We start from the raw sequence: 57,671 nt of genomic DNA, 5'->3' as shown, positions 1-57,671 counted from the left end.
AGCGCGGCTTTGTGGAGATCCCCGAAGGGGGCAAACCCTATCAGTTTATGGATGATTTCCGTGCCGATCCGCAGGCCAATCCGATTAAAACCGCCAGCGGCAAAATCGAGCTCTTCAGCCAGACCATTGCAGACTACCAGCTGGACGATTTCGCCGGCCATCCGGAATGGCGTGAACCCCAGGAGTGGCTCGGTTCGCCGGTCAGCCGCGACTATCCGCTGCACATGATCTCGATTCAGCCTTCCGACCGGTTACACAGTCAGCTGGATGCTACAGAAACGGTGCAGGGCAATAAAACCGCCGGACACGAAACGCTCTACATGCATCCGCAGGATGCGGCCGCGCGCGGGCTGGTGGAGGGCGACGAGATAGAGGTGAGCAACGCACGCGGCGTGATGCTGGCGGGCGTGCGGATCACCGATGGCGTGACGCAGGGCGTAGTGATTATCGCCACCGGCGCCTGGTTTGATCCCGGCTTTGGCAAGGCGTGGCAGCCGCACGATCGCGCGGGTAACCCCAACGTGCTGACGCTCGACATCGGCACCTCGTCGCTGACGCAGGGGCCAAACGCCATGAGCTGCCTGGTGGAAATCAAAAAACATCAGGATTGCACAATAGCGTAAGGATCTCATGGCTGGTTACATTTTGCCGGTAACTGTTGCGTTTGAGAGATGGCAGCCGATCGATCCCTCTTGCTACATTCAGGGTCCCAGAGGTATTGATGGGTGAACATCAATAGATTTTCTTGATTACACCAACCTGCGCAGATGCGCAGGTTTTTTTTTGCCAGAAATCGGCCGCCGATAACGAACTGATACACAGTTTTCCTGTTATACGGCCAGCGCTTTCTTTATAACTGCTGGCACCAGCCCCTTTCTCTTTATTTTACGCAGCGGAATGCCATGCCCCGGATTAAAAAACTACTGGGAAAAGACCAGATAAAAGCGCCGTTTAACCCTTTTCGTTTCCGACTGATCTGCCTGGGTGTCACGACCTGTCTGGTGGTGCTGCTGGCGCGCGTCGCGGACCTGCAGTTCCTGAATCAGCCGATGCTGGAGCACGAAGCGGATCAGCGATCGCTGCGTACCGTGACGCTGCCGACCAGTCGCGGCACGCTGCTGGATCGTAACGGTGAAGCGCTGGCGCTCAGCGTCCCGTCGCGCGACGTGATTGCCGATCCGCAGCGCGTGCTGGAGAGCAACCCCGATTTTACCAGTGCCAAATGGGCCTATCTGGCGGCGGCGCTCAACACCCGTCCCGAAGAGCTGGCGGCGCAGATCACCGCCAACCCGAAACGTCGCTTCCTCTATCTGGGGCGTAAAGTCGAGCTGGGCATCGCCAAAGATATTAAAGAGCTGAAGCTGAAAGGCATCAGCGAAGTCTATGACGACAGCCGCTTCTACCCGATGAGCGAGGCCTCTGCGCCGCTGATCGGCATCGTCGGGGCGGATAACGTCGGCCTGAACGGACTGGAAAAGGGCTTTGATAAAGTATTGCAGGGCGAGCCGGGCAAAGAGGTCTATCGGCAGGATGCCGCAGGCAATATCATCGCGATGATCAACTATCAGCCGCCGACCCAGCCGCCGACGGTACAGCTCAGCATCGACAAATATGACCAGTACACGCTCTACAGCAAACTGCGCGACGGCGTACTGATCAACAAGGCGGACTCGGGTGCGGCCGTGCTGGTGAAAATCGACACCGGCGAGATTCTGGCGATGGCCTCCTATCCCTCGTTCAACCCCAACAACTATGAAGGGGCAACGCCCGCGCAGATGCGTAACTCTGCCATCAATGACAGCTACGAACCGGGATCGACCGTCAAACCGTTAGTGGTGATGGAAGCGCTGGAGCGCCACCTGGTGCGCCCGGATTCGGTGATCGACACCACGCCTTACAGCGTTAACGGCCACCTGATCCGCGATGTCGGCCACTGGCCGCGCCTGACCATGACCGGCATTCTGCAAAAATCGAGCGACATCGGCGTGTCACACCTCGCGCTGGCGATGCCCGCCGAAGCGCTGGTCAACACCTATCATGCGTTCGGCCTTGGCAAACCAACCGGCTTAGGGCTGACCGGCGAAAGCGTCGGCTACTTTCCGTTGCACCGCACCCGCTGGGCAGATATCGAGCGAGCCACCTTCTCCTTTGGCTATGGCCTGCGTGTGACGCCGCTGCAGATTGCCCGCGAATACGCCACGCTCGGCTCCTATGGCATTTACCGTCCGCTGTCGATCACCCGCGTTACGCCACCGGTCATGGGACGCCAGGTCGCCAACCCGGAAACGGTGAAAGAGGTGGTTCATATGCTGGAGAGTGACGTCCTGCCGGGCGGAACCGGTCTGAAAGCTGCGGTGCCGGGCTACCGTCTGGCAACCAAAACCGGTACGGCGGAAAAAATGGGTACCAGCGGCAAGTATGATGGCGGCTACGTCAACTACACTGCCGGTCTCGCTCCTGCCAGCCATCCTGAAGTGGCGCTGGTGGTGATGATCAACCATCCGACAGCGGGCGATCACTTCGGTGGCTCGGTTGCTGCGCCGGTGTTCGGCAATATCATGGGACCGGTACTGAAACACATGAATATTGCACCGGATGCCATCTACACCAAACCGGCCGCCACTCCTTCAGATAAATCTTAGGCAAATCAGAGTGTAAGCGAGGCGTGAAGGATATTCACACCTCGTTGCACTTCCCCGAATTCGGTTGCGTTTTCCTGCTGTCTCCGCGCGGTCAATCAGTGCGAGGATAGCAGTCCCAGAGGTATTGATGGGTGTGAAAACAACACCGCTTCGGCAGTGAGACCCTGTTATTACACCAACCCACGCAGATGCGTGGGTTTTTTTTGCCTGCTTGCCTTAGCCTGCCGTTACCGCTGTAAAAACCCCCGCTAAATCAACATCGTTCTTAACGAAATCCTGACAGTTTGCCAATAGAAAGGCGCGTCGCCTTTCACTGATAATGGCCGCCGTGAAGCCTGGCGCTTTTTTGCTCGCCGCCGCTCACTGCCGCATTCCGCACGTTCCGGGATTTCTTTTTTTGCTTATCTGAAGAGTTCGACGATGACTCACCTTTCTCGCCCCACGCGTTCCTTTGGGCTTAAATGGCTGCTCCTGTTGCTGGTGGCGGCGATTGTCGCTGGGGTTATCTGGCGTCTGCTGGCGGCAGGTCACGGGCCGGGCGAGGGGATGCCGTCGGGCAGACCGGGTGCGCATGGCATGATGGGCGGAGGGGCAACGCTGGTTCACAGCGGTGTCGCCAGCACGGCGGATGTGCCGGTGTGGCTGAATGCACTCGGCACGGTCATCCCCAACGCCAGCGTCACGGTGACCAGCCGCGTTGACGGCCAGCTGGAGCAGGTTTTCTTTACCGAGGGGCAGAAAGTCAGCGCCGGGCAGCTGCTGGCGCAGATCGATCCGCGCAGCTTTCAGGCCACGCTTAACCAGTATCAGGGCGAACTCAGCGAAAACCAGGCGCTGCTGAAAAGTGCGGAGCTGACGCTGGCGCGCTACCGCAAACTGGCGGCGCAGGATGCACTGGCGCGTCAGGATCTGGACAGCCAGATTGCCACCGTCGGGCAGTATCGCGGTGCCGTCGCCGCCGATCAGGCGCAGATCGCCAGTGCCAGACTCAGCATTGAATATGCCCGGATCACCGCCCCGATCAGCGGGCGCGTCGGCCTGCGTCAGGTCGATCCCGGCAACATGGTTCAGAGTGCCAGCAGCACCGGTCTGGTGACCATCACCCAGATGCAGCCTGCCGCCGTGACCTTTAGCGTGCCACAAAGCGAAATCCCGACGCTGGTCAGCGTGCTGCATCAGGGGCAGAGCTTGCCCGCCACGCTGTATGATCAGGACAACCAGCATCAGCTCGGCAGTGGCGAAGTGAAGTTCATCAGCAACCAGATCGACACCGCCACCGGCACCGTGGCGCTGAAAGCGGTGTTCGCTAACCAGGATGAGTCGCTGTTTGCCAATCAGTTTGTGAATCTGCGGCTGCAGACCCGGGTGCTGAAAGGCGCGACGGTGATCCCGGCCCAGGCGCTGCAGCTGAGCAGCGACGGCAGCTTTGTCTTTGTGATCAATCAGGATCACAGCGTTACGCGCAAAGCGGTCACCACTGGTCCCGCTTTCGGAGACGAACAGCAGGCGATCCTCAGCGGCGTTTCGCCGGGCGATCGGCTGGTGACGGAAGGGATCGATCGTCTGACCAGCGGCAGCAAAGTGTCGCTGGCCGATGAGAAACACGCCGCTGCGGGTGCTGTGTCGAAATGAACCCGTCGCGCCTGTTTATTCTGCGTCCGGTCGCCACCATTCTGCTGATGGTCGGCGTGCTGATCGCCGGCATTTTTGCCTGGAAATTCCTCTCAACCTCGGCACTGCCGCAGGTCGACTATCCGATCATTCAGGTCACCACGCTCTATCCGGGTGCCAGCCCGGATGTGATGGCGTCGTCGGTCACCTCACCGCTGGAGCGCCAGTTAGGGCAGATGGCGGGACTGAGCCAGATGAGCTCCACCAGTGCCAGCGGCTCGTCGATCATTACCCTGAAGTTCAGCCTCGATCTGTCGCTGGATGTCGCCGAGCAGGAGGTGCAGGCAGCGATCAATGCGGCGAATAACCTGCTGCCCGACGACCTGCCCAATCCGCCGACCTACAAAAAGGTCAATCCGGCGGACAGCGCGGTGGTAACGCTGGCGGCCAGTTCCAGCACGCTGCCGTTGACCGCGGTGCAGGATCTGGTCAATACCCGGGTGGCGCTGAAGCTGTCGCAGATCTCCGGCGTCGGGATGGTGACGCTGGCGGGCGGCCACCAGCCGGCGATTCGGGTGCAGATGAATCCTCAGGCGCTGGCGGCGCATCATCTGACGCTGGAGGCGGTAAATACGCTGATTGGCAACAGCAACGTCAATGGCTCCAAAGGCGGCTTTGACGGTAAATATCATTCGGTGACCATTGACGCCAACGACCAGCTGCGCACCGCAACCGAGTACGGCAACCTCATCCTCAGCTATGAGAATGGCGCGGCGCTGCGCCTGAAAGATATCGCCCACATTGAACAGGGGCCGGAAAACAGCTTCCAGTCGGCGTGGGCCAACAACCAGCCCGCGATTGTAATCAGCGTGCAGCGTCAGCCGGGCGCGAACGTGATCCAGGTGGTGGACAATATCAAGGCGCAGCTCCCCGCGCTGCAGGCGGCGCTGCCGGAGGGGGTGAAGATGACCATTCTCTCCGATCGCACCCAGACCATTCGCGCCTCGATCAGCGACGTGCAGTTTGAACTGATGCTGTCGATTGCGCTGGTGGTGATGGTGACTTTCCTGTTCCTGCGCAACGTGGCCGCCACGCTGATTCCGAGCGTGGCAGTGCCGCTGTCGCTGGTCGGCACCTTTGGTGTGATGTATCTGGCGGGCTTCAGCCTGAATAATCTGTCGCTGATGGCGCTGACTATCGCCACCGGTTTTGTCATTGATGACGCCATCGTGGTGGTCGAGAACATCTCCCGGCGGCTGGAGCAGGGTGAGTCGCCGATGGAAGCGGCACTGAAAGGCTCACAGCAGATTGGCTTCACCATTATCTCGCTGACCTTTTCCCTGATTGCGGTGCTGATCCCGCTGCTGTTTATGGGCGATGTAGTCGGGCGACTGTTCCGGGAGTTCGCGATTACCCTGGCGGTGGCAATTCTGGTGTCGATGGTGGTATCGCTGACCCTGACACCGATGCTGTGTGCGTATCTGCTGCGCCACATTCCGCCAGAACAGCAGTCGACGTTTGCCCGCAAGGGCGGCGAACTGTTTGATGCCCTGGTGCGCGGCTATGACCGGCTGCTGACCGTGGTGCTGAACCATCAGAAACTGACGCTGCTGGTGGCGCTGGCCACCTTCGGGCTGACGGCGCTGCTCTACATGATGGTGCCGAAAGGCTTCTTCCCGACCCAGGATACCGGGCTGATTCAGGGCATTACCGTCGCCTCACAGGACGTCTCGTTTAACGCCATGGCAACGCGGCAGCAGGCGTTGTCGGCGCGGATCCTGAAAAACCCGGCGGTGGAGAGCGTCTCATCGACGATCGGCATCGACGGCACCAACACCAGCCTTAACAGCGGGCGGTTGCAGATCAACCTTAAGCCGTTTGGCTTCCGCGATCTCAGCGCCAGCGAGGTGATCAGCCAGCTGAAACAGGCGACTGCCGATGTGGCGGGCATCCGGCTCTATCTGCAACCGGCGCAGGATCTCACCGTCAACGATCAGGTCTCGCCGAGTCAGTATCAGTTCACCCTCGATGATGCCGACAGTGAAAATCTGGTCAGCGAGTCGCCGAAACTGGTGGCGGCATTGCAGCAGCGGCCCGAGTTTAATGGGGTGGTGAGTAACCTGCAGGATCAGGGGCGCGTCTCTTACGTTGAGCTGAACCGCGATAAAGCGGCGCGCTTCGGCATTACTGCATCGGACGTGGACACCGCGCTCTATAACGCCTTTGGTCAGCGGCTGGTCTCGACCATCTTCACCCAGTCGAATCAGTATCGGGTGGTGCTGGAAGTGGCTCCGGCATACCAGCAGGGTCCGGCGTCGTTTGATGATGTCTGGCTGCAATCGTCCGGCAGCAGCAGTTCGGCGTCGTCATCCACCAGCACGGCTTCATCAACGTCAACGTCTTCGTCTTCGTCGACGTCCACTTCAGCCTCTGACACCAGCGCCAGCCCGACCAGCAGCGGCATGGTCAAACTCACCTCTATCGCCACTATCCACCAGCGCACCGGCTCGCTGATGCACATGCGGCTGAATCAGTTTCCGGCGGTGATGATCTCCTTCAACCTTAATCCGGGCTATTCGCTGGAGGATGGACAGCGGGCGATCGCGGAAGTACGGCAGCAGCTGCAGCTGCCGGAGAGCACCACGCTGCGTTATCAGGGGGAAACCTCGGCGTTTCAGAGCGCCACCGGTAACACGCTGTGGCTGATTCTGGCGGCGCTGATCACCATGTATGTGGTGCTCGGCATCCTCTACGAAAGCTTTATCCATCCGGTGACCATCCTCTCTACGCTGCCGTCGGCGGCGGTGGGCGCGCTGCTGACGCTGCTGCTGGCGGGCACCGAATTCAGCCTGATTGCGCTGATTGGGGTGATCCTGCTGATCGGCATCGTGAAAAAGAACGCCATCATGATGATCGACTTCGCGCTGGAGGCGGAACACCATCAGCAGCTCAGCGCGCGCGACGCAATTCATCAGGCCTGCCTGCTGCGCTTCCGCCCGATTCTGATGACGACGATGGCGGCGCTGCTGGGTGCGCTGCCACTGATGCTGGCCTCCGGCTCCGGGGCAGAGCTGCGTCAGCCGCTGGGGCTGGTGATTGTCGGCGGGCTGATTGTCAGTCAGGTGCTGACACTCTTCTCCACGCCGGTCATTTACCTCCTGTTTGATGGGCTGGCGCAGCGCGGTAACGCCTGGGTGAAACGCCGTCAGCAGCGGGCGCGGAGCGGGCAATGAATCTGACGCGGCTGTTTATCTTTCGTCCGGTGGCGACGCTGCTGCTGACGCTGGCGATCCTGTTGCTGGGCGCGCTGGGCTACCGGCTGCTGCCGGTGGCACCGCTGCCGCAGGTCGATTTTCCTACCATCATGGTCAGCGCCAGCCTGGCAGGCGCCAGCCCGGAAACCATGGCGGCGACGGTCGCTACGCCGCTGGAACGTTCGCTGGGGCAGATTGCCGGTATCAGTGAGATGACCTCCAGCAGCTCGCAGGGCTCCAGCAGCATCATCCTGCAGTTTGAACTGGACCGCGATATCAATGGCGCGGCGCGCGACGTGCAGGCGGCAATCAACGCGGCGCGCAGCCTGCTGCCCAGCGCAATGGCCTCGCTGCCGACCTATCGCAAAGCCAACCCGTCAGACGCGCCAATAGTGATGCTGGCGCTGACCTCTGCCACCCGTACGCCAGGGGAGCTCTACGATCTGGCGGAGAGCAAAATCGAACAGGCGATGGGGCAGGTACAGGGCGTCGGCGAAGTCTCGCTGATGGGCAGCGCCTTACCGGCGGTGCGGATTGATCTGCAGCCGATGAAGCTGACCCATTACGGCATCTCGCTGGAGACGGTGCGTGCCGCCGTCGCCAACAGCACTACCAATCTGCCTAAAGGGATCTTACAGGGCAGTGACCAGTCGTGGCTGGTGGACAGCAACGGCCAGCTGGAGAAGGCGGCCAGCTACCGCGATCTGATCATCACTTATCAGCAGGGCAACGCGGTGCGACTGCGCGACGTCGCCACGGTCTATGACTCGGTGGAAGATCGCTATCAGGCGGGGTTTCTGAATGCCACACCGGCGGTGATGATCGGTATCAAACGTCAGGCGGGTGCCAACATGCTGGAAACCATCGACGCGATAAAAGCGCAGTTGCCACAGCTGGAAAAGAGCCTGCCCGCTGACAGCCAGCTGAAGGTGGTGGTTGACCGTTCGCCTGGCGTGCGCGCCTCACTGTATGACACCGAAGAGACGCTGCTGATCGCGGTGCTGCTGGTGATTGCGGTGGTGTTTATTTTTCTGCGCAATCTGCAGGCGGTGATCATTCCGGCGCTGGCACTGCCGGTGTCGCTGATCGGCACCTGCGCGGTGATGTATCTGCTGGGATACAGCCTGGATAACCTGTCGCTGATGGCGCTGATTATCGCCACCGGCTTCGTGGTGGATGATGCGATTGTGGTGCTGGAGAACATCACCCGTCACATTGAGCGCGGGCTGAGCCCGCTGCGGGCAGCGCTGCGCGGGGCGCAGGAGGTGAGCTTCACCGTGCTGTCGATGACCGTGTCGCTGATCGCGGTGTTCATCCCAATCCTGCTGATGGGCAGCATTGTCGGGCGGCTGTTCCGCGAATTTGCCGTGACGCTCACCGTGTCGCTGCTGATCTCGCTGTTTGTCTCGCTGAGTCTGACGCCGATGCTCTGCGCCCGCCTGCTGAAACCAAAGCCGCCCGTCAGCCAGCGGCCGCATCCGCTTTATCAGTTGATTGAAAACCAGCTGAATCGCCTGCTGGCCGCCTACGGGCGCGGGCTGGCCTGGGTGATGCGCCATCAGAAACTGACGCTGCTCAGCCTGCTGCTGACCGTACTACTGAATGTTTTTCTCTTCGCCGTGGTGCAGAAGGGCTTCTTCCCCAATCAGGATACCGGGCTGCTGATGGGTGCGCTGCGCGCCGATCAGAACATCTCGTTCCAGGCGATGAAGCCGAAAATGCTGATGTTCACGCAGATCATTCAGGAAGACCCGGCGGTAGAGAGTGTGATGTCGTCGATGGGCAGCGGGATGTTTGGCTCCCGCAACAGCGCCAACTTCTTTGTGCGGCTTAAAGATTTTGATCAGCGCGATGCGACCGCCACCGAGGTGGCCAACCGGCTGACGCGCAAAACCAGTCACATCGCCGGGGCGCAGATGTTCCTGATGGCGGCGCAGGACCTGCACATTGGCGGACGCAGCGCCAACGCCACGTATCAGTACAGCCTGCAGGCGGACGATCTCGATCTGCTGCGCACCTGGACGCCGAAAGTGCAGGCGGCGCTGGCGGCGATCCCCGAGCTTAACAGCGTGGACTCCGATTCGCAGACCGGCGGCCAGGAGTTGGAGCTGACCATCGATCGTGATCGCGCCACCCGGCTGGGCGTCAACGTGAACATGCTGGATACGCTGCTGAACAATGCGTTCAGCCAGCGGCAGATCGCCACGCTCTATCACACCCTGAATCAGTATCACGTGGTGATGTCACTGCAGGATAGCGACACCGCCAATCCTGAGACGCTGCAGCAGCTTTATGTGATTAACGACAGCGGTGACCGCGTGCCGCTCTCCGCCTTTGCCCGCTTCAGCGGCGGCAACGCGCCGCTGTCGGTGGCGCATCAGGGCCAGGCCGCGACCAGCACCCTGGCGTTTAATCTCAACGAGGGGGTGTCACTGGAACAGGCGCAGGAACTGATAAAACAGGCGATGGCGAAGCTGGGCCTGCCATCGACCCTTCACGCCGGTTTTGCCGGCACCGCCGCCGCCTTTTCTCAACTGACCGCGACCATGCCGTGGCTGATTCTGGCGGCGCTGGCGGCGGTCTATCTCGTGCTCGGCGTGCTCTATGAGAGCTACATCCATCCGCTGACCATTCTTTCGACCCTGCCGTCAGCGGGCGTCGGCGCGCTGTTACTGCTGCTGCTGACCGGCACGCAGCTCACGGTGATCGCGCTGATTGGCATCATCCTGCTGATCGGCATCGTGAAAAAGAACGCCATCATGATGATCGATTTCGCCATCGACGCGGAACGGCGGCAGGGCATGTCGCCACAGCAGGCGATCACCCAGGCGTGCCTGATGCGCTTCCGGCCCATCATGATGACCACGCTGGCCGCCTTTTTCGGCGCGTTGCCGCTGGCGCTGGGCAGCGGCGGTGATGCCGATCTGCGCAGCCCGCTGGGCATCGCTATTGCGGGCGGACTGGCGCTCAGCCAGCTGCTCACGCTGTTTACCACGCCGGTTGTTTATCTTTGGCTCGATCGTCTGGGCCGTGCCACTCAACGTCAATGGCGTCGTCTGCGCCCTACGGAATCCTGATCCATGAAACCGCTTATCCCCTTTGTTGTGATGCTGCTGCTGGGCGGCTGTAGCGTCGGTCCCGACTATCAGCGCCCCGCGATGGTGATGCCGGTCCACTATAAAGAGGCCAGAGGCTGGCAGCAGGCGACGCCGCTTGATGCGCAAAGCAAAGGCGAATGGTGGGCGGTTTATCACGACGCCACCCTGAGCGGCCTGCTGAACCAGGTGAGCATCTCGAACCAGAACGTGGCGAATTATGCCGCGCAGTACCGGCAGGCACAGGCGCTGGCGAGTGAGTCACGCGCGGCGCTGTTTCCCTCGCTGGGCTATGACGGCAGCGCGACGCGCAGCGGCAGCCACGCGACTGACAGCAGCGTTCGCACCACCAGCAGCAGCCATCAGGCGGAGCTGAGCGCCAGCTGGGAGCTGGATCTGTGGGGCAAACTGCGACGCACGCTGGAGGAGAACCGCGCCAGCGCCTCGGCCAGCGCGGCGGAACTGGCCAATATTACCCTGAGCGCCCAGTCTGAACTGGCGCAGGACTATTTCCAGCTGCGCATCATGGATCAGAAAATCGCGCTCTATCAGCAGAGCGTTGATGCTTATCAGCGCTACCTGAAAGTGATTACCAGCCAGTATCAGGCGGGCACCGCGTCGCGTGCGACCCTGGCTCAGGCACAACTGCAGCTGGAGAGCGCCAGCGCCTCGGCGCAGGATTATCAGTGGCAGCGCGCACAGATGGAGCACGCCATTGCGCTGTTGGCCGGCAAAGCACCCGCTGAATTCAGCCTGACCGTCGCGCCGCTGACGGCAAGGCTGCCCGCGATTCCGGCAGCCCTGCCGGGCGAGCTGTTGCAGCGCCGTCCTGACATTGCTTACGCCGAACATAACATGGCCGCCGCCAATGCCGCGGTGGGCGTGGCGGTGGCCGGTTACTATCCCGACCTGACCCTGAGCGCCAGCGGTGGCGTCAGTTCTTCCGTGCTGCATTCGCTCTTCTCGCTGCCGAATCGCGTCTGGTCGCTGGGGCCGGAGCTGAGCGGCACGCTGCTGGATTTTGGTGCGACCGCAGCACAGGTCGATCAGGCACGAGCGGGCTGGGATGCCAGCGTTGCGACCTATCGTCAGACGGTGCTGACCGCAATGCAGGAGGTGGAAGATAAGCTGGTGGAGCTGAACACGCTGCAGGGCGAGATCGCCGCGCAGCAGCGCGCCACCGACGCGGCGCAGACCTCGGCGCGGGTGACGCGTTTGCAGTATGAGGCGGGCATGATTACGTATCTGGATGTGGCGACCACCGAAAACAGCCGCCTGAGTGCGCAGCAGAGTTTGCTGACGCTGCAGAGCACGCAGTGGGTCAGCAGTGTGGCGCTGATTGCCGCACTCGGCGGTGGCTGGCAGGCCCCCTGAAGGCGGTGTCAGGTTACCGATAATTCTGTTGTCGAACCGCGTCAAATCCTGCATCGTGAGGGGCTATTTTCACGATGCTAAGGAGCCGGCATGGTTTTCACACTATTGCGCCTGATATTTCGCCTGTTATGGCGGGTCGAACTGCGTGGCGACGTCGCCGAACTGCATAAGCAGAAGGTATTGATCACGCCGAACCATATGTCGTTTCTCGACGGCATATTGCTGGCGCTATTTTTGCCGATTAAGCCGGTCTATGCGGTCTATTCGACCATCAGCGAAAGCTGGTTTATGCGGCTGGTTAAACCCTTTATCGACTATGTACCGCTCGATCCCACCAAACCCATGGCGCTCAAACAGCTGGTCAGGCTGATCGACAGTGGCCGTCCGGTGGTGATCTTCCCGGAAGGACGTATTACCGTCACCGGATCGCTGATGAAGATCTACAGCGGGGCGGGTTTTGTCGCGGCGCGTTCGGGCGCGAATGTGGTGCCGATGCGCATTGAAGGCGCAGAGTACACGCCGTTTGGTCGTCTGGCGGGCGTGTTTAAACGTCGCCTGTTCCCGCGCATCACCCTGACGATTCTGCCCGCCACCCGCATTCCGATGCCGGAGGCGAAACGGGCGCGCGATCGGCGCGTGCTGGCCGGTGAGCATCTGCATCATGTGATGATGGAAGCGCGCATGGCGGTGCGTCCGCGTGAAACCCTGTTTGAGGCATTTCTGGCGGCGCGTACGCGTTATGGCGCGTTTAAGCGCTGCATCGAAGATGTCAATTTCAAACCCGACAGCTACAACGGACTGCTGAAGAAGGCGCTGGGCGTGGGCCGTATTCTGGAGCGCTACAGCCAGCCGCGCGAAGTGGTAGGACTGCTGCTGCCCAATACCACCGTCACGGCGGCGGCGATTTTCGGGGCATCCCTGCGCGGACGTGTTCCGGCGATGCTCAACTATACGGCGGGCGTGAACGGCATGCGGGCGGCACTGACCGCCGCGCAGATCAAAACGGTCTTCACGTCGCGCCAGTTCCTGGACAAAGGCAACCTGTGGCATCTGCCACAGGGGCTCGATGATGTGCAGTGGATCTATCTGGAAGATCTGAAAGATACCGTGACCAGTAAGGACAAACTGTGGATCGTCGCCCATCTGCTGATGCCGCATCGCGCACAGCTGCCCCAGCAGCCGGAAGACGCCGCGATGGTACTGTTTACCTCCGGCTCGGAAGGCAATCCTAAAGGGGTGGTGCATTCGCATAAAAGCCTGCTGGCGAACGTTGAACAGATCCGCACCATCGCCGACTTCACCCCGCGCGACCGCTTTATGTCGGCGCTGCCGCTGTTCCATGCGTTTGGTCTGACCGTCGGGCTGTTTACGCCGCTGATGACCGGCGCGCAGGTGTTCCTCTATCCCAGCCCGCTGCACTATCGCATCGTGCCGGAGCTGGTCTATGACCGCAACTGCACCGTGCTGTTTGGCACCTCGACCTTCCTCGGCAACTACGCGCGCTTTGCCGCGCCCTATGATTTTGCCCGCCTGCGCTATGTGGTGGCGGGGGCGGAGAAGCTGCAGGAGAACACCCGTCAGCTCTACATGGAGAAGTATGGCATTCGCATTCTTGAAGGCTACGGCGTAACCGAATGCGCGCCAGTGGTCGCGATTAACGTGCCGATGGCGGCGAAGGCGCACACCGTCGGACGCATTCTGCCGGGCATGGATTCGCGGCTGATGTCGGTGCCGGGCATTGAGCAGGGCGGACGGCTGCAACTGCGCGGACCGAACGTGATGAAGGGCTATCTGCGGGTTGAGAATCCAGGCGTGCTGGAAGTGCCGGTCGCCGACGATGGCGAAGGCAATCAGGAAGCGGGCTGGTATGACACGGGTGATATCGTCAGCTTTGATGACGGCGGTTTCTGCCAGATTCAGGGGCGCGCCAAACGCTTCGCGAAGATTGCCGGTGAGATGGTGTCGCTGGAGATCGTCGAGCAGATCGCTCTGAAAGCGTCGCCGGACAAACAACATGCCGCCTCGCTGCGCCCGGATGGTCAGCGTGGTGAGGCGCTGGTGCTGTTCACCACCGACGCTGAACTGGCGCGCGACAGCCTGCAGAAAGCGGCCCGCGAGCTGGGGGCGCCAGAACTGGCGCTGCCGCGTGATATCCGGGTGATGAAACAGTTGCCGCAGCTGGGCAGCGGTAAACCCGATTACGTCACGCTGAAAAAAATGGCGGAAGAGGAGCAGGCATGAGCCTTGATCGTAATGCGCCGCTGATGTCACGCGGCATGATCGCCGTGATTATCGCCCAGTTCTTTTCGGCCTTCGGCGATAACGCGCTGCTGTTTGCCACGCTGGCCGTGCTGAAAAGCCAGTTCTATCCCGACTGGAGTCAGCCGGTGCTGCAGATGCTCTTTGTCGCAGCCTACATTCTGCTGGCACCGTTTGTCGGTCAGGTCGCGGACAGCATGGCAAAAGGGCGGGTGATGATGCTCGCCAACAGCCTGAAGCTGCTGGGCGCGCTGGTGATCTGTTTCGGCTTCAACCCCTTCCTCGGATATACCCTGGTGGGCGCGGGCGCAGCCGCTTACTCTCCGGCTAAATATGGCATCCTCGGTGAGATCACTCACGGCGAGAAGCTGGTGAAAGCCAACGGGCTGATGGAGGGATCGACCATCGCCGCCATTCTGCTCGGCTCAGTGGCGGGTGGGATGCTGGCTGACTGGCATCTGCTGGCGGCGCTGGGGATCTGTGCGCTGACCTACGGCATTGCCGTGGTGGCCAACCTGTTTATCCCGAAACTGCAGGCGGCGCGTCCTGGTCAGAGCTGGCAGCTGGGTATGATGGTACGCAGTTTTTTCAGTGCTGCCGCGCTGCTATGGCGTGATGCGGAGACGCGCTTCTCGCTGCTCGGCACCAGCCTGTTCTGGGGCGCAGGCGTGACGCTGCGTTTTCTGCTGGTGCTGTGGGTGCCGGTGGCGCTGGGCATCAGTGACAACACCACGCCAACGACCCTGAATGCCATGGTGGCGATCGGGATTGTGATTGGGGCGGCGGCGGCGGCGAAGCTGGTGACGCTTGAAACGGTGCGTCGCTGTATGCCAGCCGGTGTGCTGATTGGTGTGATGGTCGTCGTCTTCGCGCTGCAGCATTCTCTGCTGAATGCCTATCTGGTGCTGATGCTGATTGGCGCGCTGGGCGGTTTCTTTGTGGTGCCGCTGAATGCACTGCTGCAGGCGCGGGGCAAAGAGAGCGTCGGTTCAGGTAATGCGATTGCGGTGCAGAATCTGGGTGAGAACAGCGCCATGCTGATCATGCTGGGGCTCTATACGCTGGCGATCAAGGCGGGTGCACCTGCGGTGGCGACGGGCGTCGGTTTTGGCGTGCTGTTTGCGCTGGCGATAGCGCTGCTGTGGCTGTGGCGTCCGGCTAAGCGTTAAGCGATTCACCGCCTCTCTCCGGGATAGCCGGAGAGAGGCGGGCGCCCTCGTTAACAATAGATGTTAACAACGTAGATTAGCGACGAAGGGCAATCGCTTCGATTTCGATCTTCACATCTTTTGGCAGACGCGCCACTTCGACACAGGAACGCGCCGGGAAGTGCGCTTCATGCTCGGTGAAAAACGCCTCATAAGCCGCATTGACCGTGGCGAAGTCATTTAAATCCTTTACGAACACCGTGGTCTTCACGATGTCGCCGACCTTCAGACCCGCTGCTTCAACAATCGCCTTCACATTTTCCAGTGACTGACGCGCCTGTGCGGCAACGTCATCCGCCACCTGGCCGGTCGCCGGATCCACCGGGATCTGGCCAGAGGTGATGATCATGCTGCCCAGATCGACACCCTGAACATAGGGGCCGATAGCGGCAGGGGCTTTTTCAGTACTGATTTCACGAGACATCATTGCTCCTTTGATTACGTCGTCAGGCGGCGATGCCGCCGGTGTTGCCCATTATAAGGTCGGGCAGGGCGATTACCAGTGACCCAGCACCACATGGCGGGCGAACTCTTTTTCGCAATATTTGCACTTCAGATGCACATCGTCGGTGCGCTGCTTCACGGCAAAGCTGGAGAAGACCGGCTCGCTGCGGCTGATGCAGTTGCTGTTGGGGCAGGTCAGCACCCGTTCAACGTGGTCCGGCAGCGTCGGGGCGATCTTCGCGACCACTTCATAGTCGTCGATGCGGTTGACCGTAGCATGGGGCGCATAGACCGCCAGCTGATTGACCTGATCGTCGGTGAGAAAGGTATTCTCAATCTTGATCAGATCTTTGCGGCCCATCTCGCCTGAGGGCAGATTCAGGCCAATGGTAATCCGCTGATCGGTTTCGGTCAGCCGGAACAGAGAGAGCAATTTAAAGCCGATCTGGGCCGGAATATGGTCGATGACCGTACCGCGTTTGATCGCTTCGACCTGCAGTTTGTTGTCCTGCGTCATGGGGGTATCTCCTTACAGGGCGAGTTCGCTGTTTAAAACCAGTGCCAGCAGAGCCTGGCGCGCATAGATGCCGTTACCCGCCTGCTGGAAATACCAGGCATACGGGGTTTTATCGACATCGGTGGTGATTTCGTCGATGCGCGGCAGCGGGTGCAGCACCTTCATATTGTCGCGCGCTGTAGCGAGATCGGCAGCGCGCAGAATGAACTGCGCTTTGACGTTGGCATATTCTGACGGATCGAGCCGCTCTTTCTGCACCCGCGTCATGTAGAGGATATCGAGCTGCGGCATCACCTCTTCAAAGCTGTCGTGACGTGACCAGCTGATATTCTTCTCATCCAGCATATCGGTGATATAGGCCGGCATCGCCAGCGCATCGGGCGCGATAAAGAAGAAGCGGTTGCCGTCAAACTTCGCCAGCGCCTGGGTCAGGGAGTGGACGGTGCGGCCATACTTCAGGTCGCCGACCATCGCCACATTCAGCTGATTAAGACGGCTCTGCGTCTCCTGAATGGTGAAGAGATCAAGCAGCGTCTGGGTCGGATGCTGGTTCGCGCCGTCACCGGCGTTGAGAATCGGGATGCCGCCGGAGAACTCGGTCGCCAGCCGCGCCGCGCCTTCCTGCGGGTGACGCATCACGATCGCATCGACGTAGGTGCTGATCACTGAAATGGTGTCGGCCAGGGTTTCGCCTTTTTTGCCCAGCGACGTATTACTGCCGTCAGCAAAGCCCACCGCTGACGCGCCGAGGCGATGAATGGCGGTTTCAAACGACAGGCGGGTACGGGTAGACGCCTCAAAGAAGCAGCTGGCGATAACCTTGTGCTTCAGCAGTTCCGGCTGCGGATGGGCTTTAAGCTTCGCGGCGGTGTGTAGCGCCAGTTCCAGCTCTTCACGACTGAGGTCGTTGATTGAAATAATGTGCTTGCGATATAGCGGGTTAGCCATAGCTGTCTCCTCTGCGCGGCCGGATTGCGGACAAAAAAAAGCCCCTGCTTAAGGGGCTTTTTTAAGATCGGGTCGATGACCGAAAGAAACAGTAGCACCGCCTGCGGTCAGGCGTGATTGAGCGTCAAGTTGTCCGCTGTGCTGTAGCATATTTCCTCCGGCAAATTGGGCCGCATTATACCCGTTCGCGGTGGGTCAGCAAGAGGAAAACGTTTGCGCCTGCCTGGCCGATCGGAGGCCAGGCCAGATCAGGCGGATGAATAGGCCGGTATGAGCAGACGCAACTCAGCGTCCTCAGCCGCACGATGCTGGTCGGTCAGCGCTGGCCCAGCGTGGCCACCATTACCGCTTTAATCGTGTGCATCCGGTTCTCAGCCTGGTCGAACACAATGCTGTGTGGTGATTCGAACACCTCGTTGCTCACTTCCATGCCGTTGGGCAGATCGTACTGTTCCGCCATCTGCTGGCCCAGCGTGGTCTGATCGTCGTGGAAGGCGGGCAGACAGTGCAGAAATTTAACCTGCGGGTTGCCGGTCAGATCGAGCATCGCCCGGTTCACCTGATAGTCACGCAGCAGCGCGATACGCTCGGCCCACACCGCTTTGGCTTCGCCCATCGACACCCAGACATCGGTGTAGATAAAGTCAGCGCCTTTCACGCCGTCGGCAATATGTTCGGTGAGGGTAATTTTCCCGCCGGTCTGCTGCGCGGCTGCGCGGCACTGCGCCACCAGTTGCTCCTCTGGCCAGCAGCTCTTTGGTGCCACCAGACGCAGATCCAGCCCCACCTGTGCGGCGGCTTCCAGCATGGTGTTGCCCATGTTGTTGCGCGCATCACCTACATAAACCAGCGTCATCTCGCTGAGTTTTTTGCCCGGCAGATGCTCCTGCATGGTCAGCAGATCGGCCAGCAGCTGGGTCGGATGAAACTCGGTGGTCAGGCCGTTCCACACCGGCACACCGGCATGTTCCGCCAGCGTTTCCACCAGTTCCTGACCGTAACCGCGATACTGAATGCCATCATACATCCGGCCCAGCACCCGCGCGGTGTCGCGCATCGACTCTTTATGGCCGATCTGGCTGCCACTCGGGCCAAGATAGGTGACGTTTGCACCCTGATCGTAAGCGGCAACTTCGAAAGAGCATCGGGTACGGGTCGAGTCTTTTTCGAAGATGAGCGCGATGTTTTTACCTTTCAGATGCTGCACTTCCTGGGCACTTTTTTTCGCCCGTTTCAATTCAGCGGAAAGGGTAAGCAGGTGATCAATCTCGGCGGGCGTAAAATCCAGAAGCCTGAGGAAATGGCGCTGATACAGCTGACTCATACAACACTCCGGTAATCATTAAAGTGAATTAAAATTCAATCTAACCGTATGAATATGCATTTTCAAGTGCAGGGCTAATAAACTTTTCGTTTTGTGTAGTGGCGCGACGGGCAGTATGGGAAAATAATTGATTATTGCCGAACTCAGAGAGGATATCGTCATGGCATATGAAGCATTACTGGAAGAGCAGCAGGAAGAGACGCGGCAGATTATTGAAGAGCTGCTGGAGGATGGCAGCGATCCTGATGCGCTCTATACCATCGAGCACCATCTCTCATGCAATAATTTTGATTCGCTGGAAAAAGCGGCCGTTGATGCGTTCAAGCTGGGTTATGAAGTGACCGAGCCGGAAGAGCTGGAGCTGGAAGATGGCACCACCGTGATGTGCGTCGACATCATCAGCGAATCCGCCCTGAAGCCTGAACTGATCGATGTGCAGGTTGAGCAGCTGGTGAACCTGATTGGTAAGTACAACGTCGATTACGACGGCTGGGGCACCTATTTTGAAGATCCCGATGCCGAAGATGAAGATGACGACGCCATCGAAGATGAAGATGATGATGGTATTCGCCACTAAGTAGCCGGGGCGGAGAGTTCTCCGCCTGTCACCCCTGCCACCTGTTTTAACATCATGAACTACGCACCCTTACTTGAACCTATCTATCAGTTTCTGCACTGCCGCACGCCACAGGCCTGGATTGATGAGGCGCGCAAGCCGGAAAATCTGACCCTGCTGTTAACCGACCATCTGGTGTGCGAACTGAAAGCCGCGCAGACCGCGGTGTGGTTGATCCGCAAATATGTTGCCGACAAACCCAGTGGCGACGCCATTCTGGCGTGGCTGAAACCTTATGAAGATTTTATCTTCCGCGAAGATGGCGACAGCGACTTTATCAACGCCCATAAGAACCTGACAAAACGTATCATCGTGCGCAATGCGCTGCCGTGGGCGGATGAGCTGGTGGAGAAGATGGTGCTGCTGATTAAAGAGGAGCTGCATCACTTCTATCAGGTGTGGGAAATTATGCAGTCGCGCGGGCTGGTCTATCAGAAGATCACCTCCAGCCGCTATGCCAAATCGCTGCTGCGCGAAGTCACCACCCATGAACCGGAAACGCTGGTGGATAAGCTGATATGCGGCGCTTACATCGAGGCGCGCTCCTGCGAGCGTTTCGCCAGTCTGGCACCTTATCTTGATGACGAACTGGCGAAGTTCTATCTGTCGCTGTTGCGCTCAGAGGCGCGGCATTATCAGGACTATTTAACCCTGGCGGCGCAGATTGCCACCAGAGATATCACGCCGCGGGTGCAGGTGATTGGGGCAACAGAAGGGCGGTTAATTAGCGAACCCGACAACGAATTACGCTTTCACAGCGGCGTACCGGCGTTCTGATTAGAGTAAACGGCGCTCTTACGATGGCCGTTTATTTTTTATATTGAACCGGGTTGATTTTATTAATAATAAAAAGATAAGTATTAACTGTTAATCTAATATGAACGCGTTACCTCCGAAAAATATAATTTGAGTGACCCCTCACAAAATATTTTATCTCTTCTGTTTTTTCTTTGCGGAATAACTATAGTGCTCTTGCCGGATTAGGATTGTTATTTTTTAAGCAAAACCTGATTCATAACGCCTCTTTGCCAGAGAGGGTTGTGAATCAGGTTTTTTTTTGCATCGGCTATAGCCGGGGAAAAGAATCAGCGACTTTTTTTTGGCGTCCAGTTTTGCTGATAAGCATTTAATGGAAGGAGTCATTAACATGAGGGGAAAGCGCGGTATTCCGTTATTTATTTTACTGTTTTTGCAGCCATCTGGCGCATGGGCTGACTTTTCCGACGCATTATCGTTCTCTGACAATGCTTTCCTGCGTGATTCGCAACTCGATCTCAGACTGCGTAATCACTGGAAGTATCTCAAGGAAAATGAAGCGCAGCCTGCCGCTGTTCATAATGCCTGGGGGCAGGCGGCAAGCCTGAATTTTCGTTCCGGCTATCAGTGGGACTGGCTGGGTTTCGATGCAACTTATACCCGAGCGATCAGGCTGGGAGCCAGCGACTACTTTGCCACGCGCGACCTGCTTTACGACAGCGGCGGTCATCAGCAAAAAGCTGACGCGCACGGCTTCAGCAAGTTTGGTGAACGCTATCTGAAAGTGAAGCTGGGGGACGCGAATGCGGGATTTAAAGGAAAAGCGGGCTGGCAGGAGTTAAAAAACATCGGCGTGCTGACCACCACGGACCGCTTGTCACGCAACAGTTACTCAGGCTATAGCGGCGCGCTGAACGTGCAGAAGATACGGCTGGATTTGGCTTACGTGACCAAAACGCTTCGCCACGACTCGCCGGAGAGTCTTGCCCTGCAAACCCAGGACCGACGAAAAATTAATGCGATCTATACCGGCGCACTGAGCTATACCGGTGATCGCGGACGTCTCGCCTACGCATTTGGCGAAGCGGAAGCCTACCAGCGGCGTCATGTTATCGAAGCGAATTACTCGCTCTCGCCGGACTGGCGCTTGTCCTCTCAAATTTATGGCAGTCAGGGGCTGGAAAATTATAAAAGCATGGCGGCCAGCAAAAGATCGTTCGATAACCACGCGTGGCACTATGTCGGTGAAGCAGACTGGATTAACGACAGATGGACACAGAAATTCGCTGCCGCCTGGACTTCGGCGCCCAAACATAATGCGGTGGGATATTATGTGCGCCCGCTGACAAAAAATACCCGTGGACGTTTCAACGCCCTGACCTCTGCCGGAAAAGATTATACCCGTGATAAAGAACTGGCGCTGGTGTCGCAGACGGAATTTGAAATTTCAAAAGGCATTTTTAGCGGGTTTCAGATTAACTATGGACAGTTTAATTACCGTAATACGCGTATACGTTCGGGGGAAGTTGCGCTCATAAATCGCTTCATCGAACCCCATCCGGTCCTGAAGGATTTATCGGTCTTTACGCTATTCGGTTATGGCTGGTCATATAAGAATAATAAAGAAACGCCGGTTTTTAATGCGCAAGGGAAATATATGCGTTCTCCCAGCCTTTCTGCCGAGATCGCGGTTGAGTATAAATTAAACCTGTTCAGATAAGGAAAATACGATGAAAAGAATTTTTAAAGCGTTGCTGATTCTTATTGTGGTTGGGGCTGTCGCAGGCGAAGCCTTTGCCGCCGATGTCACTCTCTACGTTACGCGGCATGGTAAAACGATGTTCAACACGGTGCATCGCGCGCAGGGATGGGCAGATACTCCGCTAACGCCAGCGGGGGTAGAGGTGGCGCAAAAGCTGGGACGCGGTCTGCAGACGATCCCGTTTATCGCCGTCTGGTCCAGCGATGCTGGCAGAGCGAGAGAAACCGCGCAGCTTGTGATGCAGGCATGGAAAACGCCGCTGCCGCTGAACGAACGCCGGGAATTGCGGGAAGTGGGCTTTGGCCTGTATGAGGGCGATCTGAATAATCATATGTTGAACGATGCCGCCCATCAGTTGGGATTTGCATCCGATACGGCGCTAATGGAGGCCTATGGCAAAGGCAAGGTTCATGTCGACAGGATCATAGACGCTATCCGGCAGGCGGAAGCGTCAGGCACGCCGGCACTGAGAGGCATTAAATCAGCAGGCATGGCCGAAAGCTATCAGCAGGTTGCGAAGCGAATGGTCGATAGCCTGACTGAGATAGCGCAGCAGGCCCGGCAGCAGGGCGGCGGTAACGTTCTGGTGGTCACGCATGGCCTGGCGATTACAGCGCTACTGCAGGCGCTTGGCGATACGTCGTTAAACCAGACGCTGGACAATGCGAGCGTGACCCGGCTGCGCTATACCGACAGCGGAGAGTTCGTGATTGAATCCATCAACGATATGAGTTACGTAGAGCGCGGCTTATAACTTCCGCAACATACGCACTTCGCAATCGACATGGCCTGTGCAGCCCATCGCGCTGTCGATATGCTCAAAGCCGAGTGACTCATAAAGTTTAATGGCCCGCGTCAGGCTGGCGGTGGTTTCCAGATAGCAGCGACGGAAGCCGTGGCTGCGTGCATGTTCTATCGCCCGCAGCGCCAGTTCGCGAGCCAGACCCTGACCGCGCACCTCCGGCAGAAAGTACATCTTTTGCAGTTCGCAGATATCGGGCGCGCTACAGGCGAGCGGCGCAACACCGCCGCCGCCGACCACCTTGCCCTGATACTCAACAATCCAGTAGGCGCTCTGTTCGGCACTGTAGAGCTCAAACAGCTGGTCGAGCTGCGGATCGGAAACGGTGTAGCCCTTGTCAGCCGTCAGGCCGAACTCCGCGGAAACGTCGCGGATCACCTGGGCGATATGCGGATTATCGGCGGCAGTAATCGGCCGCACCTGGAGGTCAATAAGCGGGGTGGCGCTGGTCGTCATCATCTCTTCCGGATTTGTACGAGGTCAATAAAAAAGCCGGGCAAGCCCGGCTTTATGAATAAGCTGTCAGCTAAGACGCTTACAATGCCGCAATGACCGCCTGCTGTTCAATCAGTTTTGTTTTTGATTGTTGCAGGTCCGCTACGCGTTCGCGCTCTTTCGCCACCACCGCTTCCGGGGCGCGCGAAACAAAGCCTTCGTTCGCCAGCTTGGTCTCGATCTTCTCGATTTCCACATCCAGCTTAACCAGCTCTTTCGCCAGACGCTCCAGCTCGGCGGTTTTATCCACCAGATCCGCCATCGGGATCAGCAGCTCTGCGCCTTCGACCAGTTTGGTCACCGACACCGGACCTTTCTCGCCCGCAGGCAGAATGGTCAGGCTTTCCAGACGCGCCAGGCGCGACAGGAAGTTGCGGTTAGCTTCAACGCGACGCAGTGCCGCAGGCGAGCAGTCACGCAGCAGCACATCCAGCGGCTTGCTCAGTGCGATATTCATCTCGGCACGGATATTACGCACCGCCACGATCGCCTGTTTCATCCACTCAATGTCCGCTTTCGCTTCGGCATCTTCTTTCGCCGCATCGTACTGCGGGAAAGGCTGCAGCATGATGGTGTCGTCGCTGATATTTTTCAGCCCCTTCACGCGCTGCCAGATGGTTTCAGTGATAAACGGAATGATCGGATGCGCCAGACGCAGCAGCGCTTCCAGCACGTGAACCAGCGTATGACGGGTGCCACGCAGTTCAGATTCACTGCCGCTGTTCATGACCGGCTTGGTCAGCTCCAGATACCAGTCGCAGAACTGGTTCCAGGTGAAGTCATACAGCAGGTTAGCCGCGATATCGAAACGGTAGCTATCCAGCGCTTCACGGTACGCTTTCACCGTGTTGTTGAACTCGGTCAGGATCCAGCGATCTGCCAGCGACAGCGTCATTTCGCCGCCATTCTGTCCGCAATCCTGCTCTTCGGTGTTCATCAGCACAAAGCGGCTGGCGTTCCACAGCTTGTTACAGAAGTTGCGATAGCCTTCCAGTCGCTTCATGTCCCAGTTGATGTCGCGACCGGTAGAGGCCAGCGCCGCCAGGGTGAAACGCAGCGCATCGGTGCCTGATGGCTCGATGCCGTCCGGGAACTGCTTCTCGGTACGTTTGCGGATTTTCTCCGCCAGCTGTGGCTGCATCATGTTGCCGGTGCGTTTTTCCAGCAGCGCTTCCAGTGAAATGCCGTCGACCATATCCAGCGGGTCAATCACGTTGCCCTTGGATTTCGACATCTTCTGACCTTCTTCATCACGGATCAGACCGGTCATGTAGACGGTTTTAAACGGTACCTGTGGTTTGCCGTTTTCATCTTTGATGAAGTGCATGGTCAGCATGATCATGCGGGCAATCCAGAAGAAGATGATGTCGAAGCCGCTGACCAGCACACTGGTCGGATGGAAAGTACGCAGCGCTTCGGTGTTTTCCGGCCAGCCCAGGGTGGAGAAGGTCCACAGACCTGAGGAGAACCAGGTATCCAGCACGTCATCATCCTGACGCAGCGCCACATCGGCGGCCAGGTTATTCTCGGCGCGCACTTCGTCTTCGGTGCGGCCGACGTAGACGTTACCGTTGTCGTCATACCACGCCGGGATGCGGTGACCCCACCAGAGCTGACGGGAGATACACCAGTCCTGAATATCGCGCATCCAGGAGAAATACATGTTTTCGTACTGCTTCGGTACAAACTGGATGTCGCCGTTTTCAACGGCTTCAACCGCGACTTTCGCCAGCGGTGCGGTACGCACATACCACTGGTCAGTCAGCATCGGCTCGATAACCACGCCGCCACGGTCGCCGTAAGGCACGGTCAGATCGTGGGGTTTGATCTCTTCAAGCAGGCCGAGTTCATCGACAGCGGCAACAATCGCTTTGCGCGCCGCAAAGCGTTCCATGTTCTGGAAAGCCGCCGGGATCTCATCGGAACAGGCATCGCTGGCTTCGCCATTGGTGTCATACACCTGAGCACGGTCGCGGATATCGCCGTCGAAGGTCAGGATGTTGATCATTGGCAGTTTGTGACGACGGCCGACTTCATAGTCGTTGAAGTCATGCGCCGGGGTGATCTTGACGCAGCCGGTGCCTTTTTCCATGTCGGCATGTTCGTCGCCAACGATAGGGATCAGGCGGCCAACCAGCGGCAGCATCACAAATTTGCCGATCAGATCTTTGTAACGTGGATCTTCCGGGTTAACGGCGACGCCGGTATCACCCAGCAGGGTTTCCGGACGGGTGGTGGCGACCACCAGGTAATCTTTGCCGTCGGCGGTTTTTGCGCCGTCAGCCAGTGGATAGCGGATATGCCACATCGAGCCTTTGCTCTCGCGGTTTTCCACTTCCAGGTCGGAGATTGCGGTACGCAGTTTTGGATCCCAGTTCACCAGGCGTTTGCCACGGTAGATCAGGTTCTCTTTATAGAGGCGAACAAACACCTCTTTCACGGCGTTGGAAAGGCCATCGTCCATGGTGAAGCGCTCGCGCTCCCAGTCGACGGAGTTGCCCAGACGGCGCATCTGGCGGGTAATGGTGCCGCCGGATTCTGCTTTCCACTGCCAGATTTTGTCGATGAACGCATCACGGCCATAGTCCTGGCGCGTTTTGCCCTCTTCAGCCGCAATTTTGCGCTCAACCACCATTTGCGTGGCGATGCCCGCGTGGTCCGTACCCGCCTGCCACAGGGTATTTTTCCCCTGCATGCGCTGGTAACGGATCATGGTGTCCATGATGGTTTGCTGGAAGGCGTGACCCATGTGCAAGCTACCGGTGACGTTCGGCGGCGGGATCATGATGCAAAAGCTTTCCTGGCTGGTATCGCCATTCGGTTTGAAGTAGCCCTGCTTTTCCCAATGCTCGTAAAGCGGCTGCTCGATATCTTGCGGGTTATATGTCTTTTCCATTTCTGCTATGTCGTTTGCGGCTGTGGTGGCGCTGCCGTATTCAATTGGAATCCAACGCTGCGATACGCTTTATAGCGGTCGCGCGCCAGTTGTTTGAGCGTGTCTTCGTAAGGAACGAAGTCTATCACTTCATGGAAAGCAGTAGCAAAATCTGCGAAGTGGGGCAGCAGGCTAATCAGCAGGTCGCGCGGTGAACTGCCGCGACGCTGTGGCCAGGCCAGCTCAACCGGCGCACCGTAGCGCGGGCCTTCACCCGCCAGGTTGTGTGGCACAAAGGCGTTTGCCGGTCGTTGCCACAGCGCTTCGTCGAGACGAATGGCTTGCTGTTCATCTTCGCAGGCGATCAACACCCGCTTTCCGGCCCGCCAGCGTGTTTCCGCCAGATTGCACACCAGCGCTTCAACGGCGCTAAGGCCATCGCTCGTTGCATCGGTTTCCAGCACGTAGAAGGTTGCGTTTTTCATCGGTTTGCTCATCAGAAGATCAAGGGCGGAATGATATCCGCCCTTGCTGTCAGAAAAGAGGGCGCTTAATCGTCGCCGTTCAATCCTGCCCGATTCAACAGAAATTGCGATAGCATCGGCACCGGACGTCCGGTGGCGCCTTTGGCCTTGCCGGAGCGCCAGGCGGTACCGGCGATATCCAGGTGTGCCCAGTTATATTTGCGGGCAAAGCGTGCCAGGAAGCAGGCGGCGGTAATCGCGCCGCCGGGACGGCCACCAATGTTCGCCATATCGGCAAAGTTGGACTCCAGCTGCTCCTGGAACTCATCCGCCATCGGCAGACGCCAGGCGCGATCGCCCGACTGCTCCGAGGCGCTGATCAGCTCATGCGCCAGCGGATTGTGGTTCGACAGCAGGCCGCTGATGTGATGACCCAGCGCAATCACGCAGGCACCGGTCAGCGTCGCCACGTCAATCACCACTTCCGGATCGAAACGTTCGACGTAGGTCAGCGCATCGCACAGGACCAGGCGACCTTCGGCGTCGGTGTTCAGCACCTCAACCGTCTGGCCGGACATGGTGGTCAGCACATCGCCCGGACGCATCGACCGGCCATCCGGCATGTTTTCACAGCCTGCCAGCACGCCGACCACGTTCAGTGGCAGATTCAGCTCTGCCACCATACGCATCACGCCATAGACGGCGGCCGCGCCGCACATGTCATACTTCATTTCGTCCATGCTGTCGGCAGGCTTGATGGAGATGCCGCCGGAGTCAAAGGTCAGCCCTTTACCCACCAGCACAATCGGACGTGCTTCCGCATCCGGATTGCCTTTGTACTCAATTACCGACATCAGCGATTCGTTTTGCGAACCGGCCCCGACCGCGAGATAGGCGTTCATGCCCAGCTCTTTCATCTGCTGTTCACCAATGACGCGGGTGGTGACATTTTTGCTGAAGGCATCCGCCAGCTGACGCGCCTGTGACGCCAGATAGGCGGCGTTACAGATATTAGGTGGCATGTTGCCGAGATCTTTAGCCGCTTTCATACCGGCCGCGACCGCTAATCCATGCTGGATCGCCCGTTCGCCGCTGGTGAGTTCACGGCGGGTCGGCACGTTAAAGACCAGCTTGCGCAGCGGACGACGTGGCTCCGCTTTGTTACTTTTCAGCTGGTCAAAGTTGTAGAGCGCCTCTTTAGAGGTCTCTACTGCCTGACGCACTTTCCAGTAGGTGTTACGGCCTTTGACATGCAGTTCGGTCAGGAAGCAGACCGCTTCCATTGAGCCGGTGTCGTTGAGCGTGTTAATGGTTTTCTGAATGACCTGCTTGTACTGGCGTTCATCCAGCTCACGCTCTTTACCGCAGCCAATCAGCAGAATACGCTCGGACAGGATATTTGGCACATGATGCAGCAGCAGTGTCTGGCCCACTTTTCCTTCCAGCTCGCCGCGGCGCAGCAGGGCGCTGATGTAGCCGTCGCTGATTTTATCCAGCTGCTCGGCAATCGGTGACAGACGACGCGGTTCGAAAACGCCAACGACAATGCAGGCACTGCGCTGTTTTTCCGGGCTTCCGCTTTTTACACTGAACTCCATGCACTCTCCTGAATCTTAAAGACAACGGCCGCTGCTGCCGCTAGAATGTAGCGCGCTCATGACCCATTTATTCATCGTCGCAGCATGACATTCTGCTGCTGGAGGTCATAATGAATCAGGGTGACAAGATGTTGTTTTTTCACCACCCGGACGCGTTTTTCATACAAATTTAGCTACGGCGACGGCCATTGATGAAGAAAAATGGCTGATAAGCGTTGAAACTAGCGATTTTCCTGCAAAAAGACAAGTTTTCACAGGCGTACTAAGCGTGATCATCATTAGATATCTGGTTCGGGAAACGCTCAAAAGCCAGCTGGCTATCCTGTTTATCCTGCTACTCATCTTCTTTTGTCAGAAGTTAGTCAGGATCCTGGGTGCCGCGGTGGATGGCGAAGTGCCGACAAACCTCGTTCTGACCTTGTTAGGACTCGGTGTGCCTCAAATGGCACAACTTATACTGCCCTTAAGTCTGTTTCTGGCGATCCTGATGACGCTGGGGCGGCTCTACACGGAAAGTGAAATTACCGTGATGCACGCCTGCGGCCTGAGTAAGGCCGTCCTGGTGAAAGCGGCGATGGTTCTGATGCTGTTTACCTCGATAGTGGCGGCCGTGAACGTCATCTGGCTGGGGCCGTGGTCATCCCGCTATCAGGATGAGGTGACGCAGAACGCCAAAGCGAACCCGGGCGCGGCGGCAATGGCCGCCGGGCAGTTCCAGACCTCCAGCGACGGCAGCGCCGTGCTGTTTGTCGAGGATGTGAAGGGCAACAACTTTGGTAACGTGTTCCTGGCGCAGTTACGGCCAAAGGGCAACGCGCGTCCTTCAGTGGTGCTGGCTGACAGCGGTCACATGGAGCAGCATAAAGATGGCTCGCAGGTGGTGACGCTGGATAAAGGCACCCGTTTTGAGGGCACCGCTCTGCTGCGTGATTTCCGTATCACCGACTTCACCAATTATCAGGCCATCGTAGGCTATAAAGCGGCAACGCTCGATCCTAACGATGCAGAACAGGCAAGTCTGACTGACCTGTTCGCAAACAAGACACCTGAGTTTCAGGCCGAGCTGCACTGGCGTCTGACGCTGGTGTTTGCGGTGCTGGTGATGGCGCTGATGGTGGTACCGCTCAGCGTGGTGAACCCACGTCAGGGGCGTGTGCTGTCGATGCTGCCCGCCATGCTGCTCTATCTGATTTTCTTCCTGTTGCAGAGTTCGCTGAAGTCGAGCGGCGCGAAAGGGCGGCTCGATCCGGCGCTCTGGATGTGGGTTGTAAATATCAGCTATCTGGTGCTGGCGGTGCTCCTTAACCTGTGGGATACGGTGCCGATGCGTCGGATTCGCGCCCGCTTTACCCGCGGAGGGTCGGTCTGATGTTTCGCGTACTTGACCGCTATATCGGTAAAACCATTTTCAATACCATCATGCTGACGCTGTTCATGCTGGTGTCGCTTTCCGGCATCATCAAGTTCGTCGATCAGCTGCGCAAGACCGGCCAGGGCAGCTACAACGCGCTGAGCGCCGGTTACTACACCCTGCTGAGCGTACCCAAAGATATTGAGATTTTCTTCCCGATGGCGGCTCTGTTGGGTGCACTGCTGGGACTGGGCGCGCTGGCGCAGCGCAGTGAACTGGTGGTGATGCAGGCGGCGGGCTTTACCCGCATGCAGGTTGCGCTGTCAGTGATGAAAACGGCGATTCCGCTGGTGTTGCTGACCATGGCGATTGGCGAGTTTGTTGCGCCGTCGGGCGAGCAGATGGCGCGTAATTACCGGGCGCAGCAGCTTTACGGTGGCGCACTGGTCTCGACGCAGAACGGTCTTTGGGCGAAAGATGGCAATAGCTTTATCTTTATCGAGCGCATTAAAGGCGACAACGAAATTGATGGCGTGAGCATCTACAGCTTTAACGATCAGCGTCGTCTGCAGAGTGTGCGTTACGCGGCGACGGCGACCTGGGATGCGGCTAAGAAGCGCTGGATACTGTCGCAGGTTGATGAGTCTAATCTCACCGATCCGAAGCAGATTACCGGTTCACAGAGCCTGAGTGGCGAGTGGAAAACCAATCTGACGCCGGACAAGCTGGGTGTGGTTGCGCTGGATCCGGACGCGTTATCGATTCGCGGTCTGCATAGCTACAGCAAATATCTGAAGCAGAGCGGCCAGGAATCGGGACGTTATCAGCTGAATATGTGGAGCAAAATCTTCCAGCCGTTGTCGGTGGCGGTGATGATGCTGATGGCGCTGTCGTTTATCTTTGGTCCGCTGCGTAGCGTGTCGATGGGTGTGCGTGTCGTAACCGGTATCAGCTTTGGCTTCCTGTTCTACGTGCTGGACCAGATTTTCGGTCCGCTGAGTCTGGTTTACGGTCTGCCGCCGATTCTGGGGGCGATTCTGCCGAGTTTTGCGTTCTTCGCTATCAGTATGTTTATGTTGATTAAGCGGCGCTAAGCGCAGTAAATGCAGTAAAAGAAAAGGCCGCGCAAGCGGCCTTTTTTGTGACCGGTGTTCAGGCTCAGGGCAGGCTCCCATCGCTTTACGTTTGGTATCCGTCTGGAAGAGGCGGTTCCAGCGACGGTTTCAGCGGCTTTATTCTGCGCTAATGCCCTGTTTATGCGGAGTGCCGGGTCGTCTCTTTCAGTGTCCTGATAAGTTGCTCTCTGTTCAGGGCTACGCAATAGGCGGGCGTTCCACGCTCGAAACGCCAGCCTTCCGCTAACGATCCCGCATCCACCGCATCAAATCCAAAGGCTTCATATAATGCCGTGGCGGTCGCTTTCCCTTCGCTATCATCTGCCGCCAGCGGTAACGCCTGCCGGTTGGCATCGCCCGGCGGCAGGCCCTGCGTTTCAAGATCGGTCATGCGGATGGCATTGAATGCCTTGGTGATGCGGCTGTCAGGAAGCAGGCGGGCAAGCCGTTCACTGGTGCTGATGCGGCCATTGAGCAGCTCTTCAATTTCGCCATCGCGGTCGGGATAGTAATTAACCGCATCAAGCACGATTTTTCCCCGCAATCCTGTGGCCGGAAGTTGTTCCGTTGCCGTGAGCGGCACGGCAACCACCACCACGTCGCCGAACTCTGCGGCCTCGGTGGCGGTGCCGGTTTCACAGCCAATCATCGGTTTCAGGCTGAACAGCGTTCGTGGATCACGCGAGTTGCTGAGCATCACCTGATGTCCCGCCTGAATCGCCAGTTTTGCAATCGCCCGGCCAACAAAGCCTGCGCCAATAATGCCTATTTTCATACGTTTCTCCTCGATGAGTTTCACGCACTGACCTTAATTAAAAACAGGAGGTGAATAAATCGACAAACAGACGCAATATAAACAACAAACAGGAGGGAATCATGGATCGGCTCACCAGCATGAACGTGTTTGTTACCGTCGCGGAATCGGGCTCGTTTGCTGCCGCAGCCGGGCATTTGCAAATCTCACCGCAGATGGTGGCGAAGCATATCGCCATGCTGGAGATGCATCTCGGTACGCTGCTTCTGCATCGCACCACCCGACGACAAAGTCTGACGGATGTGGGCCGCAACTATTTCGAACGCTGCAAAATCGTGCTGGCAGAGGTGCAGGAAGCGGATGCGATCGCGCTGGATATGCAGCAGCGGCCGTCCGGTACGCTGAAGGTCAGCGCCCCGGTCACGTTTGGTTCTTTTAGCCTGGCGCCGTTTGTGACCCGCTATCTTGACCGGTTTCCGGAAACGCAGGTCGATCTTGAACTCAGCGATCGGCTGGTCGATCCGTTTGAAGAGGGTTATGAGGTGGTGATCCGGATTGGTGCGCTGGCGGACAGTTCGATCATTGCCCATCCACTGCAGCCCTACCGGCTGATAGCCTGCGCGTCGCCAGCCTATCTGGCGCGGCACGGTGTGCCCGCCACGCCAGCGGAGCTGGTGAACCACGCCTGTCTCGTTTATGGCATCTGGTCGCCATCAAAACCCTGCCGCTGGGTATTCAGCCAGGCCGGTAAGGTTGAAGAGGTACATCCGCAGGGGCGCATGCGATCGAATGACTGGAAAGCGCTCCTGCATGCGGCGCTGGAGGGTTATGGCATTACCCTGGGGCCGGCCTCCATTCTCTCTGAAGAGATCAGACAGGGGCGGCTGGTCCAGGTGCTGCCCGATTATGCCGGGCCAGCACGACCCATGCATGTGCTGATCCCGGCGGGCCGCCGCCAGACGGTGAAAATCCGCAGCTTTGTTAGCGCCATTATCACCGAGTTTGGCCTCTATCCACCCCAATCCGGTTAAACCAGGCGGTTATCGGCTCAGCAGCGGGAGTAACTGAGGCAGCTGCGACAACAGGTAGAGAATCAGCCCGATGGTGCCGCCAACCAGCGTGCCGTTGATGCGGATAAACTGCAGATCTTTGCCGATATTAAGTTCGATCTGCTGCGACATGTCGCGTGCATCCCAGCTCTTCACGGTGTCGCTGATATGGCGCGTCAGGAAGCCAGCAAACTCTGGCGCAACGCTGCGTGCGGCCTGTTCCAGATGCTGATTCATCGAGTCACGCAGCGCCGGGTCGGCCGCCAGGGTTTCGCCCAGCCACAATGCTGCACCGCGCACTTTCTCCTGCACCCGTGAATCATCGCTGCTGAGATCCGCTTTGAGCCAGTTGCGCATATCATTCCACAGCTCGCCAATGTAGCGGTTGAATGAGGCATCTTCTTTCAGCCAGCCTTTAATCTCCTCGGCACGCTCTGCCATTTCCGGGTCGTTCTGCAGTTTAACGATCAGTTTGTCGACCGCCCGATTGAAGCCGAGGCGTAGCTCATGCCCCTGATCCAGCGCCACATCATCCAGCAGTGAATCGACTGCGTTTGCCACCAGCTCGGCGCTGTGCTCGCCCAGCCATTCGGTCGGCAACATTTTGGCTTTGATCGGATGCTCGCGTTTCAGCCAGCGCACCAGCTGCATGGCAATAAACTCGCGGGTGCTGGGCTTGTGCAGCAGCTTCAGCAGCTGTTCGATTGCCGCATCCAGCAGCGCCTGATGACGGTTGTTTTTCGTCAGGCTCTCCAGCAGCAGGGCGCTGGTCTGGCTGAGATCGACCTTGTCGATGGCGCGATGTACTGCGCGGCGCATGAAATTCTGGATCCGTGTGTCATCGGTCAGATCAAGGAAGCCGCGCATGACCTGCAGCAGATGGCGGCCAATGCGGTCAGCATTGCCCGGCGCATTCAGCCATTGCGCCAGCAGATTTGACGGGTCGTGACGGCGAATCAGATTCAGCAGCGAGTCGGTATCAAGAAACTTCTCCTGCACAAAGCGACCAAGGTTTTCACCGATACGATCTTTGTTGCGCGGAATGATGGCGGTATGACGCGAGATAAAGGGCACCGGCACGCGCCGGAACAGTGCGACCACCGCGAACCAGTCCGCCAGCGCGCCGACCATCGCAGCTTCCGCTATCGCCTTTACGCCGCTGACCCAGAAGCCGGGCGGCAGAAAAAGCGTAACGATAAAGGTAATTGCAGCCAGCAGTAACAGCAGCAGCGCCAGACGTTTCGTCCGTTTCAGTTCGTGTTGTTTATCCATATCCTGATCTTAGCAGAGAGCCGGTTTCATCGGCGACGACCACCCAGCAGGCTGCCGAGTACGCCACGGATGATCTGATTGGTAATCTGGCGCGTAGCGCTTTTCGCCATGGTCTGCACCACGCCATCGTGCTTGCCGCCGCGCGGGCCGGTTCGGCCAAACAGGATCTCTTTCAGCCCGCCGAGAATGCCGTTATCTACCGCGACGTCGTCGCCTTTCGCCGGGGGCGCGCTGGCCTGATCGCTGGCGGCCTGAAACCCTTTTTGCAGCTTCTCAAATGCCGATTCGCGATCAACTTCGCTGTCATATTTGCCATAGAGGGGTGAATGGTTGATCAGGCCGTTGCGCTCATCGCCGGTGACCGGACCCATACGTGAGCCGGGTGCAATGACCATGGCGCGTTCTACCACCGACGGACTGCCTTTGGCATCCAGGAAGGAGATTAGCGCTTCGCCGGTGCCCAGCGCCTGAATCGCCTCGACGCTGTCAAACGCTGGGTTGGCGCGCAGGGTATCGGCGGCGGTTTTTACCGCTTTCTGATCTTTGGGGGTGAAGGCGCGCAGGGCGTGCTGAACGCGGTTGCCGAGCTGGCCCAGCACCCGATCGGGAATATCCGCCGGGTTCTGGGTGACGAACCAGACGCCGACCCCTTTGGAGCGGATCAGCCGCATGACCTGTTCTATTTTCTCCAGCAGCACCGGCGGCGCGTCGGTAAACAGCAGGTGCGCCTCATCAAAGAAAAACACCAGCTTTGGCTGATCGAGATCGCCCGCTTCCGGCAGATGCTCATAAAGCTCCGAAAGCAGCCACAGCAGGCTGGTGGCGTAGAGTTTCGGCATCTGGTAGAGCTTCTCAGCAGAGAGGATGTTGATGACGCCTTTGCCGTTGCTGTCGACACGCATCCAGTCGGCAATATCCAGCATCGGTTCACCAAAGAAGTGCTCCGCGCCCTGTTGCTCCAGCGTCAGTAACCCGCGCTGGATGGCGCCGACCGAGGCGCTGTTGATATTGCCGTAGTGGGTCTGGAAGCTTTTGGCGTTGTCACCGATGTATTGGGTCATGGCGCGCAGATCTTTGAAGTCCAGCAGCAGCAAACCCTGATCATCGGCGATGCGGAAAATAATCTGCAATACGCCACTCTGCACCTCATTCAGATTCAGCAGTCGCGCCAGCAGCAGCGGCCCGAGATCGGAGACGGTGGCGCGAACCGGATGACCTTTCTCGCCGAAGATATCCCACAGCACCACCGGATTGCTCTGCGGCTGCCAGTCGGTGACGCCGATTTTCGCCAGCCTCTCCTGCAGCTTTTCGCTGGACTGGCCAGCCATCGCCACGCCGGTCAAATCGCCTTTAACGTCAGCCATAAAGACCGGCACGCCGCTGGCGGAGAACGATTCAGCCAGTTTCTGCAGCGTAACGGTTTTACCGGTGCCGGTCGCGCCGGTGATCAGGCCATGGCGGTTGGCCATTTGCGGCAACAGATGAAGTTCGACGTCTGGCGTACGGGCAATCAGTAGCGGGGAAGTCATGATTTCCACTCTCAGGCATTGGGTTATGCCTGAAGGATAGCAAGCCGGAGCGGCACAGGAGGAGAACTATTCACCAAAAAAAGGCCGCTGCCCGGGGAGCAGCGGCCTGCAACAGTGGTTTACTTCTGCACCTCTTCAAAATTGAGCAGGCTGACCCCGATGCCCTGCTGCAGGTGACTGAGGTTGCTGCGCACCGCCACCTGGGTTGCGCCCTGTAACAGCATGACAAACGGCGAATCCTGCTGGATGCGGGTTTGCAGCCCGGTGTAGAGGTTGCGACGTTTCACCGCATCGCTCTCTCCTGCGGCGGCGCGGGTCTGTGCACTCAGCTCCGGAATCGTCCAGCCGACGCGCCACGCCAGGGTTTTGCCGCCGCCCGGCACGTTATAGGCAAAGGTGCTGGCATTGGTATTGGGATCGATGTAGTCCGCGCCCCAGTAAGTAAAGATGGCCTGGAAGTCCCGGCTGCGCATTTTGCTCCACAGCTCCGATTCCGCCACCGGCTGGATATCAAGCTGCACATCCGCTTTGGCAAAGCTGGCCTGCAGTGCCTGCGCCACATCAATGTAAGGTGGCTGGTTCACCACCGTCAGCGCGATATGGGTGCCAGGTTTGATGCCGCCTTTTTGCAGTATCGCCTGTGCCTTTTTCAGATCGTAATGGAACGGTGTCGTGTTCAGCGCACCATCGAAGCCGTCCGGCAGGAAGCTCTGATGAATGCGGTACTGACCTTTCAGCAGCTGGTTCGCCAGGCTGTCATAGTCAACCAGCCAGCGCGCCGCCTGCCACAACGCCGGATTCCCCAGCGCCGGTTGCTGCGGGCTTTGGGTGTTAAAGCCCAGGTAGTAAACCAGGCTGGACGGGAAGGCATCAATACGCACATTGGCGGTGTTCTTCAGCGCGGTAATCTGATCTGGGCCGAGCTGATAGGCGACATCCACATCACCCTGCTGGATCAGCAGACGGCGGCTGCCTGGATCGGCCACACCTTTCAGCAATACCCGCTTCAGATGCGGCTTCCGGATGCTGTTGGGATTAGCTTCCAGCACCAGCGCCTGCAGCGGGACAAACTGTTTGATGGCATAGGCGGCGCTGCCGGCGGAATGCACCTTCAGCCAGCTATTGCCGTAATCGTTGTTGCTGGCGTGCTGCTGCGCCAGTTTGCTGTCGACGATGGAGGAGACCGGTGCGGTCAGCAGGCGCAACGCCAGATCGCTGCCGATCTCCGCTGGCCAGCGCAGCTCAAGCTGGTGGTCGTTGATCACCGTGAACTGCTGATCGATATTTTCCGGCGTCCAGCCAAATTCACCCAGAATAAAAGAGGGCGCTTTATTGAGTTTTACTGCACGGGTTAATGAGAAGACCACATCCTGTGCGGTCACGGGATGACCACTGGCGAAGCGGGCCTGCGGATTAAGATCAAACACCAGGCTGTGAGGCGTTTTGCCTGCCTGCCAGCGCGTGGCCGCCAGCGGCGAGAGCTGCTGCGGATTCTGATGGTCCGGCTCCAGCAGCGTCTGATAGATATTGCGCAGGCTGCTGTTGCTGACGGTCTCAAAACTTTCAGCCGGGTCGAAACTGATGATGCCATCAAGCGGAACGGCAATCACCAGGGTGTCGCCAGGCGTGGCGGCGTGTGCCGGGTGAACCAGTGCCAGAGCCGTAAACAGGGACAAGAGTGTTTTTCGCATGGAGAGTTATCCTGAGTCGTTGATAGCTCTACTCTATCGGGCGCCGGATAATCTCCAAATGCGGGTTTCTTATGAGCTTTGCACAATTATTAGCGTAGTCGTTCAGGCAAAGAGAAAAAATAAGATAATGACGGTCAGTTATTATTTTATTGTCATTTTACAGCGGGCAGAATAAAGCCGGATTTACTCAGCCGATCACAAATTGCGCACAGTCTGATTGTATGACTATCAAAGTCACTATAGTGTTAACGATGAGAATCATTCTCTTGTATGGAAGTATGATATTTTTTTATCGGTTATCTGGCGTGATGATGTCAGGGCGAAAATAATAACCCTCATTCCTGCGTTAAAAGAGTTAAATACCCGATGTTTATGCGGTTTTACCCCCGATTTCCGCGCTGTAAATCTTTTACCTCTCCGCAACCCTTTCGCAACACCATGATAAACTTTCACTAAGACACATCTTAAATTCAATTTTTACATTCAGACATATCTATATCCCTAAGATTGCCAGGTTATTAACCGATAAGTTCCGTTAGTCACCGAACCATAATTCTACCTGCCCTTGTCTGTTCTGCCGTCGTCTGTGCCGCGTGCGTTGATCTCTGCGGGGAATTTTCCGCCTGCACTCAGCCTTTCAGCTTCATAACAAATAAAGCGGGTATTTAGCAGATGAGAGTCGTGCGGATATGCTTTTAGAAAAACCCACCACCAGGCGTAAATTTTTGCTCGGTTCACTGCTGGCGTTGCCATTAAGTGAACTGGTCTTCAAAGGCATTACTGCGGCACAGGCAGCAGAAATGGCCGCACCGGAGTTAGCCGATTACAAACCGATCTTTTTTAGTGCCGATGAGTGGCAGTTTATCCTGGCCGCCACTGACCGTTTGATTCCGGCAGGCGGCAAAGGCAAAGCGCCGGGCGCGCTGGAAACTAACGTGCCGATCTTTATCGATCAGCAGCTGCACAGCGAAGCGTTTGGCAGCGAAATCTACATGCAGGGGCCGTTCAATACGCAGGCGCCCGCAACCATGGGTTACCAGATCCCGTTCCGCCCACAGCAGATGTATCAGACCGGTATCCGGCTGATTAATCAGTGGTCGCAGAACACCCATCAGAAAGCGTTTCATGCACTGACGCTGGAAGAGAAAGATGCGGTACTGACCCAGGTAAACAAAAACGAGATCGACTTTGCTGCACTGGGCGAAGCCGATCTTAAGCCTGCGCATTTCTTCAGCCAGCTGCTTTCCGATACCAAGCATGGCTACCTTGCTGACCCGATGTACGGCGGTAATAAAGGCATGAAAGCCTGGATCGCCATCGGCTTCCCCGGCGCGCGTGCCAGCTTCACCGAATGGGTGAAACAGCACAACGTTCCTTATCCGCTGGGTCCGGTCAGTGTGAAGGGCGAACGCGCGTAGGGCGCGTCCACATCAGGTATTTGAAACAGGATTATCATGGCACAGGTTACTAAAAAAGAAGTCGACGTCGTGGTCTGCGGCCTCGGCTGGGCAGGCTCGCTGATGAGCATCGAGCTGGCACTGGCAGGTCTGGACGTGCGCGCCCTTGAGCGCGGCGGCGATCGCGATTATGACGAGTTCGCCTACCCGAAACCGGCGGATGAATACGCCTATGCGGTGCGCAACAAAGTGTTTGCCACTCCCGCCGAAGTGGCGGTCACCGTGCGCTACAACAGCAGCCAGACGGCATTGCCAACCCGTAAATGGGGTGCGTTTGCACCGGGCACCGGCGTAGGCGGTTCCGGCCTGCACTGGACGGCGGTACTGATCCGTCCGACACCGACCGATATCAAACTGAAGACCTATGTCGACGAGGCTTACAAGCCGGGCATTCTGCAGGATGATATGCGGGTGATGGACTTCCCGTTCAGCTGGGAAGAGATCGAACCCTACTACTACAAATTCGAACTGATTTGCGGCCAGTCGGGCAACACCGGCAACCTGCGCGGCAAAATTCTGGAAGGCGGCGATCCGTTTGAAGGCCCGCGTTCTGAGCCTTATCCGCTGCCTGCGCTGGATGACACACTGAACAACGTGATGTTCAAAGAGGTGGCGACCAAACTCGGTTACCATCCGTTCCCGAACCCGTCGGCCTGTGTGTCGCGTGCGTGGAAAAACCCGTACGGCAACCAGATCGCGCCGTGCAACTACTGCGGCTACTGCAGTAAATATCCCTGCCTGAACTACTCCAAAGCGTCGCCGCAGACCGCCGTAATGGATTCACTGAAGCGTATGCCGAACTTCTCCTATGAAGTGAATGCGGAAGTGATCAAGGTCGTGCTGAACGATGATAAGAAAACCGCGAAAGGCGTGATCTACATCGATGCACAGGGCAACGAGTGCTTCCAGCCAGCGAAAATCGTGGTGCTGAGCAGCTTCCAGCTCTACAACGTGCGTCTGATGCTGCTCTCCGGCATCGGCAAGCCTTACAACCCGATTACCGAAGAGGGTGTGGTAGGGCGTAACTACGCGTTCCTGTCCAACGGCGGCGCAACGCTGTTCTTTAAAGATAAAAACTTCAATCCGTACGCTACGGCGGGCGCGACCGGCCAGATGTTTAACGATATCTCGCCAGGCAACTTCGACGGCCCATCACTTGGCTTCCTCGGCGGCGCGAAGATCCACAGCTCACAGGCGACCGGTACGCCGATCAGCACCGCGCTGCCAAAAGGCACGCCGACCTGGGGCATGGGATACAAGGAAGGTCTGGAGGAGTGGTACGGTCATTCGATGAAGATCAGCATCACCACCACCTGTCAGTCTTACCGCGATATCTATCTGGATCTCGATCCGAACTACAACGATCACCGTGGCCTGCCACTGCTGCGCATGACCTTCAACTGGAAAGAGAATGAGCTGAAGCTGCAGCAGCACCTGAAAGGCATCGTCGGCAATATCGCGAAAGAGCTGAACCCTGACAGCATGAGCATGAGCTTCCTGCCAATGGGTGCGGATTTCGATCTGACCAAATATGTCTCTACCCACAACGTGGGCGGTGCCGTAATGGGCGATAACCCGAAAACCTCGGCGCTGAATAAGTATCTGCAGAGCTGGGACGTGCATAACGTCTTTGTGCCGGGCGGCAACGCTTTCCCGCAGAACTTCCAGGCGAACCCGACCGATACCATCGGTGCGATCACCCTGATGGCGGCACAGGCGATCAAAGATCAGTATCTGAAAAATCCCGGCCCACTGGTACAGGCATAAGCGCATGAATAAGCTGAAACTGAAATCTTTTATCTTTGCCAACGCGGTGCTGTTAGCCAGCGGATTTGCGCTGCCGGTTCACGCCGAAGATGAAGCGCAACTGATTAAGCAGGGCGAATATCTCTCGCGGCTGGGCGACTGCATGGCGTGCCACTCACTGCCTGGCAAGCCTGACTATTCGGGCGGGCTGGCGATTGAGTCGAACCTTGGCACCATCTTCTCCACCAACATCACGCCCGATAAGCAGCACGGTATTGGCAACTACAGCGAGCAGCAGTTCTCGGACGCGGTGCGCAAAGGGGTATTACCGGACGGTTCGCATCTCTATCCGGCGATGCCTTATCCTGATTACGCCAAAATCAGTGATGCCGACATCCACGCGCTTTACGTCTACTTCATGAAAGGCGTGCAGCCAAGCGCAGAACAGCCGCCGGAAACCGATCTGAGCTTCCCGTTCAGCCAGCGCTGGGGCATGCGTTTCTGGAACTGGGCGTTCGCCTCGGATAAGCCTTTCCAGCCGATTGGTGGCGCTTCTGAAGAAGTTAATCGCGGTGCCTATATCGTGGAGAGTCTGGGCCACTGCGGCAGCTGTCATACGCCGCGCGGTCTGGGCATGAACGAGAAAGCGCTGGATAGCGGTGACGATAAATTCCTGGCAGGCGGCAGCCTGAATAACTGGGATGTGCCGTCACTGCGTGGCCTGCCGCGCTGGAGCGAGCAGGAAGTGGTGGACTACCTGCAGACCGGCCGTAACGATAAAGCGGCGGTGGGCGGCGAGATGACCTCGGTGATTGAGCACAGCAGCTCACACATGACCGACGCCGATCTGAAAGCCATCGCGGCCTACCTGAAGTTCCTGGGCGGCAACCCGCCATTGCAGGCGTACAACGTGCAGGAGCAGCAGGCAACGGAAGCGAAACTCACTGCCGCGAAGAACCTGAGCGAAGGCGAGCGTCTCTATCTGGATAACTGCGGTGCCTGTCACTTCGTGACCGGCAAAGGCGCGCCGGGGATCTTCCCGGAGCTGGATCAGGCGACGATCGTCAATGCCAAGGATCCAACCGGTCTGATCCACACCATCCTGGCCGGCGCACAGCAGCCTTCCACCGCGAAGGCCCCGTCGAAACTGGCGATGCCAGGCTTTGGTCAGCGTCTGAGTGATGATGAAGTCGCGCAGCTGGCGACCTTTATTCGTCAGGGCTGGAGCAATACCGCGCCAGCGGTGAGCAAAGATCAGGTTGCTGAAGTGCGTAAAACGCTGAAGTAATCGAGTTTTCCCCTCTGCCCGTCAGGAGAGGGGAAATCCCGGATTAGTGAAAGGTGCGCACCACTTCCAGCACGCCGTTAATGATGAACTGCACGCCCATACAGACCAGTAAAAATCCCATCAGGCGCGATATCGCCTCAATGCCGCTTTTACCCACCAGCTTCATGATGGCACCCGAACTGCGCAGTGAAATCCACAGAATCAGACTCACCAGCAGGAAGATCAGCACTGGCGCGACGGTGATGACCCAGGCCGGAAAGTCGACGCCGCTTCTTACCGTCGAGGCAGAGGAGATGATCATCGCAATGGTACCTGGCCCGGCCGTGCTTGGCATCGCCAGCGGCACAAAGGCGATATTCACTGGCTCTTTGGCTTCATCCAGCTCATCCAGTTTCTGCTTTGCTTCGACAGAATGGCCGGCAGGTTTAGCCGGGAACAGCATCCGAAAACCGATAAAAGCAACGATCAGGCCGCCCGCCATGCGCAGGCCAGGAATGGAGATGCCGAAGGTATTCAGCACCGCGCTGCCCGCGTACCACGCCACCATCATGATGGCGAACACATAGATAGAAGCCTGGCGCGCCTGTCGGTTGCGCTCCTGGAAGTTCATCTCACCCGCCAGCCCCAGGAACAGCGCCACGGTGGTAAGTGGATTGGCGAGCGGCAGGATCACCACCAGCCCCAGGCTGACTGCTTTAATTAACTCCAGCATGACAAATCGCCTTTTCCGTGGTGATTAGTGCTTCGGACGCTCCAGCGCCTCAAGCAGTTCCGGGAAGAAGTCCTGCAGGATTTCAGGCGTCATCAGTTCGGGATACTGCATCAGATGTTCGCGGATACGCTCGTTGATGTCCGGCAGCAGACGCTGGGCCGCGGCGCTGGCGGTGATTTTGTGCTTCTTCATAGCGCGCAGCAGATCGCCCGGCAGCGCGTCTTCGTCGTCGGCGTCATCCACCATCTCCAGCGCGTCCAGCTCGTCGAACATCTCCATCAGCGCTTCGGTCTGCGGCGTGCGCGACTCATATTCACGCGGATGTTCATCTTCCAGGAAACGCAGCATAGCGCGCATCGGCGTGCCGTCTGGCGTGGAAGGCGGCTCGGTAGCGAACCAGCTCAGCAGCTGATGCATGGTGACCTGATGGACGCGAAAGCCGCTGTCGACCAGCTCATCGGCCAGCAGCTCGGCGGTTTCGTTTTCAATCACGCAGATGTGGGTACGTTTGGGTTCGTACTGCTCCAGCCACTGGTAGATCTCTTCAATCACGCCATCGTCATACTCGAATTTTTTGGTGACATAGCTGTCGTCCTGTTCGTGAACGCAGGCCTGAATCTGATCGGGGTCGAAGTAAAGTGCGATGTTGATGCCTTTCATGCGTGCTGTCCTGTAGAAATCAAAACAACACTATAGCGCTCAACCCCAGGTTAAGGGAATGTCAGGCGTCACAGCATGGGGCGCGTTTACGCTCCCCTCAGAGCAGAGAGGGGAGAGAGAAGAGAAGGAGATCAGGAGATAAAGTTTTTGCCCTGCTTCAGCACCACGTCACAGGCTTTGGTTTTCAGCTTCTCACCCATCGGCGAGTTGCTCAGGCTTTGCAGATTCAACTGCTGGCCGTTACCGGTATTCAGCAGACCTGCGACGCCCTGGGTGTAATCGGTTTTCTGTTCCTGCGCGGTGGTGGTGTTCAGACCGAGCTTGCTCAGCACCTGGTCTTTGACCGACTGCACATTGTTTTTCACCACGTTATGTTCGACACAATACTGCATCACACCGGCGGCGTTGGTCATGCTGTTGGCGCTGACCGCTTTATCGCCGCCGCCCAGCATGCTGGTAATAGAGGAGAGCGACATGCCGCCATTCTGCTGCGTGGTGCCGGTGGTGCTGCCGTTGTTCTGCTGGCTGAGCTGCGATGCTGCACTGCTCAGCTGATCCTGCCAGCTTGCCGCTGATGCACTGCCTGCGACCAGAAGTGCCGCCAGTCCCCATCCCCACGCACTACGTTGTGCTTGCTTCATTTCAACCTCGGTATGTGCTTATTCAGTTTTCCTAAGAAAGGCTGACGGGCAGAAAGTTCCTGACTTCCTTTTATAAAAAGCGTCTTAAATAGCACTTTGGGAATCTTCTGTAACAGGAGCAATAAAATATTCAGATGCTTGTAGGTGTTATTATTTTGTGAGGTGATTTTCTGCAGCCAGTAATAAGCACGTCCCGCTGAAACATTATTTAATATCCTCACCATATTTATCAGGAATTGTCCTGGTTTAAATTAAAGTTACCGCTTTGCTTATAGCGTGTTTTCTAAGCGCTTGCGTCTGGGTTGGTAATATTTACCTGAGTAATTAAATTTATATAACTGTATGTATTTTAGTTATTTTTTATTTTTAGCGTAGCGGCGATTTAAGCCGTGCCGCTGGTTTTTGATGCGATTTTCTGTGCCGTAATTAAATTGAGTTAGCGGGGTTTTTTATTATTCCGGCTTGCGAAATCAGCCAGAGTGTTCATGCTTAATCACTGTGTCAGGCAGTTGTGGCAGATATTTAATTTAACGGGAGCGATATTATGGCTGGACAGCCAGAGCACAATAATAATGCAGAGGTCACGCTTAAACTCGCGGAAGAGCAAATAGCCCTGACGAAGCAAAAGATTGTGGATGGACATGTCCGTGTTACCCGTTCCACAACTGAGCATGACGAGGTCATCAGTACACTGCTTAACCGGGAGAAGGTTGAGGTTGAGCATGTAGCGAAAGCGCAACCCGTTGAAACGATGCCCGAAATCAGGGAAGAGAACGGTGTACTGATTGTCCCGGTAGTAGAGGAAGAAATCCAAATCGTCAGAAAGCTGGTGCTTAAAGAAGAGATCCACATCCGAAAAGTGCAGGAAAATGTTCCTTTTCAGGAAGTGGTGACCCGACGTGAGCAGCAGGTGAACGTTGAAAGAGATGACGATCAAATTAGCTAACAGAGAGGAACCTATCATGGCACATGAAAAAATCGTAACACTGTTCGATTCTGCAAATCAGGCAGAGGCCGCGAAAAGAAATCTCGTGAAAGCAGGCTTTTCTGATCGGGACATCAGTCTTATCAGTGGAGAACGTTTGCAGGAGGAAGGACACTCTATCCGCCATCCGAGCATCTGGCAGCGTCTGTTTGGTCACTCCGTTGATAAAGAGCAGGCCGATGTTTATACCAGAGCGATGGACAAGGGCGGCGTAGTGCTGACCATCCGCACCGAGGAGGAGAAGCTGGCTCGCGCCATGACCATTCTTCATTCTCATGACTCGGTGGACGTTCCGTCACGTATGCAAAGCTCGGTTGAGAATGGCACCACCGCGCCGGGCATCAACCCGACGACGGCAGGTAAGCAGTTTGCCGGTGAGACCAATGACCGCCAGGTTGAACCGCGACGCACCTCACTGACCGGTGATGAGAGCGAAGCTGACATTCTGCGTCTTGCCGAAGAGCAGGTGGAAGTGGGTAAACGTCTGGTGAGCGAAGGTTCCACTCGTGTTCGCCGCTATACCGTGACCGATACCGTATCTGAAGATATTTCGCTGCATGAGCAGCACGCTGACATCTTCCGTCGTTCGGTGAATGAACCCGCGCTGGCTGGTGAAGTGGACTGGTCCGAGAAAACCGTCGAGGTTGCTGAGACCCATGAGCAGCCGGTGATCAACAAAACGACCCACGTGAAAGAAGAAGTAGTGGTGCGTACCGACGGCAGCGATCGTACCGAGACCATTAACGACACGGTGCGTCGTCAGGAAGTAGATATCGACCATGCACGAGGTGGTCTGGAGCGCGAACTTCCGGGTACGACCGCAGGGGTAAAACCTGCGACCGCCGCAGCAGGCACGCAGTCACCAGGTGCACATAACCGTGACCACAAAGAGAGCCTGACTGAGAAGGTGAGTGAGAAAGCCAGCGAAGTGAAGGATAAGGTCGGGAACAAACTGCACGACCACTCGCATTGAGGCGCTTATCCTGACAACAACAGGCGCTAATGGGCACCGCTGATGCCCGATGCTGAGCATGCAAGATGCAAGAAGGGGCCAACCGCGAGGTTGGCTCTTTTGCGTTTGTGGGGCAGTAAAAACGGACAACGGCGTCATATCTTCTTCGGTATAATCAGGAAATATCTGCGCAGGCCGGGCAGGAATAAAACATAAGGGAATAAAGTGAACTGTAAACCGATGCTTTTCGTACTGGCGGTGTTCTCCCTGACGGCTCAGGCCGCCCAGAGCGGAAAAACGCTTGAGCACAAAGACTGGGAAGTTGTCTGTGATAACACCCTGACCTGCCGCATTGCAGGTTATGCCAAAGAAGAGGATCCCTCCGGCTCCATCCTGCTCACCCGTGCCGCTGGACCTGCAACGGAGACTGTGGGAGAAGTGACGCTGGGCGACACCGAAGATGACAGCAAACCGGCGGAAAAGCTGACGCTATGGATCAACGGAAAATCAGCTGGCGATCTGGTGGCGGCTGATGACAATTGGCGAATGTCGGCCAGCCAGACCTCTGCGGTAATCAGCGCCGTCAAAGGCAGCGGTAAAGTCGAATTTAAAGGCGGCACAAAGCCATTCCAGCTTTCTGGCGAGGGCGCTTATGCCGTGCTGCTGAAAGCGGACGACGTGCAGGGCCGTATCGGCACGCCAGGTGCACTCACTAAAAAGGGCAATAAACCGGAGAGCAGCGTGGCTAAGGCGGTGCCCGCACCAGTTATTCAGGCGGCTAAAACCCTCGGCGGCGAACCCCGTTTGCTGACCGCTCCGGAAATCGACGCGCTGAAAACCCGACTGCTTTCAACGGTGAATCACAATGACGATGACACGTGCGATAGCCTTTATTCACCTGCAGAAAACAGCGATCCGGAAACTGACGGACTCACTCTTACTCCACTGGATGACACACATGCTTTGCTTTCAGCGCTCTGCTGGCGGGCCGCTTATAACGAAGGATATGGCTACTGGGTCATTGATAACCAACTCAAAGGCACGCCGGTGCTGGTGACCATCTCCGGGTCGGATTACGACAAGGGCGAGATTACCAATGTGCAGAAAGGTCGCGGTATTGGTGACTGCATGAGTCAGGAAAGCTGGGTATGGGACGGCCAGGCTTTCCGCAAAAGCTATGACGGCGGGACCGGCATGTGTCGTTATATCCATGCGGGTGGCACCTGGGATCTTCCCACGCTGGTAACGGATGTGAAGCCTGTTTCGGGTTAGAGCTTTTGTTTTGCTAATGAAACATGATGGCCGACGTGAGTGCTTTGCAGCGGCGAGGGTGAGTGAATAATTTCTGACAAGGATGTCACGCAGCGTCCCGGAGAACCCAGGAGACGGTTTTTTCAGCAGTTGCACATTCGCCTGCGGATAAGGGTTGCGGAAACAGGGGGTAACGGTATAATCCTCAACGTTTTCCGCATACCCTTCAGTGCCGAAGTGGCGAAATCGGTAGACGCAGTTGATTCAAAATCAACCGCCGCGAGGCGTGCCGGTTCGATTCCGGCCTTCGGCACCAAGTATCCTGTCCATCCCCGTCCGGGGAAGTCTAAAATAATCTTTAAAATCAACATGAAGTTTGAGTTTAACATCCTGTATCGTTTGGGCACATCCGTTGCAATCCAGACCATGCTGGGGACATAATTGGGGGCATTTCCACTTCGATAAGAAATGTGCCCCCAAAATGAAGCTGAATGCCCGCTTGGTCGACACTGCAAAGCCTAAAGAAAAAACCTATAAAATGGCTGATGGTGGCGGTTTGTATCTTGAGGTCACGACCAAAGGATCAAAGTACTGACGTATGAAGTATCGACGGCCAGCCGACAGAAAAGAAGACCGGCTTACCTTTGGCGTCTGGCCAACAGTGACGTTTGCTGAGGCAGGTGCTAAGCATGATGAAGCTAAAAAGATTTACAGAGCTGGGGATTGACCCCAAAGCTGAGCAGAAAGAAGCACAGGCTAAGAATGGCGGGGCTTATAATTTTGAAACGATCGCCCGTGAATGGCATGCCAGTAACAAGCGCTAGAGTGATGGCCATCGTTCACGGATCCTGCGCTATCTTGAACTCTATATATTCCCTCATATCGGTTTGGCAGATATTCGTAAACTTAAAACCAGCCAGCTCTTAGCACCTATTAAGGCTATTGATGCCAGTGGCAGGCATGACGTCGTTCAGCGTCTTCACCACCGTGTTACGGCGATAATGCGTTATGCCGTGCAAAACGATTACATTGACTCTAATCCTGCAGTTGATATGGCCGGGGCACTTTCTACGGTCAAGGCCCGTCATTACCCCGCATTACCCTTCAGCCGTTTTCCGGAATTTCTTGAGCGCCTTGCCGCATACCGTGGGCGCATTATGACGCGTATAGCCGTCGAGTTTTCATTACTGACTTTTGTCCGCTCCAGTGAGCTGCGCTTTGCCCGGTGGGATGAATTCGATTTAGAAAGAGCCCTGTGGCCGATACCCTGCGCAACGCAAAGAAATAGAAGGCGTTCGTTATTCTCACCGAGGCATGAAGATGAAAGAGGAGCATCTTGTGCCGCTAAGTCGTCAGGTTTTAGTCTTGCTGGAAAAGCTGAAGCAATTAAGCGGTGATAACGAGACTCTTTCCCGGCGATCACGATCCTAAAAAGTCATGAGCGAAAACACGGTTAACAATGCCCTTCATGCTATAGGGTATGACAAGAAGACCGAAGTTTACGGACATGGTTTTAGGACAATAGCTCGGGGAGCTTAAGGGGAGTGAGGATTATAGAGTGATGATGCTATTGAACGGCAGCTTAGTGATACCGAACGCAATAATGTTAGTGGAGCTTATATCTATACATCCGGACACCTAGATGAGCGTCGATTAATGATGCAGTGGTGGGCAGATTATCTTCATTTTATTAAAAATTGCGCTGTGATGCCTTTTGAGTTTGCGTAATATTGGGGACCAAAGGGTAAAGGATGAAATCCTTTACCCTTATACTATTAAGGAAATTTTTTCCTTAGGTCAGTTAGCTTTTGTATGTCAATGTCAATTATTTTTTTAGCGCAGTCACTACAATAGTAATCGAACCCCAGACCATTTTTTACTTTTAAACGTAAACTACCTTGAGTTAACTGATGTTTAGAATTGGCTTGGCATTTATGACTTTTTTTTGCAACGTCAAACGAAGCGTTTATGATTAATGTTTTAGTTTTTCCCATTTATAATATCCTCACTAACTTCTTCAGCAATAATTTTGATGTTTTCTTCTATTAATTCTAATTGTACGCGACTGAAGTCAGAGCGGCTGCCTGATGGCATATCAACTAATGTGTTTATTTTCTTATCTATTTTGATTTTGATATAAATTAAATTGTTTTTTTGGAATGTTGGATCAAGCCCTTTTGTGTTGGGGTTAATATTATGTGTAGCCAGTATTTTTCTTGCCTCATTCATTGCGAGGGTATCTAAGCTACTACGTTTGGCTTGCCTTTCCCTTTGTTTTGTAACATAAATGGGGTCTAATGACTTGAATGCCTTTGTTACTTCTTCTTCAGAATATCCTTTTCTTTGAAGAACTTTTAAAGCCTCAAGCGCTTCATCATCTTCATAGAGGCTTATTTCTTCAAGAGTTATATCTGTTTGCGATCTAACTTCAATCTGACTTATTTCTTCTCTTGAGGTAGGTTCAATTATCTTTGTGTCTCCACCAGTATCTGGAGTAAAATCCTCAAGAGGTAATAATTGATCAAAAAACTCTTTGTCTGCTTCACTAAATTGTTGAAAGTCTCCCCATTGTTTTGCAATGTTTGCGCCGGCATGAAAAACAACGACTCCTTGGTTAAGGATGCTCTGCGCGTTATTTTGTTCAATCACTCGCATTATCCTGCCAACAAACTGTACAAAAGGCGATAAGTTATTAAATATACTAAATATTGCTGCAACTGAAAGGTATGGATGATCAAATCCCTCCCCAAGTTTTCTTACTTGAACGATCACATCCAATTCGTGTTGGTTAAGCTTGTTCATCACCCTCTGATTGTAGTTACTATCCTCCCTTGAGTGAACGTAATCCGCTCTCAATCCTCTTGCTCTGTAAGCCTCTACTATCTGACGGCAATGATCATAATTCAGAGCCGATGCTATAATTTTAAGTTTGCTTTCCTTAGTTTCTTCTCTTAGTCGATTTAATTCATGTATTGAAGCGTCTATGATTGTTGTTAAAGTTTCTTTTGATGTAACTATACCTCTTCTGAACTTAGAATCTTCTTCTCCTAGTCGCTTAACTTCATCTAAATTTATTTCTACTTCTGCGCCACTATCATCCCTTACGAACTTTAACGTTTTGGGATTCAATTGAACTGCTTTGAGGCGTTTGACATATCCATTTTTAATGGCTTTAAATATAGGGTAGGTATATATTATTTTTCCTGCCATTAATTGGCCATCAGCTCGTAAAGGCGTTGCACTGTAGTTTACGATATAAGCCTCTGGGAAGTGCTGTTTTAATAGCATAAAACTGGTTGCTACACTATGATGTCCTTCATCAAATAAAATTAAATCAAAGAAGTCATTAGGTAAATTTTTCAACCATCTGTTTTCGCTACCTCCTTGTAGTTGTTGTATATTTGTAATTACGACTTCTGCTTCTTGTAAGTCTGATAAATTCCCTTCATCACCTCTAATCTCTACTGGTTCAGGATAGTTATTGTCAGATATTATTTTGCACTTGCGGTAAAACATGTTTTCGTTGCTTGGGTCGAAGTCTTTCAATAGTTGTGATGATATGTGTAATCCGGGGGAGATTACCAATGTGCGTTTCGATTTAAATGCGAAAGGGGTTATTGCAATACATCCCGATTTACCACAACCTACAGGAAGAATTACTCCCACTTCTTTTTGATTTTCATTTTTATCTTCATAATGCGTTTCAAGAGCCTGGTATGCCTCAATTTGAGGGGCTCGTATATTATCATTACCTTTGATATGTACAGTTTTTGAGGAAAAAGCACTGGTCATTGCAACTCCTGCTATTAAGTTAGTAACAAATTGTAATTTTAGATATTCATAAACATTTTCCTTAAGAAAATCCACTTATTTTTTATTTTTACGGATGACTAATTGATTAATTTAGTGATTTTGATCAAAAATTCATGGAAAGGTTTTCCAGTTATTTGGAATTATTTGTAGCTATTTGGAGTTTTTTGTTTTGCTCTTGCCTGTCATATTGGAAAAGTAAAAAAATTTAATTTTTATAACTATCGGGAATCATTTAATTTAATGATTTTTCAGTCTTTTTTAAGTTTCACTTTTGATTGTCATTTTTAAAGGGCTTTCTTGTTTTGGGAGCCGGGCTACACCTGTATAAACCGGTTTCTATATGGAAGTAAATTGCACCATCTCTGATGATAACGGCATTTACGCTTTTTTGTACAATCCCATGCCGCCGGTGTTCGGCGACTGGAACGACGCTTTCATACAGCACGGTGAGGAAAGCACCCGGCGTGCGCTGGCAGAAGCCGCCACGCCACTCGCCGCCAGTCCGTTCGACGTAATGAGTGAGGAGGAATTTTCGGCCATGAGCGTCAGCGAAAAGGCGGAGCGCGTGGCGGAGCACTACCGCAGCGCGCTGGCCGTGGACGCCAGCGGGGAAATTCTGTCCCGCTACCGTTCCGGCGTGTGGAAGGTGATTTCCGGGAAGCCGTTCGATCGCGACGTGGCGAAGCTGTTCCAGCGCCTGCGCGCGCCGTTTTCGGCGGGCAAGATTTCGGGCGTGGTGGACACGCTGAAGCTGATGCTGCCGCAACAGGCCGATCCGGCGCGCCGATTGGCTTCCGTAACGGCGTGCTGGACACCCGCACCGGCGGCTTCAGCCCGCAAAGTAAAGACCTCTGGCTGCGCACGATCAGCGAGGTGGACTACACTAAGGCCGTTCAGGGTGAAACGCTTGCAGACCATGCGCCGCACTTCTGGCAGTGGCTCGACCGCGCCGCCGGACGCGATCCGGCCAAGCGTGACATCATTCTGGCCGCGCTGTTTATGGTGCTGGCGAATCGCTACGACTGGCAGCTGTTTCTGGAAGTCACCGGTCCCGGCGGTAGCGGTAAAAGCATCATGGCGGAAATCGCCACTATGCTTGCCGGAACTGACAACACAACCTCCGCAACGATTGAAACGCTGGAGTCGTATCGTGAACGCGCGGCGGTGATTGGCTATTCGCTGATTATCCTGCCTGACCTGGAAAAACGGAGCGGCGACGGCGCGGGCATCAAGGCGATTACCGGCGGCGATGCGGTCTCCGTGGACCCGAAATATCGCGACGCCTACTCAACGCACATTCCGGCGATAATTCTGGCGGTAAACAACAACCCGATGCGCTTCACCGACCGCAGCGGGGGCGTGTCGCGCCGCCGGGTGATACTATACTTCCCTGAGATCATCCCCGCAGACGAGCGCGACCCGCAACTGAAGGAGAAAATCAGCGGTGAGCTGGCGGTTATCGTGCGCCAGCTGATGCAGCAGTTCAGTCAGCCGCAGCAGACCCGGTCGCTGCTTCAGTCACAGCAGAACTCCGACGAAGCGATGCGCATCAAGCGCGATGCGGACCCGATGGTGGACTTCTGCGGCTATCTGTTCACGACGCCGGAGCCAAACGCGCTCTATATGGGGAACGCCAGCATTAGGCCGCTTCAGTCCAGACGTTACCTCTACCATGTCTATATGGAGGCCAACGGCTACAAGAATCCGCTCAGCATGAAGATGTTTTGTCTTTCACTTGAGGGGGTTCTGCGGGAATACGGGCTGAACTATCTGAAATGGCGAACAAATTAGAGGATTCAGACTAACCTAAATCTGACTGAAGAGAGTAATACAGAGTGGATGCCAAAGTGCGATGACATGAAAGCAGTCTGAACCTCCCGGAACCGGTGAAAGCCGGTTTATTGAACGTTTGGTGTGTTCGATTCTAGATTGAAACATAATTTTTCAAAACAATGAGTTATGGGTTGTAGCGTGAGCATAAAATTCTAGATCGCTTATTCTATAAATCAAAATTAATGCGATTTGATCCTAATGATTGTAAAGTATTGCGCATTATTTTTTACCCATTCTGTTAAAAAATAGGCATCTATGATAAAAATTTACCGCAAAACGTATTATTTTTAAAAGATTATGAAAGGTTTTATATCAACCATGAAACCGGCTGCAGTTAAAAACAACCGGTTAACTCTCACAAGAAGAAAATTACACCTTTATAGTTCCCAAGTAATCACTAAGGTGATTTATCTTATCACGTCTTAATTTAGATACGGCATTTTCAATGAAATCAAAATCAATTCCATTCTCATTAACTGGCAATGAAATTAATGTCTTCGTGAAAACTTTTTCAAAGTCTCTAACTAGTACACTTTTAAATAATTCATGTTGCATATTTAATATAGCAGTAAAATAAGTTGCTCTATTTGAATTTAGGTTAAAACCTTTGGGTATCGCTCTCTTTGTAAATTGACCAGCATAAAAGTCTTTCTCCATATAAAAGAACTTCATACCCATCATTCCAACAGCCAGACACTTTCCTTCTATTTTATTTTCTTCGTTAAAGTACTCAACATAACCTAAAATTCCGTTATTAAATACTGTTCTGGTGAAGTATGGGTAGCCGTCACCATCTACAAAACAAAGGTCTTCTTTATTTAGTTGAGGATTTGATTTTATTTCGAAAAGGTCACCCAACTTGAAATCTTTCATTTTAATGATTTTACCTAAAGACCTATCAGTCAAAGCATTCGATAAGCTATCATTTTTATGGAAGTTTATTAGACTTGAAATTTCCCAATGGAAATAATTTGAAACCGATCTATCTAAGTCAGCCAAACTTAATTCCCCTGATATTAATTTGGTTTTATTCCAATCAGCCCCATTGTTAGGATCTATTTTATCCTCAAAGCACTCGATTTCAGACAAAAGTTTTCTTTTACTGCAGCCAAATCTTACAATATCAACAACTTCTTGATATCTATCCTTAGCAAAACCAACATCCCTTAGGTTATTATTAGATTTTCTCCGATTAGTTCTTATATAGCCATCATTTGAGAAATCTATAAATTTCACCATTTCTTCTTTATGGTGCGGCTCATTAACCTTAAAAACATAAATGTATGTTTGTACATTAGCTTTACCAATAAATAAATCTCTTGGCATCTTTATGCTTGATAGTAAAGTATTGTTTTTTAATATTTCTTTATTAAAATCCTTTGCTTTCCCTGTGCCAGCTGAAGAATGAGTTATAATTGCCGCGTATCCTCCATCCATCATTGATAATGCTTTTTCAACAAAAATCATACCTTTACCAGGAGCTGAATAGGGAGGGTTTAATATAAAGGCGTTGGCGGGGAATTTTTTACCATCCAGTCCAAAGCCGTACTTACCATCAAAGTCACGAAGAGAGTCTTTATTGATTATATTAGAACTACCGTCACCCATTAATATCATATTTAAAACAGCAAGCATATATACACTAGGTAATAGCTCCAATCCTAAAAGCTGCTCTGCTTTGATAGATAATTCTTTATTCCTTAACTCATCAGGAGAGGTTATTTTATCTTTGGCATCCATGAGCATTTCGTTCATAGCTGCTACTAGTAAACCAGCAGAGCCCGTGGCAAAATCCCAAACATAAGAATCTTTATTAACTCTTGCTAATTTTACCAATAGATTGGCTATACTTGAAGGTGTTAATACAACATCATTTAACTTATCCTGGGTAAATCCAAGCCAACTATACATTTCATTAAACAACTTCCCTGTAAAGTCAGTTGTTAAACCAATTTTATAATAAATACCAAGATCATCAACTATCTTTGAAAAAACTCGCTTGAGTTGAGTTTCGCCATTCTTTGGCTTATTTAAGTTATCAGACGATAAAGTGTTCTGCAAAGTCCTAAGTATTAATGACTTTTTATCTTCTGGTAGATTCTTGCACCTCAGAAAGGATTCTATTTTCTTTAAAATAATATCTCCGTCAGTATAACCAATCTCTGATGAAGACTCCAAGTCGGATTTTTCCAGAGGCCTAACCTTGCCGGGTATTCCTATTGTAGATATAATAGATGCTGCAACTAAATAAACCCTATCGTTTTCTCCAAGACCGCTCTCATTCTGATAAATATCATTATTTAATCTAATTAAAGAAGAGTTGATTTCTTTTTCTTTCCTTTCTTTAATTAACTTTAACTCTTCATCTGAAAGCCTTGTGTTTTTAGCTTTAACAATAAATTCATCAAAATGTTCATTAGCTAAAAATGAAAAATCAGAATAATCACCAATCCTTTTACCTGAACCTAAATTGTCCTTGGATACAAAATAAACACCAATTTTATGATGTAACTTACCTTGTTCATCACAATGTCCTGTCATGCCTATAGCTATAACATCAGTATAGCCTGTGTGGTGAAGTATCGCATTTGCGTAATGGATAGCACCATTTACAGCGTAATTCTTAATGTTTTTAAAGTTAGGTTCGTTTTTGGAAGTCTGATTGTCTACGAATCCATCAGAATTAATTTTAACTAGCTGATCCTTCCCACCCTTGTACTCAATTAGCACAGGGTAATAATTCAACTCCTTGTCTTGAATGAGTAGTTTAACATCTGGCCTATTACCTCCAGAGCCACCGCTTTTAGATAGATAGTCGTTAAGAGCTTTATCTATTTCATGGTTAAGGCTCCCCTGCTCTAACTTGTAATCAAGATGGTGTGATTTAAGCCATCCGTTACCTAACTCAGAAATGACTGGCTCAATGGATTTTGTCTTCTTCATTTTTAAAACCTTGTGTTTATCATTTTGATGACTTTGCTAGATAGAATCTCTCATTTTTTTATTGATATACTAAACATCAGTAACTTAAATACAAGTTTTTCTATCGCATGTGCTAAGATTAAGCAAAGGTACCTTCTGTTCCCAGACAGTCTTTATTCGTTGAATTTCAGAAATTCTTCCATAACCGCTTTCGATGAAGTAGTATATATTCCATAAGCACCCTTCCATAACCAAAAAAATAGTCAGAACGATATAAGTCGCAGACTTCCAAGTATAACAAGACATTTCACGTCGCATAGCGTACACGGACTCATTATCAGCCTTGGCTACCAGGCTCAAGACGTTAACGGCAGGCTTCTGCTGTACCAGCTCAGCATGTTTCAACTCCTGCTCAACATGATTCAATGCTGTACTAACCGACTTTTTGGCAGTTTCCGTTATATTACCGGAGGCACTGTCCAGCTCACTGATGACCTGAGCCAGTTTTGATATCTGGTGAATTAATTGAGCAGATTCAGCCTGGAACTGGTCAATCAGCGCGGCAACGTGCTTTTTCTGAGCCTGCTGATGCCCGATAAGGGCGGCAATTTTTTTAATTTCTTCACTCATGGTAAATCCTGTCTATCGTGAGAATGACCAGCCGTCATCTGGTTTCTGTCGTTTCTTTTCGGCAAGGCGCTACCGCTCTTTCTCCCGATGTCACTGCTGTTCAGTCCGGTAGTCACGCTCCTGCTGCCGGACCATTTCTTGATGCAGCGCCTGAAAATCCGCCATTGCATCGTTAACAAGGGACTTAAGGTCTTTCTCGTCTTGTATGTCCTACATCGCCTCGCTGGCCAGTTCATCCAGCTTCTCCGGCACTTTTTCAAAATCAAGCGTTCTGCCAGAATTACTTCCTGCGCAGGCTTCTGCTCATGTTTGGGCGTCAGATTCTCCCGCTCACTGATGGCTTCCTGCAGTGAGGTAGTGATGTTAATGACTCTGTCATATTCATCACGGGACTGCTGTACCTGTCTTTCGGCCTTCCTGCGCTCGAGAATCGCCTATAGCTGCTCAGTATCGAATTGATTTACCTGTTGTCCCGCCCCCAGATGTCGTTCCGGCTCACGGTCAATGCTCTGCGCTTTCAGAGAACGTGAATCGACACGGCCAGTGTGCTGATATCCATCCTGTACAGGTCGAAAGTAGGTATGTATTTGGGGTGGTTCGTTCGCGTCATTTTATTGGTTCAATCTCTGGCTTAGTTCAGGGAGCAGTATATCCTGCGGCAAAGTCCAGCGATGTTCAATCTTACGAATTTCCGTTACCGCCCTCGCTGAACAAAAAATCATCGCCGAAAAGCTCGATGCACTGCTGGCACAGGTAGAAAGCACCAAAGCACGTCTTGAGCAAATCCCCAAAATTCTGAAACGATTTCGCCAGGCAGTTCTTGCTATTGCGGTTAGTAATCAGCTAACAAAAGGATGGAGAGAATAATCTGGATTGAATGCTATATGGTCTTCGCACACACTTGGCGGATTAATATTGATAGAATGAGGTAGCTCTCCAAGGCCCATTAAATAATACATTACTAATTCTGAAGGAGATGTTAATTGGATAAAACCAGGGTGCTCAGGAAGGCGATAAGTATATACGCTCAACTAAAGAAAAATCGCCCCAAAGTGAGCGAGGAAAACCAGAAAAATAATTCCTGTTGATTTTATTCTGTCGAATTCTATGTCACTAGGTAGAGCACGTGTAGTTGATATAGTAGGCCGTTTTCATAATATTTTTTTATTTTGAGGTTGCCTGAACATATTGATAATAATTATTTTTATTATCTCCTTTCATCGTCAAAACTACAAGGGGAATTCTCCTCCTTAGCTGTTGGAGGGGTTGTTCACAATATTAGAAGTGAATTAGTGAGGCAGGCTATATTTTATACACCATCAGAAAAAGAACAACACGAAATCGTTCGCCGCGTCGAACAGCTCTTAGCCTACGCCGACACCATTGAAAAACATGTCAACAACGCGCTTTAACGCGTCAACGACCTGACGCAATCGATCCCGGCAAAAGCATTCCGCGATGAACTCACCGCTCAGTGGCGGGCAGGAAATCTGGAATTGATCAGCGAAGAAAAAAGCGCTGCCGCGCTAATGGAAAAAATAAAAGCCGAGCGGGCAGCCAGCACAGGTAAAAAAGCCTGATTCTTATTTTTTTTGCGCACCTTTCTGGTGCGCTTATTATTATTTCCTGCCAGAAAAAACTTACGCCTTATATTAAAATGATTTTATAACTTACTTATTTCACTCTGTTTTTAGCTGGACTTTTTTTCTCTTTCCTGATGATATATACAGGTATTTAGCGCGGTGCGGATGTGCGCCAACACACCCGCGCCGCTAATCACAATCACTATTTATAGGGAATAGTAATCATGACTGACGCCCATTCTATTGCACAACTGTCTGAACCAGAAGTCTCTCCTGCAGATAACCGGAAATTAACCGTTAGCTATGCAAGCCGCTATCCGGATTACAGCCGGATACCCGCCATCACCATGAAAGGACAATGGCTGGAAGCTGCCGGTTTTGCCACTGGCACAG

41 protein-coding genes, 1 tRNA gene and 5 pseudogenes (2 of these 47 running past the window's edge) are annotated in these 57,671 nt (G+C 54.5%); 27 read left to right on the top strand and 20 right to left on the bottom strand.

The window, feature by feature from the left end:
* The 8 genes from AFL22_RS08125 to lplT form a co-directional block, all read left to right on the top strand.
* Positions 1-623, top strand: the 3' end of a protein-coding gene (locus AFL22_RS08125; RefSeq protein WP_010251724.1) for a molybdopterin guanine dinucleotide-containing S/N-oxide reductase. It extends 1,651 nt beyond the left edge of the window; the window shows 623 of its 2,274 coding nt (coding positions 1,652-2,274); its start codon lies beyond the left edge, outside the window; the stop codon is at positions 621-623.
* A gap of 279 nt (positions 624-902) precedes the next feature.
* Positions 903-2,642, top strand: a complete 1,740-nt coding sequence (locus AFL22_RS08120) for a penicillin-binding transpeptidase domain-containing protein (protein WP_010251720.1) — start codon at positions 903-905, stop codon at positions 2,640-2,642.
* A 420-nt stretch (positions 2,643-3,062) separates the two neighbouring features.
* Positions 3,063-4,274, top strand: coding sequence for an MdtA/MuxA family multidrug efflux RND transporter periplasmic adaptor subunit (locus AFL22_RS08115; RefSeq protein ID WP_052271166.1), 1,212 nt, complete (start codon positions 3,063-3,065; stop codon positions 4,272-4,274).
* Positions 4,271-7,486, top strand: coding sequence for an efflux RND transporter permease subunit (locus AFL22_RS08110; RefSeq protein ID WP_052271165.1), 3,216 nt, complete (start codon positions 4,271-4,273; stop codon positions 7,484-7,486). The genes AFL22_RS08115 and AFL22_RS08110 overlap by 4 nt, the downstream gene beginning before the upstream one ends.
* Positions 7,483-10,584: a multidrug efflux RND transporter permease subunit gene (locus AFL22_RS08105; protein ID WP_052271164.1), complete on the top strand. Its 3,102-nt coding sequence runs from the start codon at positions 7,483-7,485 to the stop codon at positions 10,582-10,584. Before AFL22_RS08110 ends, AFL22_RS08105 begins: the two co-directional genes overlap by 4 nt.
* A 3-nt stretch (positions 10,585-10,587) precedes the next feature.
* Positions 10,588-11,976: an efflux transporter outer membrane subunit gene (locus AFL22_RS08100; protein WP_052271163.1), complete on the top strand. Its 1,389-nt coding sequence runs from the start codon at positions 10,588-10,590 to the stop codon at positions 11,974-11,976.
* Between the two features lie 90 nt (positions 11,977-12,066).
* The gene (aas, locus tag AFL22_RS08095; protein ID WP_010671792.1) at positions 12,067-14,217 is read left to right on the top strand and encodes a bifunctional acyl-ACP--phospholipid O-acyltransferase/long-chain-fatty-acid--ACP ligase; all 2,151 of its coding nucleotides are present in this window, start codon (positions 12,067-12,069) and stop codon (positions 14,215-14,217) included.
* The gene (gene lplT / locus AFL22_RS08090) at positions 14,214-15,404 is read left to right on the top strand and encodes a lysophospholipid transporter LplT (protein ID WP_010251689.1); all 1,191 of its coding nucleotides are present in this window, start codon (positions 14,214-14,216) and stop codon (positions 15,402-15,404) included. Before aas ends, lplT begins: the two co-directional genes overlap by 4 nt.
* A 76-nt stretch (positions 15,405-15,480) precedes the next feature.
* Here lplT and ridA read toward each other — a convergent pair whose 3' ends face one another.
* From ridA to argF, 4 genes are all read right to left on the bottom strand, one after another.
* Positions 15,481-15,867, bottom strand: a complete 387-nt coding sequence (gene ridA / locus AFL22_RS08085) for a 2-iminobutanoate/2-iminopropanoate deaminase (RefSeq protein ID WP_010251687.1) — start codon at positions 15,865-15,867, stop codon at positions 15,481-15,483.
* Positions 15,868-15,939: 72 nt separating this feature from the next.
* Entirely contained in the window at positions 15,940-16,404 is a 465-nt protein-coding gene (gene pyrI / locus AFL22_RS08080) for an aspartate carbamoyltransferase regulatory subunit (protein WP_052271162.1), read from the bottom strand.
* A gap of 12 nt (positions 16,405-16,416) precedes the next feature.
* On the bottom strand, positions 16,417-17,352 hold the full coding sequence (gene pyrB / locus AFL22_RS08075; RefSeq protein ID WP_010251681.1) for an aspartate carbamoyltransferase: 936 nt from the start codon (positions 17,350-17,352) through the stop codon (positions 16,417-16,419).
* 316 nt (positions 17,353-17,668) lie between these two features.
* Positions 17,669-18,676, bottom strand: a complete 1,008-nt coding sequence (gene argF, locus AFL22_RS08070; RefSeq protein WP_033780487.1) for an ornithine carbamoyltransferase — start codon at positions 18,674-18,676, stop codon at positions 17,669-17,671.
* Positions 18,677-18,836: 160 nt separating this feature from the next.
* On the opposite strand from argF, the gene rraB reads away from it, so the two are divergent.
* The 4 genes from rraB to AFL22_RS08050 all read left to right on the top strand — a co-directional run bounded on the left by rraB (position 18,837) and on the right by AFL22_RS08050 (position 22,564).
* Entirely contained in the window at positions 18,837-19,253 is a 417-nt protein-coding gene (rraB, locus tag AFL22_RS08065) for a ribonuclease E inhibitor RraB (RefSeq protein ID WP_010251675.1), read from the top strand.
* Between the two features lie 54 nt (positions 19,254-19,307).
* On the top strand, positions 19,308-20,069 hold the full coding sequence (gene miaE, locus AFL22_RS08060) for a tRNA isopentenyl-2-thiomethyl-A-37 hydroxylase MiaE (RefSeq protein ID WP_010671789.1): 762 nt from the start codon (positions 19,308-19,310) through the stop codon (positions 20,067-20,069).
* 370 nt (positions 20,070-20,439) lie between these two features.
* On the top strand, positions 20,440-21,768 hold the full coding sequence (locus AFL22_RS08055) for a hypothetical protein (protein ID WP_052271161.1): 1,329 nt from the start codon (positions 20,440-20,442) through the stop codon (positions 21,766-21,768).
* 10 nt (positions 21,769-21,778) lie between these two features.
* Entirely contained in the window at positions 21,779-22,564 is a 786-nt protein-coding gene (locus AFL22_RS08050) for a histidine phosphatase family protein (RefSeq protein ID WP_052271160.1), read from the top strand.
* Here the strand turns inward: AFL22_RS08050 and AFL22_RS08045 are convergent.
* The 4 genes from AFL22_RS08045 to pepA all read right to left on the bottom strand — a co-directional run bounded on the left by AFL22_RS08045 (position 22,559) and on the right by pepA (position 28,044).
* Positions 22,559-23,068 carry a GNAT family N-acetyltransferase gene (locus tag AFL22_RS08045; protein ID WP_010251663.1) on the bottom strand — a complete coding sequence of 170 codons (510 nt, stop codon included), beginning with the start codon at positions 23,066-23,068 and terminating at the stop codon, positions 22,559-22,561. The two genes, AFL22_RS08050 and AFL22_RS08045, sit on opposite strands and share 6 nt — an antisense overlap.
* A 79-nt stretch (positions 23,069-23,147) precedes the next feature.
* Positions 23,148-26,003 carry a valine--tRNA ligase gene (locus AFL22_RS08040; protein WP_010251660.1) on the bottom strand — a complete coding sequence of 952 codons (2,856 nt, stop codon included), beginning with the start codon at positions 26,001-26,003 and terminating at the stop codon, positions 23,148-23,150.
* Between the two features lie 5 nt (positions 26,004-26,008).
* On the bottom strand, positions 26,009-26,467 hold the full coding sequence (locus AFL22_RS08035) for a DNA polymerase III subunit chi (protein WP_010251657.1): 459 nt from the start codon (positions 26,465-26,467) through the stop codon (positions 26,009-26,011).
* 65 nt (positions 26,468-26,532) lie between these two features.
* Entirely contained in the window at positions 26,533-28,044 is a 1,512-nt protein-coding gene (gene pepA, locus AFL22_RS08030; RefSeq protein ID WP_010251654.1) for a leucyl aminopeptidase, read from the bottom strand.
* A gap of 268 nt (positions 28,045-28,312) precedes the next feature.
* Here pepA and lptF point away from each other — a divergent pair, with 268 nt between their 5' ends.
* Positions 28,313-29,413 (top strand): LPS export ABC transporter permease LptF, encoded by a 1,101-nt coding sequence (gene lptF / locus AFL22_RS08025; RefSeq protein WP_031592614.1) that lies wholly within the window; start codon positions 28,313-28,315, stop codon positions 29,411-29,413.
* A complete protein-coding gene (gene lptG / locus AFL22_RS08020) occupies positions 29,413-30,489 on the top strand; it encodes an LPS export ABC transporter permease LptG (RefSeq protein ID WP_010251648.1) in 1,077 nt (358 codons plus the stop codon). The genes lptF and lptG overlap by 1 nt, the downstream gene beginning before the upstream one ends.
* A gap of 160 nt (positions 30,490-30,649) precedes the next feature.
* Here the strand turns inward: lptG and AFL22_RS08015 are convergent, their stop codons facing one another.
* Positions 30,650-31,285, bottom strand: coding sequence for an NAD(P)-binding domain-containing protein (locus AFL22_RS08015; protein WP_052271159.1), 636 nt, complete (start codon positions 31,283-31,285; stop codon positions 30,650-30,652).
* Positions 31,286-31,386: 101 nt separating this feature from the next.
* Between AFL22_RS08015 and AFL22_RS08010 the strand changes: the two genes are divergently transcribed.
* Positions 31,387-32,295, top strand: coding sequence for a LysR family transcriptional regulator (locus tag AFL22_RS08010; RefSeq protein ID WP_052271158.1), 909 nt, complete (start codon positions 31,387-31,389; stop codon positions 32,293-32,295).
* A 9-nt stretch (positions 32,296-32,304) separates the two neighbouring features.
* On the opposite strand, the gene AFL22_RS08005 is transcribed toward AFL22_RS08010, so the two are convergent.
* The 3 genes from AFL22_RS08005 to AFL22_RS07995 form a co-directional block, all read right to left on the bottom strand.
* On the bottom strand, positions 32,305-33,585 hold the full coding sequence (locus tag AFL22_RS08005; protein WP_033759683.1) for a DUF445 domain-containing protein: 1,281 nt from the start codon (positions 33,583-33,585) through the stop codon (positions 32,305-32,307).
* A 26-nt stretch (positions 33,586-33,611) separates the two neighbouring features.
* Positions 33,612-35,114, bottom strand: coding sequence for a helicase HerA-like C-terminal domain-containing protein (locus AFL22_RS08000; RefSeq protein WP_031592610.1), 1,503 nt, complete (start codon positions 35,112-35,114; stop codon positions 33,612-33,614).
* A gap of 119 nt (positions 35,115-35,233) precedes the next feature.
* The gene (locus AFL22_RS07995) at positions 35,234-36,805 is read right to left on the bottom strand and encodes an ABC transporter substrate-binding protein (protein ID WP_052271157.1); all 1,572 of its coding nucleotides are present in this window, start codon (positions 36,803-36,805) and stop codon (positions 35,234-35,236) included.
* Between the two features lie 689 nt (positions 36,806-37,494).
* Here AFL22_RS07995 and AFL22_RS07990 point away from each other — a divergent pair.
* The 3 genes from AFL22_RS07990 to AFL22_RS07980 are packed head-to-tail and all read left to right on the top strand — an operon-like array spanning position 37,495 to position 41,296.
* Positions 37,495-38,223 carry a gluconate 2-dehydrogenase subunit 3 family protein gene (locus AFL22_RS07990; RefSeq protein ID WP_010251628.1) on the top strand — a complete coding sequence of 243 codons (729 nt, stop codon included), beginning with the start codon at positions 37,495-37,497 and terminating at the stop codon, positions 38,221-38,223.
* A gap of 36 nt (positions 38,224-38,259) precedes the next feature.
* Positions 38,260-40,029, top strand: a complete 1,770-nt coding sequence (locus AFL22_RS07985; RefSeq protein ID WP_010251625.1) for a GMC family oxidoreductase — start codon at positions 38,260-38,262, stop codon at positions 40,027-40,029.
* A 4-nt stretch (positions 40,030-40,033) separates the two neighbouring features.
* On the top strand, positions 40,034-41,296 hold the full coding sequence (locus AFL22_RS07980) for a cytochrome c (RefSeq protein ID WP_052271156.1): 1,263 nt from the start codon (positions 40,034-40,036) through the stop codon (positions 41,294-41,296).
* A 43-nt stretch (positions 41,297-41,339) separates the two neighbouring features.
* Here AFL22_RS07980 and AFL22_RS07975 read toward each other — a convergent pair whose 3' ends face one another.
* From AFL22_RS07975 to AFL22_RS07965, 3 genes are all read right to left on the bottom strand, one after another.
* On the bottom strand, positions 41,340-42,008 hold the full coding sequence (locus AFL22_RS07975) for a MarC family NAAT transporter (protein ID WP_010671772.1): 669 nt from the start codon (positions 42,006-42,008) through the stop codon (positions 41,340-41,342).
* Positions 42,009-42,032: 24 nt separating this feature from the next.
* Positions 42,033-42,668 carry a hypothetical protein gene (locus AFL22_RS07970; RefSeq protein WP_010251615.1) on the bottom strand — a complete coding sequence of 212 codons (636 nt, stop codon included), beginning with the start codon at positions 42,666-42,668 and terminating at the stop codon, positions 42,033-42,035.
* Positions 42,669-42,799: 131 nt separating this feature from the next.
* On the bottom strand, positions 42,800-43,309 hold the full coding sequence (locus AFL22_RS07965) for a DUF2501 domain-containing protein (RefSeq protein ID WP_033759689.1): 510 nt from the start codon (positions 43,307-43,309) through the stop codon (positions 42,800-42,802).
* Between the two features lie 544 nt (positions 43,310-43,853).
* On the opposite strand from AFL22_RS07965, the gene AFL22_RS07955 reads away from it, so the two are divergent.
* The 5 genes and pseudogenes from AFL22_RS07955 to AFL22_RS07935 all read left to right on the top strand — a co-directional run bounded on the left by AFL22_RS07955 (position 43,854) and on the right by AFL22_RS07935 (position 48,225).
* A complete protein-coding gene (locus tag AFL22_RS07955; RefSeq protein WP_010251609.1) occupies positions 43,854-44,255 on the top strand; it encodes a DUF2382 domain-containing protein in 402 nt (133 codons plus the stop codon).
* Positions 44,256-44,271: 16 nt separating this feature from the next.
* A complete protein-coding gene (locus tag AFL22_RS07950; protein WP_052271154.1) occupies positions 44,272-45,267 on the top strand; it encodes a YsnF/AvaK domain-containing protein in 996 nt (331 codons plus the stop codon).
* A gap of 219 nt (positions 45,268-45,486) precedes the next feature.
* Positions 45,487-46,518, top strand: coding sequence for a DUF1176 domain-containing protein (locus AFL22_RS07945; protein WP_052271153.1), 1,032 nt, complete (start codon positions 45,487-45,489; stop codon positions 46,516-46,518).
* Positions 46,519-46,728: 210 nt separating this feature from the next.
* Positions 46,729-46,813: transfer RNA gene (locus AFL22_RS07940), tRNA-Leu, on the top strand.
* Between the two features lie 165 nt (positions 46,814-46,978).
* Positions 46,979-48,225 (top strand): annotated as a pseudogene (locus tag AFL22_RS07935) (integrase arm-type DNA-binding domain-containing protein).
* Between the two features lie 47 nt (positions 48,226-48,272).
* Here the strand turns inward: AFL22_RS07935 and AFL22_RS07930 are convergent.
* Both AFL22_RS07930 and AFL22_RS07925 read right to left on the bottom strand, forming a co-directional pair.
* Positions 48,273-48,491 (bottom strand): hypothetical protein, encoded by a 219-nt coding sequence (locus AFL22_RS07930; RefSeq protein WP_052271152.1) that lies wholly within the window; start codon positions 48,489-48,491, stop codon positions 48,273-48,275.
* Positions 48,478-50,289 (bottom strand): DEAD/DEAH box helicase family protein, encoded by a 1,812-nt coding sequence (locus tag AFL22_RS07925; RefSeq protein ID WP_052271151.1) that lies wholly within the window; start codon positions 50,287-50,289, stop codon positions 48,478-48,480. Before AFL22_RS07925 ends, AFL22_RS07930 begins: the two co-directional genes overlap by 14 nt.
* A gap of 421 nt (positions 50,290-50,710) precedes the next feature.
* On the opposite strand from AFL22_RS07925, the pseudogene AFL22_RS07920 reads away from it, so the two are divergent.
* Positions 50,711-52,182: pseudogene (locus tag AFL22_RS07920) on the top strand (phage/plasmid primase, P4 family); the annotation flags it as partial.
* Positions 52,183-52,512: 330 nt separating this feature from the next.
* Here the strand turns inward: AFL22_RS07920 and AFL22_RS07915 are convergent.
* The 3 genes and pseudogenes from AFL22_RS07915 to AFL22_RS24245 all read right to left on the bottom strand — a co-directional run.
* The gene (locus AFL22_RS07915) at positions 52,513-55,086 is read right to left on the bottom strand and encodes an N-6 DNA methylase (RefSeq protein ID WP_082239169.1); all 2,574 of its coding nucleotides are present in this window, start codon (positions 55,084-55,086) and stop codon (positions 52,513-52,515) included.
* 84 nt (positions 55,087-55,170) lie between these two features.
* The gene (locus tag AFL22_RS07910) at positions 55,171-55,695 is read right to left on the bottom strand and encodes a tRNA modification GTPase (protein WP_052271150.1); all 525 of its coding nucleotides are present in this window, start codon (positions 55,693-55,695) and stop codon (positions 55,171-55,173) included.
* Between the two features lie 69 nt (positions 55,696-55,764).
* Positions 55,765-56,249: pseudogene (locus AFL22_RS24245) on the bottom strand (relaxation protein); the annotation flags it as partial.
* Positions 56,250-56,386: 137 nt separating this feature from the next.
* Here AFL22_RS24245 and AFL22_RS24465 point away from each other — a divergent pair.
* The 3 genes and pseudogenes from AFL22_RS24465 to symE form a co-directional block, all read left to right on the top strand.
* A pseudogene (locus AFL22_RS24465) lies at positions 56,387-56,547 on the top strand (restriction endonuclease subunit S); the annotation flags it as partial.
* A 317-nt stretch (positions 56,548-56,864) separates the two neighbouring features.
* Positions 56,865-57,275, top strand: a pseudogene (locus AFL22_RS07905) (restriction endonuclease subunit S).
* Between the two features lie 227 nt (positions 57,276-57,502).
* On the top strand, positions 57,503-57,671 hold the 5' portion of the coding sequence (symE, locus tag AFL22_RS07900; RefSeq protein WP_033787451.1) for an endoribonuclease SymE. 161 nt of this gene lie beyond the right edge of the window; only the first 169 of its 330 coding nucleotides appear in the window; it begins with the start codon at positions 57,503-57,505; its stop codon lies off the right edge, out of view.

It is taken from the genome of Pantoea sp. CFSAN033090 (genome assembly GCF_001264395.1).
GTDB classification, from domain to species: domain Bacteria; phylum Pseudomonadota; class Gammaproteobacteria; order Enterobacterales; family Enterobacteriaceae; genus Pantoea; species Pantoea agglomerans.
Note: the sequence above shows the minus strand (reverse complement) of the source record. Positions and strands in the feature narration are given on the sequence as shown.

What these genes read in the sequence shown, in the direction of transcription:
- miaE (WP_010671789.1), top strand. Translation starts at nt 19,308, where the DNA reads ATGAACTACGCACCCTTACTTGAACCTATCTATCAGTTTCTGCACTGC.
- AFL22_RS07995 (WP_052271157.1), bottom strand. Translation starts at nt 36,805, where the DNA reads ATGCGAAAAACACTCTTGTCCCTGTTTACGGCTCTGGCACTGGTTCAC.
- AFL22_RS08100 (WP_052271163.1), top strand. Translation starts at nt 10,588, where the DNA reads ATGAAACCGCTTATCCCCTTTGTTGTGATGCTGCTGCTGGGCGGCTGT.
- AFL22_RS07985 (WP_010251625.1), top strand. Translation starts at nt 38,260, where the DNA reads ATGGCACAGGTTACTAAAAAAGAAGTCGACGTCGTGGTCTGCGGCCTC.
- AFL22_RS07955 (WP_010251609.1), top strand. Translation starts at nt 43,854, where the DNA reads ATGGCTGGACAGCCAGAGCACAATAATAATGCAGAGGTCACGCTTAAA.
- AFL22_RS08110 (WP_052271165.1), top strand. Translation starts at nt 4,271, where the DNA reads ATGAACCCGTCGCGCCTGTTTATTCTGCGTCCGGTCGCCACCATTCTG.
- AFL22_RS07970 (WP_010251615.1), bottom strand. Translation starts at nt 42,668, where the DNA reads ATGAAAGGCATCAACATCGCACTTTACTTCGACCCCGATCAGATTCAG.
- ridA (WP_010251687.1), bottom strand. Translation starts at nt 15,867, where the DNA reads ATGTCTCGTGAAATCAGTACTGAAAAAGCCCCTGCCGCTATCGGCCCC.
- AFL22_RS08120 (WP_010251720.1), top strand. Translation starts at nt 903, where the DNA reads ATGCCCCGGATTAAAAAACTACTGGGAAAAGACCAGATAAAAGCGCCG.
- argF (WP_033780487.1), bottom strand. Translation starts at nt 18,676, where the DNA reads ATGAGTCAGCTGTATCAGCGCCATTTCCTCAGGCTTCTGGATTTTACG.
- AFL22_RS07910 (WP_052271150.1), bottom strand. Translation starts at nt 55,695, where the DNA reads ATGAGTGAAGAAATTAAAAAAATTGCCGCCCTTATCGGGCATCAGCAG.
- AFL22_RS08000 (WP_031592610.1), bottom strand. Translation starts at nt 35,114, where the DNA reads ATGACTTCCCCGCTACTGATTGCCCGTACGCCAGACGTCGAACTTCAT.
- pyrB (WP_010251681.1), bottom strand. Translation starts at nt 17,352, where the DNA reads ATGGCTAACCCGCTATATCGCAAGCACATTATTTCAATCAACGACCTC.
- AFL22_RS07990 (WP_010251628.1), top strand. Translation starts at nt 37,495, where the DNA reads ATGCTTTTAGAAAAACCCACCACCAGGCGTAAATTTTTGCTCGGTTCA.
- AFL22_RS07965 (WP_033759689.1), bottom strand. Translation starts at nt 43,309, where the DNA reads ATGAAGCAAGCACAACGTAGTGCGTGGGGATGGGGACTGGCGGCACTT.
- AFL22_RS07945 (WP_052271153.1), top strand. Translation starts at nt 45,487, where the DNA reads ATGCTTTTCGTACTGGCGGTGTTCTCCCTGACGGCTCAGGCCGCCCAG.
- aas (WP_010671792.1), top strand. Translation starts at nt 12,067, where the DNA reads ATGGTTTTCACACTATTGCGCCTGATATTTCGCCTGTTATGGCGGGTC.
- AFL22_RS08005 (WP_033759683.1), bottom strand. Translation starts at nt 33,585, where the DNA reads ATGGATAAACAACACGAACTGAAACGGACGAAACGTCTGGCGCTGCTG.
- lplT (WP_010251689.1), top strand. Translation starts at nt 14,214, where the DNA reads ATGAGCCTTGATCGTAATGCGCCGCTGATGTCACGCGGCATGATCGCC.
- AFL22_RS07925 (WP_052271151.1), bottom strand. Translation starts at nt 50,289, where the DNA reads ATGACCAGTGCTTTTTCCTCAAAAACTGTACATATCAAAGGTAATGAT.
- pyrI (WP_052271162.1), bottom strand. Translation starts at nt 16,404, where the DNA reads ATGACGCAGGACAACAAACTGCAGGTCGAAGCGATCAAACGCGGTACG.
- AFL22_RS07915 (WP_082239169.1), bottom strand. Translation starts at nt 55,086, where the DNA reads ATGAAGAAGACAAAATCCATTGAGCCAGTCATTTCTGAGTTAGGTAAC.
- AFL22_RS08015 (WP_052271159.1), bottom strand. Translation starts at nt 31,285, where the DNA reads ATGAAAATAGGCATTATTGGCGCAGGCTTTGTTGGCCGGGCGATTGCA.
- AFL22_RS08055 (WP_052271161.1), top strand. Translation starts at nt 20,440, where the DNA reads ATGAGGGGAAAGCGCGGTATTCCGTTATTTATTTTACTGTTTTTGCAG.
- AFL22_RS08105 (WP_052271164.1), top strand. Translation starts at nt 7,483, where the DNA reads ATGAATCTGACGCGGCTGTTTATCTTTCGTCCGGTGGCGACGCTGCTG.
- lptG (WP_010251648.1), top strand. Translation starts at nt 29,413, where the DNA reads ATGTTTCGCGTACTTGACCGCTATATCGGTAAAACCATTTTCAATACC.
- AFL22_RS08115 (WP_052271166.1), top strand. Translation starts at nt 3,063, where the DNA reads ATGACTCACCTTTCTCGCCCCACGCGTTCCTTTGGGCTTAAATGGCTG.
- AFL22_RS08040 (WP_010251660.1), bottom strand. Translation starts at nt 26,003, where the DNA reads ATGGAAAAGACATATAACCCGCAAGATATCGAGCAGCCGCTTTACGAG.
- AFL22_RS08035 (WP_010251657.1), bottom strand. Translation starts at nt 26,467, where the DNA reads ATGAAAAACGCAACCTTCTACGTGCTGGAAACCGATGCAACGAGCGAT.
- AFL22_RS07930 (WP_052271152.1), bottom strand. Translation starts at nt 48,491, where the DNA reads ATGGGAAAAACTAAAACATTAATCATAAACGCTTCGTTTGACGTTGCA.
- AFL22_RS08050 (WP_052271160.1), top strand. Translation starts at nt 21,779, where the DNA reads ATGAAAAGAATTTTTAAAGCGTTGCTGATTCTTATTGTGGTTGGGGCT.
- pepA (WP_010251654.1), bottom strand. Translation starts at nt 28,044, where the DNA reads ATGGAGTTCAGTGTAAAAAGCGGAAGCCCGGAAAAACAGCGCAGTGCC.
- AFL22_RS07980 (WP_052271156.1), top strand. Translation starts at nt 40,034, where the DNA reads ATGAATAAGCTGAAACTGAAATCTTTTATCTTTGCCAACGCGGTGCTG.
- rraB (WP_010251675.1), top strand. Translation starts at nt 18,837, where the DNA reads ATGGCATATGAAGCATTACTGGAAGAGCAGCAGGAAGAGACGCGGCAG.
- AFL22_RS08010 (WP_052271158.1), top strand. Translation starts at nt 31,387, where the DNA reads ATGGATCGGCTCACCAGCATGAACGTGTTTGTTACCGTCGCGGAATCG.
- AFL22_RS07950 (WP_052271154.1), top strand. Translation starts at nt 44,272, where the DNA reads ATGGCACATGAAAAAATCGTAACACTGTTCGATTCTGCAAATCAGGCA.
- AFL22_RS07975 (WP_010671772.1), bottom strand. Translation starts at nt 42,008, where the DNA reads ATGCTGGAGTTAATTAAAGCAGTCAGCCTGGGGCTGGTGGTGATCCTG.
- AFL22_RS08045 (WP_010251663.1), bottom strand. Translation starts at nt 23,068, where the DNA reads ATGACGACCAGCGCCACCCCGCTTATTGACCTCCAGGTGCGGCCGATT.